A 57,671-nucleotide genomic window follows, 5' to 3' on the forward strand; every position below is an offset into this window, starting at 1 on the left:
AACGTAGGCGAACTGCTCCAGCTCGCCGTTGGAGCGGCGCAGCTCCTCGGCCTGCCGGGCCAGCAGCTCACGGGACTGGCGGGTCTCCTCCAGCTCGGTCACGATGCGCCGGCGCATCGCCTCGATGTCGGCGGCCAGCTCCTCGACGTCGGCCGGGCCTCCGGTGTCGATGTGGTGGTTGAAGTCGCCGGCGGTGACCCGGCGTGAGGCGGTGCGCAGCCGTTCCAGCGGCCGGAACACGACCAGCCGCAGCAGCACGGCCAGCGCGATGATGGTGAGCAGGAAGAACGCGACGAGGCCGAGGAGGCTGACGTTCCTCAGGGTTCTGGCCGACGCCAGGTCGGCGCGGGAGTCGTCGCGCATCGACTGCCAGGCGGCGTCCTGGGCGTCCAGCGCGGCGCGCAGGCCGTCGAAGGCGCGCCGGCTCGCCTCGGTGGCGGAGGCCGGGACGGTGTCGGGGCCCTTGCGCCGGACGACGGCGATCTGCGGCTCGGCGTACTGTGCGCGCCACTGGGCGCTGAGCCGCTCGACCTCGCCCAGCTCGCGGAGCGGCGGGGTGCCGGGGGCGAGCCGGCGGACCTCCTGGGCGGCCGCCCGCTCGGCCGCCTGCCCGGAGACGTACGGCCTGAGGAAGTCCTCCTGACCGGTGAGCAGGTAGCCGCGCACGCCGGTCTCCTGGTCGACCAGGGCGCTGCGCACGCGCTCGGCCTGGATGCGCGCGGGGGAGATCACATCGGACAGCCGGTTGGAGACCTCGGTCGTGTGACGCAGGACCATGACGGCCGCCAGCGTCGACAGCAGCAGGACGACGACCATGACGACCAGGACCAGGGCGAACCACGCCTGGGCGCTCCAGCGTGTTCTCATCGGGCGCCCGGCACGACCTCGGCGAGCAGCGGCATGACAGGAATCGTAGCTTTCCCACGGCGTGCCCGGGACGGCCGCCCCGCCACCCCCACGAGGACGCGCTCACCTGCGCCGGGAATAACGCGATAGAGTGGCGACGCTTAGGTGATTGAAATTTCAACAACATGAAGGTGATGAGGGAGATGCAGTTCGGGATCTTCAGTGTGGGCGACGTCACCACCGACCCGACGACGGGCAGGACGCCGACCGAGCACGAGCGGATCAAGGCGATCGTGGCCATCGCCCTGAAGGCCGAAGAGGTGGGCCTTGACGTGTTCGCGACCGGCGAGCACCACAACCCGCCCTTCGTCCCCTCGTCGCCGACCACGATGCTCGGCTACATCGCCGCCCGCACCGAGAAGCTGATCCTGTCCACCGCCACCACGCTGATCACCACCAACGACCCGGTGAAGATCGCCGAGGACTTCGCGATGCTCCAGCACCTGGCCGGCGGGCGCGTCGACCTGATGCTCGGGCGCGGCAACACCGGACCGGTGTACCCCTGGTTCGGCCAGGACATCCGCAACGGCATCCCGCTCGCGATCGAGAACTACGCGCTGCTGCACCGGCTCTGGCGCGAGGACGTCGTCGACTGGGAGGGCCGCTTCCGCACCCCGCTGCAGGGCTTCACCTCCACCCCGCGCCCGCTGGACGGCGTCCCGCCGTTCGTCTGGCACGGCTCGATCCGCAGCCCCGAGATCGCCGAGCAGGCGGCCTACTACGGCGACGGGTTCTTCGCCAACAACATCTTCTGGCCCAAAGAGCACTTCATGCGGCTGATCGCGCTGTACCGGCAGCGCTACGCCCACTACGGGCACGGCACCCCGGAGCAGGCCATGGTCGGCCTGGGCGGCCAGGTGTTCATGCGCAAGAACTCCCAGGACGCGGTGCGTGAGTTCCGCCCCTACTTCGACAACGCCCCGGTGTACGGCCACGGCCCGTCGCTGGAGGAGTTCACCGAGCAGACTCCGCTCACGGTGGGCAGCCCGCAGGAGGTCATCGACAAGACGCTGACCTTCCGCGAGTCCTTCGGCGACTACCAGCGCCAGCTCTTCCTGATGGACCACGCCGGCCTGCCGCTGAAGACTGTGCTGGAGCAGCTCGACATCCTCGGCGAGGAGGTCGTCCCCGTCCTGCGCAAGGAGTTCGCCGCGCTCAGGCCGAGCCAGGTGCCGGACGGTCCCACCCACGCGGCCCTGGTCGCCCGCAGGGACGCCGCCGCTCTCGCCGGCGAGAACGAGACGCCCGTCCCCACCGGCCCGGCCTCCTGAGCGGCGCCGTACCGCCCGTCGCCGCGGCGACGGGCCCCCACGGCCCCCGACCCCCGGCGCCGGGACCGCCCCGCGGTCCCGGCGCCCCCACCACCCCCCGCAACCCGCGTGATCACCAGGAGGATCACTTGACCCCGTTGAAGCTCGTCGCCATCTCCGCCGGCCTCAGCCTGCCCTCCTCCACCCGGCTGCTCGCCGACCGGCTCACCCAGGCCACGCGCGACCACCTGGAGCCCGGGCGGCCGGTGGAGGTGCGGGTCATCGAGCTGCGCGACCTCGCGGTCGACATCGCCAACAACCTCGTCACCGGGTTCCCCTCCCCCGCGCTGGCCGACGCACTGCGAGCGGTCACCGAGGCCGACGGCCTCATCGCGGTCACGCCGATCTTCACGGCCTCCTACAGCGGCCTGTTCAAGTCGTTCGTCGACGTCGTGGACAACGACGCGCTGACCGGAAAGCCGGTGCTGATCGCGGCGACCGGCGGCACGGCCCGGCACTCCCTCGCCCTGGAGCACGCCATGCGCCCGCTGTTCGCCTACCTGCGCGCGATTGTCGTGCCGACGGCCGTGTACGCCGCCGCCGAGGACTGGGGATCCACCGGGGACGCGCGCACCGGCGGTCTGGCCGAGCGCATCGGCCGCGCCGCGGGCGAGCTGGCCGGCCTGATGGCGGGCCGCCCTGCGGGCGCGCCGCCCGCCGAGGAGGAGGTCATCCCCTTCGAACAGCAACTCGCCGCCCTGCGCCCCTGATCGCCCGCGGACGCGGGGACTCGCGTCCGATCCGCGCGGTCGCCGGTGGAGCCCGGCCCGCCGGACCTGACGCGGTCCGGGTGGCGCCGGTCGATGCCATGATTGGGCGATGCGAACGCCATCCGCACCGCGGGACCGCGCCTCGGCCACCGCCGCCGGCCGCCGCGACCCCGGCCCGCGCCGGGCGGCGGACTACCTGATCGAAGAGGAACTGCGCGCCGCCGGTGCGCAGGCCATCGCCGGAGTGGACGAGGTCGGGCGGGGCGCCTGGGCGGGGCCGGTCGTGGTCTGCGCCGCCGTCACGACGCTGAGCCCTCCTCCCGAGCTGCCGGGCCGCCGCGGGGGCGCGCCGGTGCGGCTCACCGACTCCAAGCTGCTGGCCCCGGCGCACCGCGAGGCGTTCGCCGAGGCCCTGCCCGGGTGGCTGTCGGCCCATGCCATCGGCGCGGCCGGGCCGGAGGAGATCGACGAGTTCGGCATGACCGAGGCGCTGCGCCGTGCGACGTCCCGCGCTCTCTCCGCGCTGCCCCGGCGACCCGATGTCGTCATCCTGGACGGCAAGCACGACTTCCTCGGCCGGCCGTGGCGGGTGCGCTGCGAGGTCAAGGCCGACCAGCGGTCGGTCAGCGTGGCGGCGGCCTCGGTGCTGGCCAAGGTGCACCGCGACCGGCTGATGGCCGAGTTGCACCCCGGCCACCCGGCCTACGACTTCGCGGGCAACGCCGGCTACCCCTCCCCCGCCCACCAGAGCGCGCTCGCCGAGCACGGCCCGACGCCGTACCACCGGCTCTCGTGGTCGTTCATGGACGATCTGCCCCGCTGGCGGCACCTGAAGAAGCACCGCGACCCCCTCGCCGCCTCCGGCCAGCTCACCCTGATGTGAGCACCACCCGTGAGCCGGGCCGGCACGCCACCCCCGCCCACGCGGCCCGGGTACGACACGGGACCCCGGGACGACACGGGACAGGGCGTCGCCCGCCGGTTCGCATCGGGGGCGAGATCGCCCGTCCTGTCCACCGCCGGGAGGGCCTCGGCCGCCGCCGCTCGCATCGTCCATCGGGTCGCGCGAGCGTCCGGTCGTACCGGGATCAGGTCAGGCCGCCACCAAGGTCGCCCCGGGCCACGCCGCCTTGGCAACGGTCGGCCCCAGCCACGCAGCCCCCGCAACCGTCGCCCCCGGCCACGCTGCCTGGGCACTGGTCGGGCCCAGCCACGCAGTCCCGGCCACCGTCGGCCCCAGCCAGGCGGCCTTGCCGACCGTCGGCCCCAGCCACGCCGCCTTGGCAACCGTCGGCCCTGACCACGCGGCCTCGGCAACCGTCGCCCCCGGCCACGCTGCCTCGGCACTGGTCGGGCCCAGCCACGCGGCCTGGGCACTGGTCGGGCCCAGCCACGCGGTCTTGGCACCGCCCGGGCCGGCCCAGGCCAGGGCGCTCGGCGTGGACGCCGCCACCGTTCCCAGCAGGGTCGCGCCCAGGATGACCGCTGTGAAACGCTTCGTAAGCATGAGACCCTCCGGTTGGATCGCGTGCGGGCCGCAGGCCCGCCGGCCCGGTGGTTCCGGGCGGTACGCGATCCATCCTGTCGCCCGGGCGGGCCCCTGTCATTGACGCTGCGTGCCGACCCCTTGACCGAGCGTGCCCAATAGTGGGGAGTCCACGAGGCGGTGGACCGACGACGCGGGCCCGGACGCGGCGGCGTGGGACGTCGCCGCCACGGCGGCGCCGGTGGCGCGCACGCCGGTCAGCGGGCGGTGAGGGCGGCCGAGGGGGGCAGGAGGTCGGCGGTGCGGGTGAGGACGGCGCCGAGGGGTGCGTCGACGGTGAGGTCGGCGTAGTCGTCGCCGCGCGTCGGCCCCTGGTTGACGATCGCCACCGGGATGCCGAGTTTGGCGGCCCGCAGCACGAACCGGCGGCCGGACATCACGGTGAGGGACGAGCCGAGCACCAGCAGCAGCCGGGCGCGTTCGACCAGCGCGAAGCAGGCGGCGACGCGGTCGGCGGGGACGGTCTCGCCGAAGAAGACGACATCGGGCTTGAGCATGCCGCCGCCGCAGGCCCGGCAGGTCACGGTGCGGAACGCCTCGATCTCCTCATCGGGCAGCTCGACGTCGCCGTCGGGGTTGACCGCGGTGACCAGGGCGCCGAACCGCGGGTTGGCCTGCCGTAGGCGGCGGTCGAGGTCTTCCCGGGAGGTTGCGTCGCCGCAGTCGAGGCAGGTGACGCGGTGCAGGCTGCCGTGCAACTCGATGACGTCCCGTGCGCCGCCCGCCTGGTGCAGGCCGTCCACGTTCTGCGTGACCACGCCGGCCAGCAGACCGGCGTGCTGGAGGCGGGCCACGGCGTGGTGACCGGTGTTCGGCCTGGCCCTGGCCATGGCGTGCCATCCGGCATGGCTGCGGGCCCAGTAGCGGCGCCGGGCGGCCGGGTCGCCGGTGAAGGTCTGGTAGGTCATCGGGGTGTGCCGCCTGCGGGCGCCGCTCGGCCCGCGGTAATCGGGGATGCCCGACTCGGTGGACAGGCCGGCCCCGCTGAGGACCACCACCTCGCCCCCCGCCAGGATCTCCGCCAGCATGTCGGCGCCGTCGTTCACCCTTCCATGGTGCCCTACGCCCGCGCCGGCGTGGGAACCGTCGCGCCCCCGGCCGCCTCACCGGCCGGGGGCGGCGGTAGAGGATCCGTCAGGAGAGGCCGCCCGGGGGCACGGGCCGGTGGGGCCGCAGGTGGCGGCGCAGACGGGTCAGCAACGGAATACCGGCGCCGGAGCGGCGTCCGGCGCCGGGCCGTGGCTCCCGGGCGGACCGCTCGCCGGCGGCCGCCGGCGCGAGCTGGGAGCCACTCGGGACCTGGCCCCAGCGGGCGCGTACCATCCACTCGACGTAGGACTGCATGCCGGAGTTCATCGCACACCTCGTTTCTCGGCTTCGGGGGAATCGACCGGCTTCGCGGCGTCGCTGAGCTTCACCGCGTCGGCGGCGTCTTTGCGGGGTCAGCGCGCCCCGGGCCGCTCGTCGCCGGGCGCGGGCCGGAAGAGGCCGAGGAGTGCGCCGAGCTCGGACCGGTCGCCGATGCCGAGCTTGCGGTAGGCGCGCTGCAGGTGGTTCTCGACGGTGCGCACCGACAGCACGAAGTGGGCGCTGATCTCCTTGCTGGACATGCCCTTGGCGGCCAGCTCGGCGATCTGGTGCTCGCGGCGGGTGAGCCGCGGGCGCTCCAGCGCGCACAGGGCGGGCGTCCACGCGCCGCTGGACTCGGCCAGGCGGAGCGCGCGAGCCGCGGCGGCCGAGGCGGCGGCCAGGTCTCCAGCGGCGCGGTGGCAGTTCGCCTGCTCCGCCGCGGCCTCCGCGGCGAGCAGCGGGCTACCGAGCCGTTCGAGATCGGCCGAGGAGGCGGCCAGTCCGTCGCCGTCCCCGGCCGCCGCGGCGGCCACGTGCGCCGCGTACAGCGGCACGGCGCCCTCGCCCGCCTGCCCGGCCAGCTCGCGGAGCCGGCCGAGCACGTGCTGGGGGGCGCCCATCCGGGCCACGTCGTGCAGGGCGAGGGCCTCCATGCCGACGGCGCCGAACTCCCGGGCCAGCGCCGCGCCCTTCTCGGCGATCGCGGGCGCCTCGGGTGAGTCGCCGGCGGCGGCGACCCACGAGCGGGCCAGTTCGATCCACGGCTGCAGCAGCCACAGCGACCGCTGGTCCAGGCCGTCGGCCTCGGCCAGCGCCCGGCGGGCGGCCTTGAGGTCCCCGGCCAGCGCCAGGCCCTGGGCGAGCTGGGCGAGCAGGACGGCCAGCAGGCCGCGGTTGCCGTGCTCGCGGGCGATGGCGATGCCCTCGCGGCAGCGGTGCAGTTCCTCGCGCACCTGGCCACGGGCCCGGGCGACCAGGGCGCGCAGCAGGCAGAACCAGGCGATGGCGAAGGGGAACCGCCGCGCCACGGCCCGGTCGTACCCTTCGGCGGCGTGCGCCTGGGCCTGCAGGAAGCAGCCGGTGAGCAGGCAGGCGTGCACCCGCCCCAGCTCGATGAAGATCTCCAGCCAGGGCAGCTCTCCCTGCCAGGGCAGGCTCAGCTCGCGGGCCTGGGCGAGCGCCTGGAAGCTCTCTTCGGGGCGGCGCAGGAAGGCCAGCGCGACCCCGCGGGCGACCTCGGCGACGCAGCGGCCGCGCGACCCGGCGGGCGACGTCGCGATGACGCGTTCGGCGAGCACCACGCCGGCGTGGCAGCGTCCGGCGAACACGTGGAGCAGAGCCCGCAGGGCGTGCAGCTCGGCGCGCGGTTCCTCCTCGGTGAGGTCGCCCAGGGTCGAGCGCAGCAGCAGGCTCGCCTCCGGCACGCTGTCGAGCCCGAAGGCGAGGGTGAATGCCCGCACACCGGCAAGGCGTGCCTGGCCGTGCTCGCTCACGGGTCGTGGAAGGGCCGCCAGCCGCGCCTCGGCGTCGCCGGGGCGGCCGGCGAACATCAGCCCGTATCCCAGCGGCTCGGCGACCTCGGCGCCCTTGCCCGCGGCGACGGCACAGCTCGCGAGCTGCCGGCTGAGCGGCAGGTCCAGGCAGGACCAGGCGTCCCGCAGCGCGGCGGCGACGGCGCCGGCGGGCGGCTGGACGCCGTTCTCCAGGCGCCAGGCGGCGATCCTGAGCAGGTCGCCGGGCCCGGTGGCGGCGGCCTCGACGGCGTCGGCCAGTTCCTCCCTGCACCGCCGGGCCCGCAGCCGGGGGACGCGGGCGCGCAGCACGTCCCCGTACAGGGGGTAGACCAGGCGGGCCCGGTCGCCTTCGGGGTGCCGCTCGACCGTGACGATGCCCCGGGCCTCGGCGGTCTCGACCGCGGCGCGGGAGACCAGGGCGGCCAGCACCTCGGGGCCAATGGCCTCGCCGAACGCCAGCAGTTCCAGGGCGCGGCGGCACTCGGGGGTGAGATCGGCGAGCCGTTTGTCGACCAGGCCCGCCAGGCGGGAGGTCACCGGCGTCTCCTCACCACCGCGCCAGACGCCTTCGGCGAGGGTGAGCGACCCGGTCTCCAGCATCGCGGTGACCAGTTCGCGCAGCAGGAAGGCGTTGCCGCCGGTGGCCTCCCAGCAGTGCTGGACCAGCACGCCCTCGGCCGGGCCGCCGAGGGTGCTCTCCAGCAGCTCGCCGACCTCCTCGCGGGTGAAGGGGCGCACCTCGATCCACTCGGCCAGGCCGCTGGTGCACAGCTCGGCTATCGGGTCGGGGATGCCGTCGCCGCTGCGGGTGGCGGCCAGCACGAAGGCCTCGCGGCGGCGGGCCATCTGGAACGCCAGGGCGACCGACGCCTCGTCGAGCAGGTGGGCGTCGTCGATGACGAGCAGCAGGTCGCGCCCTCCGGCCTGGCCGATCAGCGCGTCGGCGGCCATGCGCAGCGCGTTGCCGTTGAAGGCGGTGTCCATGAGCGCCGCGGGCAGGTACTGCGCGAAGGCGCCGAAGGGGACGGTGACGGTGGCCTGGCAGGCGCAGGTCCGCACGACCGTGAAGCGGTCCTGTTCGGCCCGCCGGACCACTTCGGTGAGCAGGCGGCTCTTGCCGGTGCCGTCGTCGCCGATGAGGGCCACGCCGGAGGACTCCGGGTGGCGCATCGCGGCGTGGATGCGGTCGAGTTCGGCCCGCCGGCCGACGAATATCTGTCCGAGCTCGGCCATGGCGATCCATGACCGGGGGACGTACAGCGGGGATCGTCCGGTGCTCGCGACCGGGCCGACCTGTTCCGGCGCGACGGGGACTTCTAGCGTCATTTCGCCTCTCCGGTGCCGTCGGTTCGCGTATCGGGATCATTGTCTTTTGCCGCCGCGAGCAGGCACCAGTGCGCCGGTCACCGGGCCGATGTGAATTCGTCATGCGCGTTCCCTCAACCGCTCACGGCGGGTCGACCGGCGGCCTGACGGGGGGAAAGCGGGTGAGTAACCGGGCCGTGCCCGTTGAGTACCCGAGCCCGGCCAACAGAGCAGCGCGAGCCATTAACCCGGGATTATCCGCGACCTACCTTGGTCGCAGGGCGCAGGCCTTCCGATCGGACCGCCTCCTCACAACGATCAGGGAAACCTTCTCGAGAAAGCGGCTCAATGCGTATAACGAAAATCTCAGGCCCGCAGCCGGCGGAGGTAGTGGAGAAAGGCTGGAGCCACGGCCGGCTTCCCATTTCGGAGAACGTCGAATGGGAGGAGTTCGCGAAGTTCTGGGACGACCTCCCACGCGACGAGTACGTGCAGAAGAGCCACGGCACCACCCGGCACCGCCGCATCGGCCACCTGCTGGCCCGGGGCGGTCAGGACGCGGGCGTGACCTTGGAGCGGGCGCCGCACGGGGCGTTCTTCCAGAGCAGCGAGATCAACTCGGTGTACGGGGGACAGAAGCGCACCTTCCCGCCGATCACCGACGCCGCCTACGACAACCTCGTGTTCCGCGCGGCCGTGGAGAGCGACCTGCACGTGGTCAGGCGCCTGGAGGGCGACCGGCCGACCTGGCTGGTCACCGTGCACATGATCCGCATCCTGGCGAGCGGGGACGCGGCCTCCGCGCCGGCTCCCGAGGGGCGGCACACCGACGGGCACGACTACGTGATCATGCACCTGATCAACCGGCGGCACTGCCTCGGCGGCCTCAGCCGCGTCTACCGCAAGGGCGGCGACCGCCCGGCGCTGGAGCACACGCTGCTGGAGCCGATGGAGACGCTCATCGTCGACGACCGCACGATGGAGCACGAGGTCAGCCCGATCAGGCCCGCCGACGGCGGCGTCGCCGTCCGGGACATGATGATCATCGACTTCGACCGCGTGACCCCCGGCGGCTGACCCGCCGCCGTCACGCGGCGAACGGTCAGTGGATCAGCCGGGCCGGCCTCGGCCTCCGTTCGCAGGCCGTGGAGGCCCCTCCCGGGCCCGCGCGGGGCCGAACACCTTTCGTCACCCGATCCGCAACCCACCATCGAGGAGTATTCATGGCAAACATCACGGCCGCCCCCGCCTGCCTGCAGTGCGAGACGGACATCCCAGTGCCGTCCGACGCCGAGCTGGGCGACATCCTGGCCTGCCGCGGCTGCGGCCAGGAGCACGAAGTCCTGGACATCGCGCCCGTCGTCCGTCTGGACCTGGCGCCGGAGGTCGAGGAGGACTGGGGTGAGTGACGCCCCCGCGGACGTGCTCGTCTCGGTCACGATCATGCGGCCGGAGGAGCGCGCGCTTCTCGAGGCGTTCCGCGCGGCCGGTCTGACCGCCCACTCCGTGACCCCACGGCACGCCGCCACGTTCCTCAACGACCGGGCACTGGCCCCCCGGCTGGTCGTTCTGCGCAACATCTCCCACCGTGAGCTGGCGGGGATGTCCGGCCGCTTCGAGCAGGCCGGCATCCCCACCCTCAACAACCCGCACGCCGTCCGGCTGTGCCTGTCCAAGGAACTGCAGGCCCTGGCCTTCGCCAGGGCCGGCGTCTCCCACCCGCGCACCCTCATCGCCTTCTCCACCGAGCAGGTGGGCGAGCAGGTGGCGGCCCTCGGCGGCGACGCCGTGGTCAAACCGGTCAGCGGGTCGTGGGGCCGGGGCATCGTACGCGTCACAGGGGAGAGCGAGTTCGCCGCCTGGCGCGGCGGATGGGAGGCCCTGGACCCGGGCGAGCGCTCCTTCCCCGTCGTGGTCCAGCAGTACGTCGACAAGCCCGGCTACAACGAGCGGGTGATCGTCATCGGCGACCGCGCGGTCGTCGCCTACCGGCAGGTGAGCGACAACCTGCGGACCAACACCCACCTCGGCGGCACGGTCCAGCCGGTCGCGCTGTCGCCGCGGGCGGTGGAGCTGGCCGAGCGGGTCGTCGCCCTGTTCGGGCCGGGTTTCTACGGCATCGACCTGGCCGAGTCCTCGACGACCGGCGAGCTGTTCGTGCTGGAGGTCAACACCAACCCCGAGTTCGCCCGGTCGGCCGGGATCCACGGCGTGGACATCCCCGGCCTGCTGGCCCGCTACGTCCGGTCGGTCCTCGACGGGCAGGACGTGGACGGCGGGCCGGCGGAGCGAGAGGAGAAGGCGGCATGACCGACCGGATCAAGGTCGCGGTGCTCGGGGCCAGCGGCTTCATCGGCGCCGAGGTGATCCGGCTGCTGAGCGCCCACCCGCAGGCCGAGGTGGCCTTCATGTCCTCCCAGCAGCACGCGGGCAAGCCGCTCGGGCAGGTGGTGTCCGGGCTGCGCAACTCGCGGGCGGCCGGGCGGCGGCTGCGCTCCCTCGACGAGCTGTCGAAGGTGGACGTGGCCATCTCCTGCCTGCCCAACGGCGTGCTGCCCAAGGTGCTCGACGACGTCAGCGGCCAGGCCGACCTGGTGCTGAACGTGGCGGGCGACTACCGGCTGCGCGACCCGGAGGAGATCGCCCAGTACTACCCCGGGTCGGTGGGCGGCTGGCGGCAGGACATTCCCTACTACGTGCCGGAGTTCGGCGAGAAGCCGAGCGAGCCGGTGGTCAACCTGCCCGGCTGCATGGCCTCGGCCGGCCTGTACGCCCTCTACCCGCTGTTCCGGGACGGGCTGGCCGAGCCGCGGGCGGTGGTCGACGCCAAGACCGGCTCCAGTGGCGGCGGCAACACCACCACGGAGAACCCCTCGCTGCGCGCGGGCAACGTGCGGGTGCACAAGCTGCACGGGCACCGGCACGGCCCCGAGATCAGGCAGGCACTGGCCACCTGGACCGGGACCGCGCCCGAGCTGCAGTTCTCGGCGTTCAGCCTGCCGGTCGTGCGCGGGGTGTTCGCCACCGCCTACACCTGGCTGCGCGAGGGCGCCGGCACGGCCGAGGTGCGCCGGGCCTACGCCAGGGCGTACGCGGACGCGCCGTTCGTACGGATGAGCAACGGGCGCTCCCCCGTGGCGCTGCCCATGCTCAAGACCGTGGTCGGCTCCAACACCGCCGAGGTCGGGGTGTCGGTGGAGGGCTCGCGCTGCGTGGCGGTGTGCGCCCTGGACAACCTGATCAAGGGTGGGGCCGGCCAGGCGGTCCAGGCCATGAACCGGGTCTTCGGCCTGGAGGAGACCCTCGGACTCCCGGAGGTGGGACCATGGCCGTGACGACGCGGGAGACCGGGTACGACCCGGCCGCCCTCAAGGCGACCAGCCCGCACCGGGCGCTGTACGTGGTCAAACTGGGCAGCGCGACGCTGCGGCACACCGAGGTGTTCGACGAGCTGGCCGAGCTGGCCGGGCGTGGCGTCCGGCTGCTGGTCGTCACCGGCGGCGCCGCCGACATCAAGCTGCACTACGCCCTCATCGGCAGGCCGATCAGGACGCTGGTGCTGCGCGGCGGCGACGAGGTGCGCTACTGCCCGCCGGAGGAGATGACCCACATCATCGACGCCTACGAGCAGATCACCCTGCCCAGGGTGCGTGAGGAGCTCGGCCGGCGCGGCCTGTCGGTGTTCGCCACCACCGGCCGCGTCGAGGAGCTGGTCTCCGCCACGCCGAACGGGCCGATCAGGGCGCTGGACGGCGACCGGCAGCGGTTCGTGCGCGACCACCGCGCGGGCACCGTCGCCCGGGTGGACGCCGCCCGGCTGACCGAGCTGCTGGAGGCCTTCGACGTGGTCTGCGTCTCGCCGCCGGTGGCCGCCACCGACGGCGGGTCGGCGCTCAACGTCGACGCCGACGTGCTGGCCGCCGAGGCGGCCCTGGCGCTCGGCGCGTCCCACCTGCGCCTGGTGACCGGGACGGCGGGTCTGCTCACCGACCCGTCCGACCCGGCCAGCACCCTCCCGCACGCCACCGCCGGGGAGGGCATGGCCTACGCCGGCGGCCGGATGAAGCAGAAGGTGCGCGCGGCCGAGCTGGCGCTGGCGGGCACGCCCGACATCGCCATCACCGGCCCGCACACCCTCGACGCCCGCCGGGGGACCCGCTTCTGGCGGGCCCCGGCCCCGGCCGCCGACCTCGGACTGCTGGCCAACATGGTCGAGCTGTCCTCGGTGTCCGGCGACGAGCGGGAGCTGGCCGAGTACCTGGTGGACTGGTGCCAGGCCAACGGCGTGGACGCCGAGATCGACCCGGCCGGCAACCTGGTGGCCACCCGCGGCGGCGGCCCCCGGCGGCTGCTCATGGTCGGCCACATGGACACCGTTCCGCACCTGTGGCCGGTCCGCTGGGACGGCGAGACGATCACCGGCCGCGGCTGCGTGGACGCCAAGGGCGGCCTGGCCGCGTTCCTGGCCACCCTGGCCGCCCTGGACGTGCCCGAGGACGCCACCGTGCGCGTCATCGGGACCGTCGAGGAGGAACGCACCGCGGCCGGAGCGTTCTACGCCCGCGACCACTACCCGGCGGACGCGGTGATCGTCGGCGAGCCGAGCGGGGCCGCCGCCCTGACCATCGGCTACCACGGGGTGTGCAAGGTGCGGCTGAGCGTCGCCCAGACGACCGCGCACACCGCGGGCAAGGCGGCGCGGACCGCCGCGAGCCGCATCGCCGACGCCGTCATCGCCGCCGAGGCCGAGGTCGCCTACCTGGGCGCCGACACGCTGTTCAACGTGCTCGGGCTGCGTGGCGGCAGCCAGGGCGGCACCCAGACGGCCGAGGCGGTCCTCGACGTGCGGGTCCCGCCCGGAACGAGCCCGCAGGACATCATCGAGGCGGTGCGCCGGAGCGCCCCCGACCCGGTGCGGGCCGAGGTGCTGCTGGCGACCCCGGCCGTGGCCACACCGCGCACCAGCGCGCTGGTCAAGGCGTTCACCCGGGCCCTGCGGGCCGCCACCGGCGCCTCCCCCCGGCTGCTGGCCAAGAAGGGCAGCAGCGACATGAACACCCTCGCCACCACCTGGCAGGGCGTGCCCATGGTCGCCTACGGGCCGGGGGACGCCTCGCTGGACCACACACCGGACGAGCGCCTGGACGCGGCCGAGTACCGGCTGGCCACCACCGTGCTCGCCGACGCGGTGCGGCGCTGGCTGGGCGGCGGCGCCGCGTCCGCGACGGCCGTGCCGGCCGGGGCGGGCGCCGTGAGGACGGGAGAGGGGAGATGAACGAGTTCGACCTGGCCCGCGAGCGCGCCCTGCGCGCCCGCGGGTCCGTGGTGGACATGGCGGCGAGCCCCACCGGCTGCCACCTGGGCGGCAGCCTGTCGGTGCTGGACATCCTGGTCGCCGCCCACTCGGTGGCGCAGGCCAGGCCGGGCGTGGAGGTCGTGCTGAGCAAGGGCCACGCCGCCGCCGGGCTGTACGCGGTCCTGCACCACATGGGCGTGATCGAGGACGACCCCGCGCCGCTGTACGGCCGGGCGGGCGCTCCGTACACCGGGCACCCCTCCCCCAAGGTGCCCGGGGTGCGCTTCCCCACCGGCAGCCTCGGCCACGGGCTGGCGTACGCGGCCGGCTGGGCGCTGTCACGGCGCCTGCTCGGCGAACCCGGCGGCGCCATCGCGGTGGTCGGCGACGGCGAGCTGCAGGAGGGCCTGGTCTGGGAGACCCTCCAGATCGTCCAGGCCAAGCGCATCGGCGGCCTCACCGTCGTGGTGGACGTCAACGGCGGCCAGAACGACGGCTACGTCGCCGACATCTCGCCGCTGACCGACCTTCCCGCCCGGCTGGCCGCCTTCGGGTTCGAGGTGTTCGAGGCCGACGGCCACGACATCGAGAAGCTCTGCGCGCTGCTGCCCCCCGAGGACCGGCCCAAGGCGGTGCTCGCGTCCACGGTCAAGGGCAAGGGCGTGCCCGCCACCGAGGGCAAGACCGGCTCGCACTACGTCAAGATCAGCCCGGCGCGCGCCCGGCAGTGGAAGGCGGTGCTCCGATGAGCCTGTGCGGACGCGAGGCGTACAAGGCCGAGCTGACCGCGCTCGCGGACGGCGACCCGCGCATCATCTGCCTGGAGGCCGACCTCGGCGGCCCGTCCCACCCGTTCGCCGAGCGTCACCCCGGCCGGTTCCTGAACCTCGGGATCGCCGAGGCGGCGGCGGTGGACATGGCGGTCGGGCTGGCCTCGGCCGGGCTGCGCCCGTTCCTGAGCACCTTCGCCGCCTTCGGCACCTGGCGGGCCGCCGAGAGCGTCAAGCTCGGGCTCGGCTACCAGGGCGCCCCCGTCGTGCTGGTCTGCCCGTACGGCGGGGTGTCCGGCGGCTGGTTCGGGCCCACGCACCACAGCCTCGAGGACCTGGCCGTGGCGCAGAGCCTGCCCGGGGTGCGCATCGCCGTGCCGTGCGGGGAGGAGGAGACCCGCGCGGTCATCCGGACGGCCGCGGCCGACGACCGCCCCTGTTACGTACGGCTCGCGCGCAACGAGCCGTTCGACGCGCCGTTCCCGCCGGCCGGCCGGGGCGAGGTCGGCTGGGTCCACGGGCCCGCGGGGCCGACCTGCCTGGTGTCGGTCGGCGAGAAGCCGGCGGCCCTGTGCGCCGCTGCGACCGAGCAGCGGCCCGAGCTCTCGCACGCCCACCTGTGCTGGGTGGACGCCGAGAGCCTGGCGACGGCCGCGGCCGAGCTGGCCGGCTCGGCACGGCGGATCGTCGTCGTGGAGGAGCACCGCGCCGCCGGAGGCGTCGCCTCCACGCTGGCGCTGATGCTTCCCCGCCATGAGGTGCTCGGCGTCAACGCCGGGCCGTCGTGGCCGTCGGAGGGCGGCGGCCACGACGACGTCCTCGCCGCGCTCGGCCTCACCGTCGCGGCCGTGCTCGACGCGGCGAGCGCGCACGCGCCCACCGTGATCGGCCTCGCGGGCCCCCGCGCCGGCCGTGCAACCCCCGTATCCAGCAAGGCGAGCCCCGGAGCCCTGCACCCGTCCACCACCACCTGACGCAGGGAGCGACATGACCATCACCGCACACAAGAGCGCGACCGCCATCGAAGTGACCCGGCAGACCCTGGCCGACCCGGCGCTCACCCGGCGCAGCCCCGGCGAGGAGTTCGCCTGGGCGGTGTCGCGCGACCACGACGGCGCCGACGTCGTCGTCCCGATCAACGGATACCTGCCGGCGGCGTTCCCGCTGTTCGCCACCCGGCCCCGCTACACCGTCCGCCACCTGCTGAAGGTGGCCAGCGTCAACGACCGGCCCACGGCCTTCGTCCGCGAGGCGCCGCACCCGGGCCGGGACGTGCCCGGCAACTCCTACGACAGCACTCCGGAGTCGGCGTTCGGGCCGAGCGTCCAGCACGCCGAGCTGACCGACCTGGCGATCGACGTCCCGGTGCCCAAGGGGCTGCTCGACGAGCCGGCCCTGCTGGCCGCGTTCGTGGACTACCGCGTCCTGGTCCGCCTGGGCGTGGTGGAGAACGAGTCGCTGCTGCACGGCACGGCCGACGGCACCATCCCCGGCCTGCTCAACCTGCCCGAGGTGCGCACCGGGCCGTTCGGTGACGACGTGTGCGAGGCACTGACCTCGGCCGCCGCCCGGGTGGAGGACACCGGCGGCTCTTGCGACGGGATCGTCGCCCACCCGGCCCTGTACTGGCGGCTGGTGCACGACGGCACCCTGAGCAAGCTGACCGAGGTCGGCATCAAGGTGGCCCGCACCCGGATGATGCCGCGCGGCCAGGCGCTGCTCGGCGACTTCCGCGCCGCGGTCACCCTGCTCGACCCCGGCGTCTCCTCGCTCACGCTGCGCAGGGGCGCCGGGCCCGAGGGCGAGGACGTGGTCAGGGCGCACGCCCGGGTCGGCCTGGCCGTGCACCTGCCGCAGCACTTCCTGCTGCTGTCCCGTCCCTGACGCCGACCGGAGGTTCACACGCGATGACCGACCGACCGAGAGTCCTGTACATCACCGGCTGGCTGCGCAGCGGCAGCACCCTGGTCGGCAACGTGCTCAACGAGCTTCCCGGCGTCGTGCACGCCGGCGAGCTGCACTACTTGTGGCAGAACGGGGTGCTGCGGGCGGGTACGAACTCGGTCTGCGGCTGCGGGGAGCAGGTTCGCGCCTGCTCCCTGTGGTCGGCGGTCCTCGCCTCCACGGGCGAGGACGACCTCACCGCGCTGGCGCGCCGCATGACGGCCGCCCAGCGACGCCTGCTGCGCACCCGGCACACGCGGGCCCGCCTGGCCGAACTCCGGCCGGGCGGGGCCGCCCCCGCCCCGGTGACCGCCGTGCTGGACCGGATGGCGGGGCTGTACCGGGAACTGGCCGCCCGGGGCGGCGAGCGGCTGGTGGTCGACGGGTCGAAGTACCCGGCCGAGGCCGCCGCGCTGCTCGGACGGGACGACCTGGACGTGCGGGTGCTGCACGTGGTGCGCGACCCGCGCGCCACCGCCCTGTCCTACCACCGCAGCAAGCAGTACATCGACCCGATGAGCCCGGCCGCCAGCACGGCCTACTGGACGGCCTTCAACCTCGCCTCCGAACGGGTCGGCGCCGCCGCGGGCGGACGCTACCTGCGGGTGCGCCACGAGGACCTGGCCCGCCGCCCGGCCGAGGTGATCGGGCAGGTGATGGAGTTCGCCGGGCTGGACGACCCGTCGCCGGTGGCCGCCGGCGGCACCGTGCTGCTGGGGCCCAACCACACGGTCACCGGCAACCCCGACCGGCTGACCCACGGCGCGGTGACCATCCGGCCGGACGAGCGGTGGCGCACCGAGCTGCCGTCCCGGCACACGCTGACCGCGACCGCGCTCGCGTTCCCCCTGCTGGCCCGGTACGGCTACCCGGTGCGGGCGGCCGGCCGCCCCACCCCGATCGGAAAGGAGAGCCTGCGATGGACCTCGGACTGACCGGGCGGGTCGCCATGGTCGCCGCGGCGAGCAGCGGCCTCGGCCTGGGCGTGGCCCGGGCCCTGGCCGCCGAGGGGGCCCATGTGTCCATCGCCGCCCGCGACCCCGGGCGGCTGGCCGCCGCGCACGCCGAGGTGGACGCCGCCGGGCCGGGGCGGGTGCTGAGCACCCCGGTGGACATGCGCGACGACGACGCCGTGCAGGCGTGGGTCGAGCGCACCGCCGCGGAGTTCGGTGCCCTGCACGTGGTGGTGACCAACGCCGGCGGCGTGCCGCACGGCAAGGCCGACGCCTTCACCCCGGGCCAGTACCGCGAGGCGATGGACTCCTCGATGCTGCCGCACGTGGCGATGTCCCTGGCGGCGCTCCCCCACCTGCGGGCCGCCGGCTGGGGCCGCATCCTGATGATCACCTCGGAGGCCGTGCGGCAGCCGCTGCCGGGCACCGCCCTGTCGGCGACCGCGCGGGTCGGCCTGCTCGGCTTCGCCAAGGGCCTGGTGCACGCGCTCGGCCCGAGCGGCGTCACGGTGAACGTGCTGGCGCCCGGCTGCCACCGCACGCCCGCGTTCGAGACGTTCCTGGAAGCGCGCCTGGCCCACGACAAGGAGACCGCGCTCAAGGAGATCACCGCGGAGATCCCGCTCGGCACGGTCGGCGACCCGGAGGACTTCGGCGCGCTGGCGGCGTTCCTCGCCAGTGAGCAGGCGCGGTTCGTCACCGGGACGGTGCTGGTGGCCGACGGCGGCAACACCAGGGGGCTGGGATGAGCCCGGCCATGGTGGACTACCAGCTCGGGCAGCTCGACGCGCTGGAGTCGGAGGCGATTCACGTCTTCCGCGAGGTGGCCGCCGAGTTCGAGCGCCCCGCCCTGCTGTTCTCCGGCGGCAAGGACTCCATCGTCCTGCTCCGCCTGGCCGAGAAGGCGTTCTGGCCGGCGCCGATCCCCTTCCCCGCGGTGCACGTGGACACCGGCCACAACTTCCCCGAGGTGCTCGACTTCCGCGACCGGCGGGTCGCCGAGCTCGGGATGCGGCTGGTCGTCGGCTCGGTGCAGGCGTCCATCGACGCCGGCCGGGTCGCCGAGCAGGGGGGCCGGTGGCCGACCCGCAACCGGCTGCAGACCACCACCCTGCTGGACACCATCGCCGAGCACCGCTTCGACGCGATGTTCGGCGGCGCCCGCCGGGACGAGGACAAGGCGCGGGCCAAGGAGCGCATGCTCTCCTTCCGCGACGAGTTCGGGCAGTGGGACCCCAAGAACCAGCGCCCCGAGCTGTGGAACCTGTTCAACACGCGCATCCGCAAGGGTGAGCACATCCGGGTCTTCCCGCTGTCCAACTGGACCGAGCTGGACGTGTGGCAGTACATCGCCCGGGAAGGCCTGGAGGTCCCCTCCATCTACTTCGCCCACACCAGGCGGGTGTTCGACCGCGACGGCATGCTGCTCGCCGAGAACCCGCACCTCGCGCCCGGCCCGGACGAGCCGGTGTACGAGACGACGGTGCGCTTCCGGACGGTGGGCGACATGACCTGCACCGGAGCGGTCTCCTCGGCGGCCACCGACGTGGAGTCGATCATCAAGGAGATCGCGGTCGCCCGGACCACCGAGCGCGGGGCGACCCGTGCCGACGACCGGGCCAGCGAGGCGGCGATGGAGGACCGCAAGCGCGAAGGCTACTTCTGACCCCGGTGCGCCGGGCCGGCCGCCGCCGGCCCGGCGCACCGGGACCGGCCCCGACCACCGTTGGTTTCCGACCCCGGCGAATCGAGCTCACATGGACATCCTCCGGTTCGCTACGGCCGGCTCGGTCGACGACGGCAAGAGCACCCTCGTCGGCCGCCTGCTGTACGACTCCAAATCGATCTTCGAGGACCAGCTCGACGCGGTCGAACGGGCCAGCACGGCCCGCGGCAACGACCGCATCGACCTGGCACTGCTCACCGACGGCCTGCGCGCCGAACGCGAGCAGGGCATCACCATCGACGTGGCCTACCGCTACTTCGCCACGCCCAAGCGCAAGTTCATCATCGCCGACACCCCCGGCCACCTGCAGTACACCCGCAACATGGTGACCGGCGCCTCCACCGCCGACCTGGCCATCGTCCTGGTCGACGCCACCAAGGGCGTGCTGGAGCAGAGCCGCAGGCACGCCGTGCTGCTCAGCCTGCTCGGCGTGCCGCACATCGTGGTCTGCGTGAACAAGATGGACCTGGTCGGCTACAGCCGCGAGGTCTTCGAACGCATCCGGGAGGAGTTCACGGCCTTCGCCGCCAAGCTGACCGCCTCCGACGTGACGTTCGTGCCCATCTCGGCGCTGAACGGCGACAACGTGGTGGAGCGCTCGCACGAGATGCCCTGGTACGAGGGCGGCTCGCTGCTGCACCTGCTGGAGACCGTGCACATCGCCTCCGACCGCAACCTGGTCGACCTGCGCTTCCCGGTGCAGTACGTCATCAGGCCGCGCTCGGGCGGGGCCTACCACGACTACCGCGGGTACGCCGGCCAGCTCGCCGGCGGGACGCTGCGGCCCGGCGACGAGGTGCTGCACCTGCCCTCGGGGCTGACCACCCGGGTGACCGGCATCGACACCATCGACGGGCCGGTGGCCGAGGCGTTCCCGCCGATGTCGGTCACGCTGCGGCTGGCCGACGACATCGACATCTCCCGCGGCGACATGCTCTGCCGCCCGCGCAACGCGCCGCAGATCACCCAGGACGTGGACCTGATGGTGTGCTGGATGGGCGACCGGCCCCTGCACCCGCGCACCACCCTGGCGGTCAAGCACACCACCCGCACCGCGCGGGCGCTGGTGCGCGACCTGCACTACCGGCTGGACGTGCACACGCTGCACCGCGACCAGGACGCGAGCCAGCTGCGGCGCAACGAGATCGGCCGGGTGAGCCTGCGCGTCACCCAGCCGCTGTTCTGCGACACCTACTCGCGCAACCGCCTGACCGGCGGCGTCATCCTCATCGACGAGGCGACCAACGCCACCGTCGGCGCCGGCATGATCACCGGCTCCGGCGGCATCGACTGACGGCGGCGCCTCGAAGGGCCCGCCCCCACTCGGCGCCGCGCGGAATTGAGTAGTGCGCGGCGCCAAGTGGGTAACGCAGGCCATTGCTCCGGCACCACCGCCTTTCGTACCTTCTTCTTGGTCAACCAGCGCTGTCAGCCAGTTCCCACGGACCCCCTGGATCCCCCGGACACCAGAGCACTGGAAGGAGCTCCGATGCCGACCCTTCGACCGTCGGACGTCCATACCCTCGCCACCGCCGTCGTGGACTCCATCGCGGTGGCCCTCGACCCCGACGCCCCGCACTCCGGCCTGTACTACTGGGAGTGCGCCCGCCCGTACACCGGCAAGGTGGTGGAGGCGGTGCGCGACGCCGAGAACCCCACCATCAGAGAGCTCGGACGCGCCCTGATCGACGCCCCCGCCGACCCAGAGCGGTACGCCGCCCTGCGCGAGGCGCTGAAGGCCCCGGAGGCGCAGGGGCCTGACACCGACCGCATCTTCGACCTGGCCTGGGAGTCGGAGTGCAACAACCGGCTCGGCCACCACGTGGGCGCGCACTACACCGCCAAGGAGGGCCTGGTCAGCGTCGACGACCTGCGCACCCTGCCCCCGGGCCCGGGCCTGCCGCCCGGCGCCGACCCGGAGGTGCTGATCGTGGTGCCGTTCCGCGACCGCGACACCGGCGGCGCCCGCCTGCGCAACCTGCTCGCCTGCTTACAGTCGCTGCGCGACCAGTCCTTACCCCGTGACCGCTACCAGGTCACCGTCGTGGAATCCGACTCCTTCCCCCGCTGGCGCGACGTCATCGAGCCGTACGCCGACAACTACCTGTTCGCCCCCAAGGCGAGCACGTTCAACAAGTCGTGGGTGGTCAACGTCGGCGTGGTGCACTCCCCCGGCCGCTCGGAGGTCGTCTCCATCCTGGACGCCGACGTGCTCGCCGACCGGGACTTCGTCCGCCGCAACGCCGAGCGGTTCGAGCGCCCCGGCACGATGGGCCACCTGACCTACCGCAACATGCTCTGCCTGGACACCCCCTCCAGCCAGCGGGCGATCAGGGAGCGGCTGTGGGACCGCGCCGCCCAGCCCGACCTGGACCACCTGCGCGGCTACACCCTGCGCCGCGGGCCCGGCTGCTCGCTGTGGGTGCGCACCAGCGCGTTCTTCCGCATCGACGGCATGGACGAGCGCTACGAGGGCTGGGGCGGCGAGGACATCGACTTCAACTACCGCTTCGACTTCGCCAACGCCTACGACAGCTACGACGACCCGCTGCTGCACCTGCGCCACCCTCCGGCGTCGGCGCTGCGCGAGGACGGCGAGCTGGTCAACGCGCACATCCCGCCGCTGAGCTGGAAGCCCGAGGAGCCGATCGGCCGCATCGACCGCTTCGCCCACGAGATCACGCCCGTCACGGGCGAACAGACGAAAGAAACGGTGGAAGCGGCATGACGCTCATCCAGGACCTGCCCTCCGGCGCCGCCGGCCTGGCCCCCGAGGGGGCCGGCCGGGCGCCGCGCACCCTCGGCACCGACCGGATCGACCGCAACCTCGACCTGGCCGGGAAGATCTACCAGCGGTCGATCTACCCGAGCGTCGAGCGGGTCGCCGAAGGAGGGCGGCTGTCGTCGCCGCTGGTGGTCGACCTCGACCCGACCACGCTGTGCGACCTGGCCTGCCCGGAGTGCATCAGCTCGGGCGTGCTGCACAAGGGCGCCCTGTCGCGCGACCGCATCGTGGAACTGGCGCACGAGCTGGCCGCCTCCAACGTCAAGGCGGTGATCCTGATCGGCGGCGGCGAGCCCCTCATGCACCGGTCGATCGGCACGATCATCACCATCCTGCACGAGGCCGGCATCCAGATCGGGCTGGTCACCAACGGCACCCTCCTCGGCCGCTACATGGACCAGATCGCCGAGATGGTGTCCTGGGTGCGGGTGTCGATGGACGCCGGCACCCTGCAGACCTACGACAAGTTCCGGCCGAGCCGCCGCAAGACCAGCGTCTTCCCGACCATCATCGACAACATCCGGCAGCTCGCCGAGCGCAAGCGCGGCGCCCTCGGGTACTCCTTCCTGCTGATGCAGCGCCGCGACGCCGACGGCGCCGTGGTGGACACCAACTACCACGAGGTGTACACGGCGGGGAAGCTCGCCAAGGACCTGGGCTGCGACTACTTCGAGCTGAAGGCGATGCTCGACGACGACCACTTCACGGTCAACCAGACGCCGGACGACGTCGCCATGGTGGAGGAGCAGCTCGCCCGGCTGCGCGAGCTGGAGGACGGCACGTTCCACCTGCTGGGCTCGTCCAACTGGGAGACCGTGCGCCGCGACCTCGACCCGGTGCAGCCCAAGGACTACGCCACCTGCCACGTGGCCGAGCTGCGCACGACGGTCACCCCGAACGGCGTGTTCGTCTGCCCCTACCACCGGGGCAACCCCAAGGCCCGGCTCGGTGACATCAACGACTCGTCGTTCGCCGAACTGTGGCACCAGGCCGACACCACCGTGGTCGATCCCCGCACGGACTGCAAGTTCCACTGCGCCCGGCACCAGACCAACCTGGAGATCGCCGCGGTGCCGGGCCGGGAACGCCCGGTGGAACTCCTCGACGACTTCGACCCCTTCATCTAGCACCTAGCGGCGGGACGGACCATGCGCATCGCGGTGATCGGAGCGGGGCCCGCGGGCCTCACCAGTGCCCGGCAGGCACTGGAGGCGGGACACGACGTCGAGGTCTTCGAACGGCACGACGACGTGGGCGGGATCTGGAACCCGGCGTCCATGGGCGCCTACGAGGGCGTCAGGATGCAGACCTCGCGGTCGGGCTTCCCGTTCTCCGACTACGCGCCGGAGCGGGGAGGAGAGTTCCTCACGGTCGCCGAGATGCATTCCTACCTGCGCGAGTACGCCGCAAGGTCCGGTGTGGCGCCGGTCATCCGGTTCGGGCACGAGGTGACCCGGGTGGCCCGCCACGACGAGGGCTGGCAGGTCACCGCCGCGCACCGCGGCGTGGCGGGCACCGGCCGGTTCGACGCGGTCATGGTCGCCAACGGCGAGCTGTGGCGGCCCCGGGTGCCGGCGGCCGCGGCCGCCGCGCCACCGGGGGTGCGGGTGATGACCGCCAAGGACTACCGGAACCCGGGCGCCCTGCGCGGCCTGCGGGTGCTGGTCGCCGGGGGCGGGGTGAGCGGGGCCGACATCGCCTCCGAACTGGTCGGCGAGGCGGCGTCGGTCGACTGGGCGGTGCGCCGCAGGCAGTTGTTCCTGCCGCGCGACTGCGGCGGCCTGGCCAACGACATGCTGTTCTCCTACATCGGCCGGGTCGCCCTGGAGGAGATGCCCTTCGGCGCTTACCTGGAGTGGCTGGAGCGGCTGCTGCCGGAGTACATGAGCATGTACCGCGCCACGGGGCTGCTGCCGGAGACCGGCTTCCACGGCGCCGTGCACGTGAACGAGAAGATCATCCCGCACGTGTTCCGCGGCGACGTCCGGGCGCGGGCGGCGTTCGACCGCTTCGACGCGAGCGGCGCGGTGCAGTTCGCCGACGGCGGCCGCGAGCAATACGACGTGGTCATCCTGTGCTTCGGCTACGAGATGCCCGACTACGGGTTCATCGAGGGCTTCCGCCGCCAGGAGCTGTACGAGCACTTCTTCTGGTACCGCCATCCGAGCCTGGTCGTGGTCAACACGCCGGTGGACACCGACGCGTTCGGCACGGCCTGCCCGTACTTCGAGGCCATCGCCGGATGGGGACTGGCCGTGCTGTCGGGCCGGGCGGAGCTGCCCGGCCGGGAGGAGATGGCCGCCTGGTGCGAGCGGCACCTGGGCGCGCTGCACGACCGGCGCTACTACGACTGCTGGCTGGAGACCGTCCGCATCGGCCTGGAAAGCGGCGCGCTGCCCGACCCTGCCACCCGGTTCGCCGACTACTGGCGCCTGGTGTCCGGTCTGGTGGTCCCGGCCAACCTGCGGCCCGGCGCGCAGCAGGACCTGCCCGCGCCCTGCGACGACCTGTTCGACCTCACCGAGCTCCGGCGGCGGCTGCTGGCCTGGCTCCCCGAGCCGGCCCGGGACGCGCTGCTGGCCGGCGGGCAGATCGACGCCGCGGACCACGCGGCCGCGGGGCAGGTGACGCCGGCCCTGCGCATCCCCCCGTGGCTGCCCTACCGCCAGCGCCTCGACGACGGCCAGGCGCCGCCCCTGCCCGGCACGCAGCGCGTCCCGGCCGGCGCCGCCTAGCCCCCACCCCCTAGGAGACGATGTGTATTCCACCAAGAGCAGCGGCCTGCGGATCTTCATGGACGGCGCGGTCACCCGCCTCGCCGCAGCCACCGCCGCGATCGGGGTGGGGGGCGCGATGGTGGTCCCCACCGTCAGCCTGTTCCTGTCGGACGCCGTGCACGCCACCCCGTTCATGATCGGCGCCTTCATCGCCGGGCGCGCGATCGCGGAGATCGCCACCGACCTGTCGGTCGGTGTGCTGTCGGACCGTGTCGGCAACCGCCGCATCGTGCTCGGCGTGTGCGCCCTGTTCGCCGCCGGGGGCGCGCTGTGCTACCTGCTGCTGCGCGACTACTGGCTGCTGCTGGTCTCCTCGGCCGTCATGTTCGGCCTCGGCGGCGCCACCTTCCCGCAGATGTACGCCTACACCCGTGAGCTGGCCGAGTTCCGCGGCCACGGCGTCACCTTCTTCAACTCCGCCATGCGCGCGGTCACCTCGCTGGCCTGGATCGTCGGCCCGCCCCTGGCGTTCGGGCTGATCGCGCTGCGCGGCTTCGAGACGCTGTACGCGGTCGCCGCCGTGCTGTACGCGATCGGCGGCGTGATCTGCTTCATCGGGCTGCCCAACACCGACCGGCGCCGCGCGCCCGCCCCCGAGAGCACCTCGTCGATCATCTCGGGCGACGCCGCGGCGGCCGATCAGCCCGCGGACGCACCGCCGCGGCCCAAGGCGGGCAACCCGTTCTCCGGGCTGCCGGCGCGGGTCAAGGCACTGCTCGTCACGATCGTCCTGCTGCTGGCCGTCAACGCGATGTACCAGTTCGACATCGCGCTGTACATCACCAAGGACCTGGGCATGGACGAGAGCTTCACCGGCCTGGTCCTCGGCCTCGGCTCGGCGCTGGAGATCCCCGCCATCATGTACATCGGCGCCAAGGCCGACCGCATCGGCCACTGGCGGGTGGTGATCGGCGCCGCCGTCTGCGCCATCGTGTTCTTCGTCGCGATGCCGTTCGCCCACACCCAGTGGGCGCTGCTGCTGCTCCAGGTGCCGAACGCCATCTGGACGGCCGTCGCGCTCAGCATCCCGGTGACCATCCTGCAGGACTCCATGCCCGACCGGCCGGGCGTGGCCTCCTCGCTGTACTCCAGCGCCTTCAAGGCCGGCATGTTCCTCGGCGGCATCGTCGCCGGGATCGTCGCGCAGTACGTGGGCTTCACCAACGTCTTCTGGGCCTGCGCCACCCTGTCGGCGTTCGCCCTGCTGTCGGTGCTGCTGCGTGGGAACACCCCCCGTCCCGCCCCGCGCGCCGCCTGACACCCGCCGGGCGAGCCGCCCGGTGCGACACCCCACCCACCTCTCGCCGGTGCGAGGGGACGCCACCCATCCCAGCGAGGGTTCCCGTTTCCCCCTGACAGGGCGGGGGCCGCCGAACCTTTCAGGAGCCTCGATGTCCAGCACGCCGAAAGCGACCGTCGTCATCCCGACCTACAACCGGGCCGAACTGCTCGGCCATACCCTGCATTCGCTCACCCGGCAGACCGTGCCTCCCGGCGACTTCGAGGTCGTGGTGGTGGACGACGGGTCCAGCGACGACACCGCCGCCGTGGCCGAGTCGTTCAAGGACCGCCTCGACCTGCGGTACTTCTTCCAGGAGGACGAGGGCTACCGGGTGGCCAAGGCCCGCAACGTGGGCATCGAGCACGCCCGCGGCCCGGTGTGCGTGTTCGTCGACTCCGGCGTGCTGCTCGACTCCGGCTGCCTGGCGGCGCACCTGGCCGCGCACGCCGGCCGGCCGGACCCGGTGGCGGTGGTCGGCTACGTGTACTGCTTCAACGAGGACAACGAGGATGGCGCGCGGATGGCGAGCGTCATCGACGTCGCCGCGCCCGACACCACCATCGCCATGCTGCGCGACAAGGGCCAGTGGGTGGACCTGCGCGAGGACTTCTACGACCTCTACACCGACGAGCTGGCCGATCTGCCGGCGCCGTGGCTGGTCTACTGGACCTGCAACGTGTCGGCGCCGACGGGCCTGCTGCGCGAGATCGGCGGGTTCGACGAGTGGTTCACCTGCTGGGGCGGCGAGGACGTCGAGATCGGCTACCGCCTGCACCGCGGCGGGGCCCGGTTCGTGCTCAGCCGGGAGGCGGCCTCCATCCACCACCCGCACGAGAAGAGCTACGACTCCAACGTCAGCGGCGCGCAGGGCAACTACGAGTACATCGCCCGCAAGTACGACACCCCGATCACCCGCCTGCTCCTCGGCAACCACTTCTTCCTGATCAACGACCTGATCCGCGAGCGCGGCCTGCCCTCCTGCGAGGACTACCTCGCCGGCCGCCTGGACGCCGCGGCGCGGCTGCGGGCCGAGGCCGTGTACCCGCAGCCGCTGCCGCTGCCGGAGCAGAACGACATCGTGCTCGCCCGGGCGCGCGCGGCCCGGGAGCGGGCGCAGGACAAGGTGGTGGAGTATGCGCACTGATCCGGCACGCGAGACCGTCATCGTCTTCTCACCGCACCCCGACGACGAGACCATCGCCTGCGGCGGCACCATCGCCGGCAAGGTCGCCGCGGGCGCCCGCGTGAAGATCGTCTTCTCCACCGACGGGTCACGCTCGCACAGCGCCGTGCTCGGCATCGACCGCGACCCCACGCCGGAGGAGCTGGCGGCGATCCGCCACAAGGAGGCCGAGGCGGCGGCCAAGGCGCTCGGCGTGGACCCGGCCGACGTGGTCTTCCTCGGGCACACCGACACCCTGCTGGCCGCGTCGATGAGCACCTTCCGCCTGCGGGTGCGCCGCCTGCTCGCCGAGCACCGCGACGTGACCGAGGTGTACCTGCCGCACGAGGTGCGTGAGCTGAACGCCGACCACCGGCTGACCGGCGAGGGCGTGGTGGACGCGCTGACCGAGCTCGGCCTCGCGCCGCGGCTGCGCCGGTACGTGGTGTGGGACGAGGACACCGAGGCGGCGTTCGCGTTCACCAACCGCGTCGCGCCCGAACGGGAGACCTCCCCGACCGAGCGGCTGGTCGGCGTGGACATCACGCCCTGGCTCGGCCGCAAGCTGAGCGCCCTTGAGGAGCACCGCACCCAGGTGACGCTGTTCTCCCCGGCGCAGACCCGCACCGTGGTACCCGAGACGTTCCTCGCGCGGCTGCGCGCCAAGCGCACCGAGGAGTTCTGGATCGACGAACCGGAGGAAGGCGCATGAGCGAGCCGTCCGTGGACGCGGCGGCGTCCGTCACCGAGGAGCCGGCGGCCGGCGCCGCGCTGCCCTACTTCCCGCAGTGGCCCCGCGTGCGCTCGGCGTTCCCGCGCGACCCCGGCATGGAGGAGCGCATCGAGGGCATCCTCGCCCAGATGACGCTGGAGGAGAAGCTCGGGCAGATGATCCAGCCCGAGCTGGCCGAGCTGACCGCCGAGGACGCCCGCACGTACAAGATCGGCTCGGCGCTGAACGGCGCGGGCATCTGGCCGGGCGGCGACCGGCACGCCGGGGTCAAGAGCTGGGTCGAGACCGTCGACGCGTACTGGGAGGCCGTCGAGGAGGCCTGGCGGGACCGTCCGTTCCGCATCCCGTTCATGTGGGCCACCGACGCCGTGCACGGGCACAACAACGTGTACGGGGCGACGATCTTCCCGCACAACATCGGCCTCGGCGCCGCGCGGGACCCCGGCCTGGTGCGCAGGATCGGCGCGGCCACCGCGCGGGAGATCGCCGCGACCGGCATGGACTGGACCTTCGCCCCCACCGTCGCCACGCCGCGCGACCGCCGCTGGGGCCGCTACTACGAGGGCTACTCCGAAGACCCCGAGGTCGTCTTCGCCTACGCCCGCGAGATGGTGACCGGCCTGCAGGGCGGCGCCGAGGGCCTTTCCGGCGACACGCACGTCATCTCCACCATCAAGCACTGGGTGGGCGACGGCGCCACCTTCGAGGGCGTGGACCGCGGCACCGCCCGCTGCGAGGAGGACGTGCTCCGCAACGTCCACGCGATGGGGTTCGTCTCGGGCATCGAGGCGGGCGCGCAGGCCGTCATGGCCTCCTTCAGCGGCTGGTCCGGGCCGGAGAACTACGACCACACCCCGGGCCGGCCGGTGGCCTACAACCACAAGATCTGCGGCAGCCGCTACCTGCTCACCGACGTCCTGAAGGACGCCATGGGCTTCGACGGCATCGTGATCAGCGACTGGGACGCCCACGCCGAGGTGGCCGGCTGCGCGATCGGCGACGCCGGGTACGCCATCAACGCCGGGCTCGACGTGCTGATGGTCGCCGGGCGGGAGGCCTGGCAGTCGGTGTGGCGCACCGCCCGCGAGCAGGTGCTGGCCGGCGTCATCCCCATGGAGCGCGTCGACGACGCCGTACGGCGGGTCCTGCGGGTGAAGATGCGGGCCGGCCTGTGGGACAAGCCCCGCCCGCGCGAGCGGTCGCTGGCCGGCGAGGCGTCGGTGGTGGGCCACGAGGACCACCGCGCTCTCGCCCGCGAGGCGGTGCGCAAGTCGCTGGTGCTGCTGAAGAACGCCGGTGGCGTGCTGCCGCTGTCGCCCGCCGCGCGGGTGCTGGTCGCCGGCAGCGGCGCCGACGACATCCGCAAGCAGGCCGGCGGCTGGACGCTGAGCTGGCAGGGCAACGACGTCACCCTGGCCGACCTGCCCGGCGCCTCCACGCTCGGCATGGCGGTCGCCGGCGTCACCGGAGCGGACGGCTGCCGGGTCGACCCGTACCTGGAGGACACCGACCCGGCCGGTTACGACGTGGCGGTGGTCGCGATCGGCGAGGACGCCTACGCCGAGATGCGCGGCACGATCAAGCCATGGGGGACGCTGGAGTACGCGCGGCTCAAGCAGTCCTACGCCCGCGACCTCGCGACGCTGCACAGGCTGCGCGCGGCCGGGGTGCCGGTGGTGACCGTCCTGTTCACCGGGCGCCCGCTGTACGTCACCGACGAGATCAACCTGTCGGACGCGTTCGTGGTGGCCTGGCTGCCCGGGACCGAGGCGACCGGGATCACCGACGTGCTGTTCGCCGGGCCGGACGGCGAACCGGCGCACGACTTCCAGGGGCGGCTGACCTTCAGCTGGCCGCGGCGCAAGCGCTCGATGAGCGTCAACCGCATCCCGCCGCACATCCCCGGCTACCGGGTGCCCGCCGAGGAGCAGGCCCCCGAGGGCGAGCACGAGCCGCTGTTCCCCTACGGCTTCGGGCTGTCGGTCCGCGACACCGGCCCGCTCGCCGACCCCGGCCCGCTGCCGGTGGACGAGGAACCCCCGCCGCCGCCCGCTCCCCCGGTCTCCGGCCCGCTGGAGGTTCACGGCCCGCGCGCGGGCGGCGCGTACCGGCTGCGCATCGGCGGCCACAACACCTGGTCGCGCGAGGACATCTCCTCCGAGCGGCCCACCGAGACGCTGGTCGTGCGGGCCGAGCCGGTCGGCGACCCGGCCCGTCCCGGCGCGGTGTCGCTGCGCTTCAACGGGTTCGTGGCGTTCGTCTACGCCCAGGACCCCGATCAGCGGCCGCGCGACCTGCGCGGCTACCGCGAGGCCGGCGGCCGGCTGAGCATTGAGGTACGCGTGGTGGAGGCGCCGGACGCGCCGCTCTACCTCGCCTGCCACGACGACTATCCGGCCCAGCCCGGGCTGGATGTGACGCGGTCCCTGCGGGAGCTGCCCGCGGGGACCTGGACCACGATGGAGGTGCCGCTGGAGGAACTCGAACGCATCGGCGTGGATCTGCGCCACGTGGACGTTCCCTTCATGCTCTACACCGAGGGCAGGGCCGTCCTGGACATCGGCGAGGTGCGCTGGCTGACCGCCTGACCGATGGCCTGACCGTGGGCGGCGAGGGGACCGGTACCCTCGCCGCCCACGCGCGCGCCCGGGGTGATTTTTCCCGACAAAATGGGGGCAGAGCGCCGCTTACGTTTGCGCTCCGAGCCACATAGGGTTATCGGGAACCGACGAAGGGAAGCGCGGGTGCCTACGGAAAGCGGGAGCTGTTGGTGCGCACCCTGAAGATCCTCTTGGCCGAGGACGTTCACATGGTGCGCGGAGCGCTCGTCGCTCTGCTGGAGCTGGAGCCGGACCTCACCGTCGTCGCCGACGTCGACCGCGGCGACGCGATCGTGTCCGCCGCGATGGAGCACCGGCCCGACGTGGCGGTCATCGACATCGACCTGCCCGTGGTGGACGGCCTGACCGCGGCGGAGCTGCTGCACAAGGAGCTGCCGTCCTGCCGCACGCTCATCCTCACCAGCCTCGGCCGGCCCGGCACGGTCCGCCGCGCGCTGGCCGCCCACGTCACCGGGTTCCTGCTCAAGGACGCCCCCGCCGACCAGCTCGCCGAGGCGGTGCGCAACGTCGCGGCCGGCAAGCGCGTCTTCGACCCGCAGCTCGCGCTGAGCGCGTGGGACATCGGCGACAACCCGCTGTCGGAGCGCGAGCTGCAGGTGCTGCGCATGGCCGCCAAGGGCGCCGAGGCGGCCGAGATCGCCGCCGGCCTGCACCTGTCGGCGGGCACCGTGCGCAACTACCTGACCACCATCGTCATGAAGCTCAACGCCCGCAACCGCGTGGACGCCATCCGCATCGCCACCGAGGCCGGCTGGGTCCCCTGACCCCGCCCATGCCGCCTGCCTCACAGGGGAAGCGGGGTGCGGTCCAGGAACCAGTAGAGGCTCACGGCCACGATGCCGGCCGACATCACCAGGGCCGCCTGGCGGGCGGCGGGCGTGCGGCGCAGCAGGGCCAGCAGCGGGAACACCACGGCGATGATGGCGAGCTGCGCCGCCTCGACGCCGACGTTGAAGCTCAGCAGCGACAGCAGCAGCTCCCATGATCCGCGCTCGGTGATGTCCAGCGCGCCCGCGAAGCCGAGGCCGTGCACCAGGCCGAAGGCGAAGACGACCGGCAGCCGCCAGCGGCCCAGCCTGTCCTCGCCACGGCCGAGGAGGGTGGCGAGCGCCACGACCGTGATGGACGCCGCGATGACCGGCTCGACGATCGCGGAGGGGACCTCGACGATCCCCAGCGCCGCCAGCAGGAACGTGACGCTGTGCGCGACCGTGAACGCCGAGGCGGTGACCACGACGTCACGGACGCGGCGCGCGCCGATGAGCAGGGCCAGCAGGAAGAGGATGTGGTCGAAGCCGAGCAGCAGGTGCTCGATGCCGAGCAGGAAGAACTCCCCGGCCTGGCTCGACGCCCGGCGCTGGTCGACGCGCAGCGTCGGGCTCGCGGCGACCAGGACCGCCGAGCCCTTCCTGCCGTCCAGGTCGTACCGCAGGAGCGTCTCGGTGCTGTGCACGAAGCTCTCGGCGTCGGGGAACAGCGCGCTGGAGATCGCGTGCGCTCCCCCGGCCTCGCCCGCGCAGTCGTAGGCGAGGGTCAGCACCGCGAAGGCCTTCTTGTCGCGGGCGCGCACGTCCGCGTCGCCGGACATGGTGGGCGCGCACGGCCTGCCCTCGTAGGCCACGTCGAAGCGGCGGGTGACGTACTCGGTGACCGCGTCGCGGTTGATCGTGAGCTGGCGGAGCTGCTCGGCCCGTTCCTTGGCGTCGTAGGCCTGCGCGTACAACCAGGCGGACTTCATCAGCAGGTCGTACTCCAGCTCGAGCACGACCCGGACGTCCGGGCCCGCACCGGCGGCGGTCACCTCGGCGTGGGCCTTGGTGGTCGCGTCGTGCGCCGCCGCGGGCTCGGGACGTGCCAGGCCGGTCAGCACGACGGCGACCAGCGCGGCGAGCAGCACGGCGAGCGGCCGCGGCATGGCGGACGGCACGGCGGCGGGGGCCGGGGTGGACGGCCGGCGCCTGCGGGACATGTCTGTGGCCTCCATAGGGGGATGCCGCCCCGGACGCGGTCCGGGGCGGCGGTGACGGATCAGCGGTGGATCAGCGGTGGAACCAGTGGTAGTAGGGCGAACCGGGTCCCCAGGTTCCCGGGCGCCCGTGCTCGTCCTTGGTGACGAAGACGCTGGGCTCGGAGGCGGTGACGCCGCCGCCGGTCGAGCGGGCCGTGACGAACCAGGCGTAGACCGTGTCGTCCTTCAGGCGGTCCCAGGTCACCGAGGCGACCTGTCCCGACGCGACCGTGCTCTTGCCGATGACCCGCGTGGGCTTGTAGAGCGCCAGGGAGTCGGTCCGGAAGCTCGTCGAGCGGGAGGTGAGGTCGACCGGCAGCACCATGTTGTCCTCACGGCCGTCATAGCGGTGCAGCGGGTCGAACTCGGCGGCGCCGAAGTCGTTCAGCAGCGGGGAGTAGGTGTCCACGCTGAGCTCCGCCCGCTTGACGTTGAACTGCAGCAGCCGGAAGAAGCTCGCGCCGAACTGGAGCTGGTCGGCCGGGTCGTACCCGCCGATCTGGGTGAGCCCGAGCCGGTCGGCCGACACGGTGTAGAACTGGTAGTCGGCCAGCAGCTCGACGACGCCCTTGCCGACCTGGCCGACCTTCGGCTTGACGTTGGTTCCGACGCCGTGCTCGTGCCCGGCGAGGATGAGGAAGACGTTCGGGTTCTTCTCGACCACCGTCTTGTACAGCATGGACCCGTCGGGGGCCGAGAAGCCGGCGCCGCGCCCGTCGGGGTTGGTGCTCGGCACGAGGTAGTCGTGCGAGAGCAGGATGCCGTTGCGGTCAGGGAACTTCTTGAAGACCGAGTCGGCCCACTCGGCCTCGTCCCGGGTCACGCCGTACGACAGGCCGACCACGACGAAGTCCAGCCCGCCGGCCGAGAACAGGTCGTAGTGGTTCTGGTTGTCGCCCTCCTTCCACGGGCCGCCGTACTCGGCGTGCCGCCAGCCCTTCGAGGCGTCCTGGTAGCGGCTCGGTCCGTAGTACTTGTTGTAGATCGCGCCGGGGCCGTCCTCGGTGCCCGACTGGTTGTCGTGGTTGCCGGCGATCACGCCGTTCGGGATGCGCGCCTCGTCCAGCCCGCGCTGCAGCTTCGAGGACAGCTCGAACTCGCCGGCGACCTGCCGCTGCATGGCCTCGTCGGCGGGCTTGCGGATGTTGTTCTCGATGATGTCGCCGGTGTGCGCGACGTAGGAGATCTTGCGCGCGTCCTTGTTCGCCTTGATCCAGTCGACGACCTTGCCGTAGGCCGACTCCCACACCGCGCGCTCCTGCTCGGTCTCCTGCTCCACCGCGCCCTCGGAGAGGTACTGCGTGTCGGTGTAGTGGACGATCGAGAAGTCGTAGGAGGCGGGGTCGGCGAAGCCGTTCGGGTCGCCGGGGTCGATGTCGTCGGCGAACGGGTCCTCGCCCGTCACCATGACGTGCACCTTCTGCCGGTCGATGTGGCCGGCGTCCACGACGGCCGAAAGGACGGTGTCGCCCTCCGCGGCGCCGCGGGCGCTGGTCAGCACGTCCCAGGCGCCGGTGTCCGTGTTCCACACGCGCAGCGAGACCAGGCGCTCGGGGTCGATGTCGCCCTCCCAGCGCAGCACGGGGGACTCGGCGTGCCCCTTCACCTGGACGTCGTACCGCTGGTAGGTGACGTCCCGTCCGGCGGGCGCGTCCAGCGTCCGGCCGTCGGCGGGCTCCAGCCCCTCCGCCTTGACCTTCCGCTCGCCGGGGACCTTGAGGGTGGTCGGGACGGACGCCGCCGTACCCTGGAACACCTCCTGCGGGGTGAGGATCTCGGCCTGGGAGAACGTCGCGGTCACCTTGCCGCCGCCGGGTTCGCCGACCTTGGCCGTGAGCTTGACCGGGTCCGACACGTCGGTGGTCCCGCTCGCCGGGGTCAGCCCGTCGGGGACGTCCGGGACGCCGGCCGACTGGAACCTGATCTCGCGGGTCGCGGTGTTGCCGAGCCCGTCGGTACCGGTGACGGCGAGCGTGTGCTCGCCCGCGCCGAGGCCGGGGCCCACCTTCGCGCCCAGTTCGATCGGCGTGCCGTCGAGCTTGATGTCGGGGCCGGAGACGACGCCGGAGGCGTCCTTCAGCTTGACGTCCAGCACCACCGCGGCGGTGATCTTCTCACCGGCCGCCGGGACGCTGGAGGCGATGGCCGGCGCCGAGTTGTCGCTGATCAGCACGCGGGTGGCGACCTCGCCGGTGGCCGAGGTGGCGGCGAGGGTGTGCTTGCCGTCCTTGATGGCGGTGGTGTCCAGGTCGGCGCGCAGGCCGCGGGCCGGCGCGTCCACCAGGAATTCCAGGTCGATCTCGGTCAGCGGGTTGACGTTGTCGCCGCAGTTTCCGTCGCCCATGCCGTAGGAGCTCTTGAGCATCTGGCCGGTCGCCGTGCCGCCCACCGGGGCCAGCGCGATGGCGGAGATGGTGAAGTCGTCGCGGTTGTTCCCGCACGAGGTCGGGAAGGTGCCGGCGACGAAGTCGATCGTGTTCCAGCCCGGCACCAGGTACTCGTTCGGGATGGGCAGGTCGACGCGGCGGCTGACGAAGTCGCCGTCGAGCACGACCTTCTGGCCGTTGATCAGAACATAGTTCTGGTAGCGCGCCTCGATCGAGTTGCTGCCCACGGTGAAGCTGAGAGTCGCCTGGCCCGAGCCGAGCGTCTCGACGGTGCGCACCGCCGGGGCGTCGATGGTGTAGCGCAGCTCGGCCTCGCGCGGGAGTGCCTGGTCGCTGCCGCAGTCGCCGTCGCCGATGCCGTAGGACGGCTGGACGTCCTTGCCGGTCACGGTGGCGCCGTCGAGGGCGAGGGCGAGGTTCGCGATCGTGAAGTCGTCGCGGTCGTTGCCGCAGGTGCTCTTCCAGTCGCCGGCGACGACCTTGATCGTGTTCTCCCCGGGCACCAGGAAACGGGCCGGGATCGCGACGCTCACCCGCCGGCTCGCGTAGGAGCCGCCGAGGTCGACGCGCTTGCCGTTGACGAGCAGATGGTCGTCGTACTTGTCCTCGATCGCGTCCGCGCCGACGTCGAAGGAGAACGTCGCGGCGCCGTTGCCCAGCGTGCCCTTGGCGGGCGGCTTCTCGCCGTCGACGGTGAGGGAGGCGACGCCGCTTCCCCCCGTGGCCGGGACGTTGGCGAAGACCGGCTTGGTGCCCGCCACGAGGGTGCCGTCCGTGGGCGTCAGCCGCGGCGCGCCCGCCGGGGCGTTGTTCACGGTCACGGTGTGCTCGACGGTGACCCCGGCGGCCGTGGTGGCCGTGATGGCGTGCTCGCCGTTGGCCAGCTTGGCGGTGTCCAGGTCGGCCGTGAGCCCGGTGGTCCCCCGCGGGTCGGACTGCACGAAGAACTTCAGCGTGGCACGGGTCAGCAGCGAGGTGTTCGAACCGCAGCTCCCGTCGCCGAAGGACAGGGTGTAGGGGTTCTCCTCGCCGTCGGCGACCTCGCCGAGCAGTTCGAGGCCCACGTCGGAGAGTACGAAGTCGTCGTAGTTGACCCCGCACGAGCCCTGGATCGTACCGACGACGATCTCGATCGTGTTCTCGCCCTTGACCAGGTGCTCGTTGGGGATCTCCATGATCGCCCGCTCGTTCACGTGGTCGCCGATGTCGCTGCGGTAGGCGCCGTTGACCAGCACGTGGCTGTGGTACTGCGCCTCGGTGGAGTTGGAGCCGACGTCGAAGGCGAGCCGGGAGACGCCGAGCGTCCTGGTCGCCTCGAGCGGGGTGGCGTCCACGGCGAGTTTCGTGACGCTGTCACCGGCGGTGGCCGGGACCGCCGCGACCTTGGCCGTCCCCTCCAGGTACGCGCCGTCGGCGGGGATGAGCGTCGGAGGGGCCGGGGCCTGGGTGCTCGTCGGGGCCGGGGTGGGCCGGCCCCGGTCCTGGTCCCCCGGTGCCGGGTCGGCGTACGCGGTCGTCGTGGCGCCGCTGATGAGCAGCGCCACGGCGACCACGACGGCGGTGAGGCGTCCCCGCCCCCGCAGGCCCCTCGGCGAACTTCGTGCTGCCATTGGCCGCATGTGATGCAGTTCCTTCCACGGTGTCGGCAAGCACGATCAGATGGCTTGCTCTCGGCCCGACACGATGGAGCGCACGAGTGAACGGATCGCATGCGGAGGCTGACGAGAATGGGAACCTAGCGCCTCAATTTGATCATTTCCCCCAATAGTGGACGAACAGCGCCATCACCGTCAGCGCTGCGGATCCGGCCGATCACGCCCAGGGGTCGAACGGGATGCCGCCGGGCTTGGCGCGCGAGAGGAGGTCCGAGAACCGCCCATCGTTGATCTTGATGGTGGCGGACCCGAAGTCCGCCGTCATCAGCCGGTCGCGCAGCGAGGTGCTCGGCCAGCCGTTCCAGTCCACCAGCGGCGGGTACCGCCAGGTGTGGTAGTGGTTCTCCGGCGGCTCGTCGTTGCCGTTGGCGAGCCGGAAGAAGTGGGTGGACGCCCCGTCCTTGTGGTAGACGACCTTCGGGTGCGACCCGTCGAACCGCACCTGCGAACGCGCGTACGTCACCACGCTGCTGTGCTGCGTGGTCGACACGTACTCCACCCGGTCGGCGGCCTGGTCGATCCAGGAGATGACATGCTCCCAGTCGTGCCGGTGCCCGCCCAGGCTGATGCCGGGCAGCGCCTGGTCCTTCTCGAAGTAACTGGCGTAGACGACGGCGCACCAGCCGTTGTTGCACTTTGAACGGGCGTAGGTCTGCGAGTTGTCCAGGTCCGACTGGTCACGGCAGTTGCCGTTGACCGCGCCGGTCGGGTTCAGCCCCGGAGCGAGGGTGCCGTCCGGCCCGATGGCCGGGGTGGCGTAGCAGCCGTCGCCGTCGTAGTCGTAGGCGGGCGAGAAGGACTGCTCGTACCCTCCGGCAAACTGGGGGAGGTTGCGCGGCGGTTCGGCGAGCGCCGCCGACGCCGGGATCACGACCCCGAGCGCGGTGGCGGCGAGCACGACACCGACCCGCGAAAGGCCGCGCCCGGAGGATGGGGTGCGCCCGCCGCGCGCGGTCGCCGGCTTCGATGTCCAGGCGGTGGGGGTGAATGACGACAGTGTTCGCATTCTTCCGCTTTCTCGAAGGACGTGCTCCATGACCTGCGTCGCACCGGGGTGACAGGGAAGGCGTCGCTCGTCGCGTTCGGCGATTGTGAGCAAGCCTCGCATTGCCACGGCACCACAGGGCCGGCGCTTGATCAAGGTCCTCGAGCCGGATGACACCGACATGTATCCACGACGGCCGGAACATGGCCCCCGAGCGAACCTCGCGCGCAGCCGACCGCGGTCGATCGCGCCGGCGCCTCTCGGGCACTCCGCCCACTCCGCATCACGAGCCGTCGGAGGTGTGGTCGGGTGACCGGAACAGGGATTACGGAAATGAGCATTCACGAGCGGATGCGCGCTCGACCGCCACGAGATTCCCGCGACCTCCGATATGACGGTCTTCGGGGTTCATGACCGATACATATTGCAAGGCGTTGACCATCCAGTTCGGATGTGCTTTTATGATCAAGCCGATCAGTGACGTGCCACGAACGGCCCGCCGGGAAGTCGCGAATTCCGGGACCACCGACGGCCTGAGAGCCGTCACGCAGATTGGGTTCCCATGGATGAGTTGAACGGGTTATCTCGTCGCGGCGTCATCAAGGCGGGGATCGGCGGTCTCGCCGCCCTGTCGTTACCCTCGGCACCCGCTGCGGCGTCCGCTCCGGACGACGGCGCAGGCGTCTCCTCCGTACCGGACAACGCGCTCCGCTTCACCGCCGGCACCAACGCCTCGGTGACCGTCTCGCCAACCGGCCGTCAGCTGATCGCCGAAGTGCAGGGCGTGTTATGGTCCATCCCCCGAGAGGGCGGGACGGCCAGAGCCCTGACCGACCCTGAGCTGGAGCCGACCCGGCCATCCTGGTCCCCGGACGGCTCACAGATCGCCTTCTGCGCGTTCAAGGGCGGCGGGTTCCACATCTGGACCATGGCACCGGACGGCTCCCGGCTCCGTCAGCTCACCTCCGGCCCCTGGGACGACCGGGGCGTTGCCTGGTCGCCCGACGGCACGCGCATCGCGTTCTCCTCAGAGCGCGGTGGCGACCCGGTGACCGGCGCCTCCTACGACATCTGGACCGTGGACGTGCGCTCCGGGGAACTGAAGCGCCTCACCGACGACACGGGCACGGAGGACTACGACCCCGCCTGGTACCCGGACGGCGGCGCGGTGCTGTTCGTCAGGGCGGGCACGCAGGGCGCGCGCACACTGGCCGCCGTCCCCGCCGCGGGCGGCGCGGTGTCGGTGGTACGCACAGTGGAGGCGGGGGTCCTCTCCGGACCGGCGATCTCCGCCGACGGCCGGGTGGCGTACGTGCAACTGGGCGAGGTCGTCCAGCCCGCCAACGCGCCGAGCTCGGTGCTGATGGTGGACGGCGCCCCGGTGAGCGACGGCGAGGACGTCTCGCCGCTCCCGCCCTGCTGGACGGCCGGCGGCGAGCTCCTGTACTTCGCCGACGGGCGGTTACGCTCCCGGCGCCCGGGAAGGTCGGCCCCGGGCGCCGCGCCGGAGTGGATCGCCTTCACCGCGTCGCTGGCCGTGCGGCGGCCGGCGTACCGCAAGAAGCGCCACGACTTCGACTCGACGGCGGCCCGCGAGGTGCGCGGGATCCACCTCCCGGTGCTCTCCCCCGACGGGAGATCGGTCGCGTTCGCCGCGCTCAACGCCCTGTGGCTGATGCCGATCGGCGGCCGTCCCCGCAAGCTCGTGCAAGGCAACCCCTCGGGCTATGTGCAGATGCCCTCCTTCGCGCCGGACGGGCACAGCGTGCTCTACTCCTACGAGGGCGAGGCGAACGGCAACGGCCTCATCAGCGTGCACCGCCACTGGCCGGCGGACGGCCGCGACGAGGTGCTGGCCGGCGGCGGGCGGCTGAACCCGGTGCTCTCCCCCGACGGCACGCGGCTGGCCTGCCAGGACTCCACCGGCAACCTCCTCGTCCGCGACCTCGCGACCGGGACGGAGAAGACGCTCGTCGCCCCACTCGGCGCCAATGGCCTTCCCGGACGCCCGACCTGGTCACCGGACGGCCGGTACATCGCGTTCTGCGACCGCAATCGGCTCAACCGGCGGTTCCGCGAGGGGTACAACCTCATCCGCGTCGTCGACGCCACCACGGGGGAGTGGGCGCTGCACCAGCCGATGCCGCACGCCTCGCTGTCCGACCGGGGCAACGCCGGCCCGGTGTGGGCGCCGGACGGCTCGGCCATGGCGTTCATCATGGACTCCGCGCTATGGGTGCTGCCGGTCGGCCCGGACGGCGCGCCCACCGGGGAGCCGCGCCGCCTCACCGACGAGGCGGCCGACCACCCGTCCTGGTCGGGCGACTCCCGCACCCTGCTGTACGAGTCGAGCGGCCGGCTCAGGCTCGTCGGCCGGGACGGCTCGGGCGTGCGCACCGTCCGCGTGCCGCTCACCTATGGCCGCCGCCTGCCGTCCCGCTCGGCCATCACCCGGGTGCACGCCGGGCGACTGTGGGACGGGACCGGCGAGACGGTCCGCGAGAACGTCGACATCGTCATCCGCGGCAACCGCGTCGTGGCCGTGGAGCCGCACCGCGCCGGAGGCGGGCGGGCCGGCGAGACGGTCCTGGACGCGTCCGGCTCCACCGTCATCCCGGGACTGTGGGATCCGCACACCCACCCCTGGCAGTACACCTACGGCGGCCGGCAGGCCACCTGCATGCTCGCCTACGGCGTCACCACCAATGTCTCACTGGGCGGCTTCGCGCACGAGGCGGTGCGGATCCGCGAATCGGTCGCCGCGGGTGAGATGGCCGGGCCGCGGCTGTTCGCCACGGGAGAGTTGATCGACGGCACCCGGGTCGCCTACAGCATGGGGCGGGCGCACCGGACCGCGGACGGGGTCCGGCGATCCCTGGAACGGGCGGTGGCCCTGGACTACGACTTCGTGAAGACCTACGTCCGTGCCCCCGCCGCGGTCATGCGGGAGGCGGCGCGCACCGCGCACGAGAAGCTGGGCGTGCCGTCCGGCAGCCACTTCCTCACCCCGGGCGTGAACGTCGGCCAGGACCTGACCAGCCACCTGCAGGCCACGCAGCGCTTCGAGTACGGGCGCGCCTACTCTCCGACCGGGCACTCCTACCAGGACGTCCTGGAGACCTACCGGCGCGGCATGCTGCAGATCATCGTCACGCCGTTCAGCGCGCTCTCGCTGCTCGGGGTGGACCCGGCACTCGCCACGGACCCGCGGGTCACCACCCTGCTGCCCCCGTGGGACAGCGCCATCGTGCGGAACTACGCGGCGACCCCGCCCACCGCGGCCGCGCTCCAGGCCATCGAACAGGAGACGGCGGTCTACCGGGCGATCATCGACGAGGGCGGCACGCTCGCCCTGGGCACCGATGCCCCTCTGACCCCCCTCGGGCTGCACATCCACCTCGGCCTGCGCGCCCTGCACCGCTACGCCGGTCTGTCCACCGCGCAGGCGTTGCGCACCGTGACCGTCGTCCCCGCCCGGATGTTCGGCGTCGCCGACGACCTCGGCACGCTCGAACCGGGCAAGCTGGCCGACCTGGCCGTGATCGACGGTGATCCGTTCGAGAACTTCGACGATCTGGTGCGCACTTCCTGGGTCATGCGGGACGGCATCGTGCACCGGCAGGAGGACCTGATCCGGGCGTTCACCGTGCCCACGGCGCAACAGGCCGCCGACCACACCGACTGGCTGGAGGTCGGCCGGCGGCTGCACCGCGAGGCCTGCTGCTCGGAGTACGCCTTCGGTCACTAGGGCCGCGTTACAACGCCGGCGGTGCGAGAGGGTCAGGGGATGAGGAGGGTCTTGCCGATGGTGGCGCGGGCTTCGATGGCCTGATGGGCCTTGGCCGCATCGGCCAGCGGGTGGGTCTGGCCGACGGTGGGGCGCAGCGTGCCCGCCGCCGCGCGGGCGAGCGCCTCCTCGGTGAACGCGCGCATGTCGGCCGCCGTGGGCGGCGCCGCGGCGATCACTTCCACTCCGTCCCCCGGCTGCGTCCAGGCACCGCCGGCCATGCCGTACACGCGGGCACGCCCACCGGGCCGCACGACGCTCATGGCCTCCGCCCCGGCGCGTCCGCCGACCCCGTCGAAGACCAGATCGACACCGGCGCCGCCGGTCAGCCCGGCCACCTCGCGCTCCCAGCCGGGGCGGGTGTAGTCGACGCAGGCGACCGCGCCGAGCGCGGTGACCTGCTCGCCCTTCCCGGGACCGGCCGCGCCGATCACCTTGGCCCCCGAACCGGACGCGAGCTGGACGAGCAGGGTGCCCACCCCGCCGCCGGCCGCCAGCACCAGCACCCACTCCCCCGGCTCGACCTGTGCCTGCCGGTGCAGCATGACCGCCGTACGGCCGTCGGCGAGCAGCGCCACCGCGTCGCGCAACGCCACCCCGTCCGGGACCACGACCGCGTCCTCCGCCCGCCCCAGGGCGAGTTCGGCGTACCCTCCGGCGCCGCCCGTGGTCGTCACCACGGTCGCACCGGCCAGGCCGGGGTCGACGCCCGCGCCCACCTGCCGCACCCGTCCGCCGACGCCGTTGCCGGGAATCCGGGGCAGCTCGGGCCGTCCCATGACCGGTGGCGCGTTCCCGGCCCGCACCTGCGTCTCGACGAACGTGATGCTCGCGTAGGCGACCTCGACGAGCACCTGCCCGGGGCCGGGAACCGGGTCCTCGACCTCCCGGAGCTCCAATACCTCCGGCCCGCCGAACCGCTCCATCACCACAGCGCGCACGATCGCCGTCTCCTCTCCAAGACCATCACCGCCACTCCGCGTCCCGGCGGCCGGCGCGGGCCCCCGCTTCCCCGCCGGCCGTGGGCCCGCACCGCCCCGGACCCACGACGGGCCGGGCGCTCGCGCCAGGATGCAAGGTGAAGTGGACTTCAGGTCAAGGCGGCCGGGACGCTCACCCCGCGGAGAGGGCCTCGTAGGCGGCGGTGACGATGGTGATGGCCCTGGTGTCGCCGAGGGTGTCGCCGGCCATCCGGTTCATCATGAACGCGACCGTCATGCGGGCGTCGAGGTCGTTCACCACCAGGGAACCGCCCCAGCCGCCCCAGAAGCAGGTGCGCGGGCCGGGGAACCCGCCGGTGTCGAGCCCGTACCCCATGCCGTAGCGCATCGGTGCGCCCAGCACCTCGTCGGTGCCGCGGAACTGCTCCTCGAAGACGCGCTCGCACCCCTCCGGGGACAGCAGCCGCACCCCCCGCGCCGTCCCGCCGCAGGCCAGCACCGACTGCACCTCGCCGACCGAGCGGGCGTTGCCGTGCCCGTTGGCGGCCGGGATCTCGGCGCGCCGCCACGGGAGGGTGTTGGCCTCCGCGGGGTTCAGCGGCGGGTTGGCGCGCTCCTCCCCGTTCGGCGGGGGCGGGACGATCTGGGCCACCCGGTGGTCGTGCTCGGCGGGCAGGCCGATGTGGAAGTCGGCGCCGAGCGGCCCGGCGACCTCCTCGGCGAAGAACGTGCCGAGCGTGCGGCCGGTGACACGGCGGACGACCTCGCCGACGAGGTAGCCCTGGGTAATGGCGTGGTAGCCGGCCCGGGTGCCCGGCTCCCAGCGCGGCGCCTGCGCGGCCAGCCGCGAGGTGGCCTTCTCCCAGTCGTACAGATCTTCGGCCGTCATCGGCTCGTCCCAGCCGGGCAGGCCGGCGGTGTGGGAGAGCAGGTGCCGGACCAGCACATCCTGCTTGCCCGCCGCCGCGAACTCGGGCCAGTACTTCGCGACCGGCGCGGCGAGGTCGAGGTCGCCCCGGTCGGCCAGGATGAGCGCGCACAAGGCGGTCATCGTCTTGGTGGTGGACCAGACGTTGGTGATGGTGTCGCGTTCCCAGGGGACGGTGCGCGCCTCGTCGGCGTACCCGCCCCAGATGTCGGCCACCGGCTCGCCGTCCAGGTGGACCGCCACCGAGGCGCCCAGGTCGTCGGCCAGGATGGCGGCAAGAGCCTCGCGCACGACCTCGAACCTGCCGGTGCACTCCCCGTGAATCTCAACCATGGGACGAACCTATCCCGGGCACCCCGCCCGGGACAGGCCGGGCCGTCGCCGGTGGGCGGCCTCAGGCGGGGTCGGGCGTGATGCCCTCGACGGTGGTGACCTCGTCGAGCCCGGAGATCGTCAGGACCGGGGCGAGCAGGGAGTTGGCGACGAGCCGGATGCGCGAGGCGTGGGAGAACAGGACGGTGAGGCCGGCACTGTCGAGGTAGTCCACCGCGCTCAGGTCGACCAGCAGGGAGGCCTCGCCGGCCGGCCTGCTGAGCGCGTCGTCCAGCACACCGGCGTTGCTCATGTCGATCTCACCGGTGACCACGAGGACCGGGGTGCCGTCGGGCCGCTCCGAGGCGACCAGGGTCAGTGGAGTGCTCACTTGCCGATCCTCGCATGCATGTCGACGATGGTCCCGGCGGCGCCGGGCTGGATGGTCACCTCGTGCATCAGAGCGCGCATGAGGGCGACGCCCCTGCCGCGATGAGCGTTGGCCTCGGGTTGCGGTGGCTTCCAGCGGCCGCTGTCGGCGACGGTCAGGCGCAGGTCGCCGGGAGTGGCGACCGCGCGCAGGCGGATCATGCGGCCGGGAGCGTGGCGGTGCCCGTGTTCGATGGCGTTCGCGCAGGCCTCCCCCGCAGCGACCAGGACGTTCTGGATCAGCGAGGGGGCGAGCTGGCACCGGGTCAGCCAGTCGCGCAGTGCGTTGCGCACGGGGGCGAGCTGGCTCGACTCGGCGGGGAAGGCGACCTCCAGCGGGGTCGGCTGGCGGTACAGCAGCAGGGCGACGTCGTCGTTGAAGCCGCCGTCCGGCGCCAGGAGGGTCATGACGTCGGCCGCGAGGTCCTCGATGGGAGTGGACCGGCCGGCCTGGACGGCGGCGCTGGCCTGCTCGATGCCGGCCGTGAGCGGGCGCCGGCGGCGTTCGACCAGGCCGTCGGTGTACAGCAGCAGGGTGGACAGGGCCGGCATGGTGCAGCTGCCTTCGGGCCGGGCATGGCCCGGCCGTACGGCCAGCGGGAGGGAGCGGCCGTCTTCCAGCAGCCGGGTGCTCCCGTCGGAGTGGGCGAGGATGCCCGGCGGGTGACCGGCGCTGGAGTAGACGAGGTCGCCGGTGGTGGTGTCCAGGACGCCGCAGAAGACGGTGGTGCACCTGGCGCCCGGGACGAGGGCGGCGAACCGGTCGAGCGCGGCCAGCACCTGGGCCGGGCCGGCGTCCTGCAGCAGCAGGGCGCGGCAGGCGCTGCGGAGCTGGCCCATGACGGCCGCCGCTTCCAGGCCGCGGCCCACGCAGTCGCCGACCACGATGCCGATGCGCTCGTCGCTCAGCGGCACGATGTCGTACCAGTCGCCGCCCACCTCCAGGGGGCGGGTGGCCGGTTCGTAACGTACGGCGAAGCCGTCGGGCAGCCGGGACGGGCCGAGGATGGCGCGCTGGAGTGCCACGGCGGCCTCGCGCTGCTGGTCGAGCTGGTGGACCCGGTGCAGGCCCTGGCCGAGGTGACCGGCGAGCAGCGCGAGCAGCGTCTGGTCCTCGCCGGTGAAGGGCCGGTTCTGGCCGAGGTCGATCCAGATGGCCAGCAGTCCCTCGGGATGCTCCAGGGTGACGCCGGCCCCGCCCGGCCCGGGGGCGACCGGGCGCAGTGGCGGCTGCCCGCGCAGGGCGGTCAGCCTCTCACGCGACTGTTCGGGCAGGTCCTGCCAGCCGCCGCCGGTGGGCGCGCACATGAGGTCCGGCGGGGTGTCGTCGCGCCAGACGGCGGCCATGACCCGGCGCGCCGCCCAGACCTCCTGGAACGCCTCCAGTGCCCCGCCGAGGGCGTCCGGCACGTCCTCCGCCTGCGAGACGCGCACGCTGAGCGCGGCCAGCGCGCTCTCGCGCTGCACGAGGTAGCGCTCGGCGGTGACGTCGCGCAGGGTGCCCACGATGTGACGCCGGCCGGTGTCGGGGTCGGTGACGTCGTTGAAGGTGACCGTGACCCAGACCCGGTGCCCGTCACGGTGGGTGACAGGGATGACGTGGCTTCCCCTGCCCTCCTCGACGAGCCCACTGAACGCCTCGGCGACCAGCGCATGCGCCTGCGGGTCGTCACTCTTGTCCGGCCACCAGGGGTGGATCGGGCTGTAGGGCAGGCCTTCGGGCCCGTAGCCGAGGATGTCGGCGAACGCGGAGTTGACCTCGATCACGGTGCCGTGCTCGTCGGTGAGGAAGAACGCCTCCTGCAGAGAGTCGATCATGGCGTTGCGCCACCGGGTGTGGTGGCTGCGCATCCGGGCCAGTTCCACGTTGGCCCGGGCCCGCGCCAGCAGCTCGGCGGCGGAGAACGGCTTGACCAGGTAGTCGTCCGCTCCCGCCTCCAGGCCCTCGATGGAGGCCTCCTGCCCGGCGCGGGCCGACAGCAGCAGCACGGGAACGCCCGCGGTGCGCGGATCGGCCCGCAGCGCCGCGACCAGGGCGAGGCCGTCCAGGCGGGGCATCATGACGTCGCTGACCACCAGGTCGGGAGCCTCCGCGCGGACGGCGTCCAGGGCCTGCAGCCCGTCGCTGACCGCGTCGACGCGATATCCGGCGCCCTTGAGCAGGCGCAGGAGGTACTCGCGCATGTCGGCGTTGTCGTCGGCGACCAGCACCCGGGCCGGCGTGCCGTCACCCGAGGCCGGCAAGCCCGCGCCGGTGGAGGCGTCGGCGGTGGCCGTCTCCCCGGCGGCCGTGCCGTCCTCGGGGAGCCAGCGCAGGGCCTCCTCGACGAAGGGGTCGGCGGTCGCCGAGACCGCCTCCGCCGATCCGGGCGGGACCAGGCTGCCGGCCGGGAGGTGAGCGGAGCCGAAGGGCAGGCGGATGGTGAAGGTCGTCCCCTCGTCCTGGACGCTCTCCGCCGTGATCGTTCCGCCGTGCAGGCCGACCAGCTCCTGTACCAGGGCCAGTCCGATGCCGCTGCCCTCGTTGGATCGCGACCGGGCGCTCTCGATGCGGTGGAACCGCTCGAACAGCCGCGGCACCTCTTCGGCCGGGACGCCGATGCCGGTGTCGGCGACGGTCACCACCGCGTGGCCGTCCCGCGCGCTCACGGTGACGCCGATCGATCCCTCGAAGGTGAACTTCAGCGCGTTGCTCAACAGGTTGAGCACTACCTTCTCCCACATGCCGCGGTCGAGGTAGACCGGCTCGGCCAGCGCGGGGCAGTCGACCTCGAAGACCAGGCCGGCCTTGTCGATCGCGGAGCGGAAGACGCTGGCCAGCTCGGCGGTCACCACGGCCAGATCGACCGGCTCGTAGCGGGCCTGCATGCGGCCGGCCTCGATGCGGGAGAAGTCGAGCAGGGTGTTGACGAGCTTGCCCAGGCGCAGCCCGTTGCGGTGGACGACCTCAAGATCCTGGCGCACCTGCCGGTCGGCGCCGGCCAGCGTGGTGCGCAGCTCCTGCACCGGCCCCATGATCAGCGTGAGGGGCGTGCGGAACTCGTGGCTGATGTTGGAGAAGAACACCGTCTTCGCGCGGTCCAGCTCGGCCAGTTCTTCCGCCCGCCGCTGCTGGGCCTGGTAGCTGCGGGCGCTCGCGACGCCGGCCGCGACGTGCCCGGCGGCCAGTTCGACGAACCCGCGGTAGCCCTGGTCCAGCGGCCGGTACCGGTTGAGCGCGGCCACCAGGAAGCCGTACGGCGCGCTGCCCTGCTGCAGCAGCGGCACCACCAGTGCCTGGGTGGGCGGCTCGGTCCAGTCGCCGTGCGGCAGTCCGGTGAACGCCGGGCCGTCCAGCGCCACCAGCACCGACTCGCCTCGGGCCAGCACCGTCACCGGCCAGACACCCTGCTCATCGCCGAGCGGGAGGCTGTGCGGCGCGGCCGGGTGCCCTGCGGTGATCCCGGTCGTCCCCGCCAGCCGTGCGCTGCCGTCGTCGAACAGGTAGGTCAGCGTGAACGGGAGGTCCTGCGGGTTGCGGCCGAGCTGCCGGCAGGCGAAGGCCAGCATCTCCTGCTCGGTGCGGACCACGCTGGGGTCGGAGCCGAGATCCCGCAGCGTCGCCATCCGGCGTTCGCCGATGACCCGCTCGGTGTCCTCGCTGACCACGCACAGCATGCCGACGACCGCCCCGCCGTCGTCGCGGAGCGGGCTGTAGGAGAAGGTGTGGTAGGTCTCCTCCGGGTAGCCGGCCCGTTCCAGGAACAGCCGCAGCGCCTCGTCCCAGGTCGCCTGGCCCGTGGCCAGGACGGCGTCGATGCGCGGGCCGATGTCGTTCCAGATCTCCGCCCACACCTCGCGGGCCGGCCGGCCCAGCGCCCAGGGGTACTTCCGGCCCAGGGTGTCGCGGCGGTAGGCGGCGTTGCAGAAGAAGGTCAGCTCCGGGCCCCAGGCCATCCACATGGGGAACCGGGAGGACAGCAGGATGCTCACCGCGGTCTGCAGGCTCTGCGGCCATCCGGCCGGCGGCCCCAGCGGGGTGGCCGGCCAGTCGACCTTCACCAGGTCGCGGCCGATCTCCTCGTCGACCCGGAATATCTCCGCCCCGGCCGCTGCCACGGGCCCGTACTCGGCGTCGTCACCGCGCGTCATTCGGCACCCTTTCGCTCGCGCCGGGCCTGCCCGCCCGTGCTGGGATCATCAAAAGTACCGTCGTCGCCCGCCACCCGGGCCCGGAAAGACGGCCGGCGCCGCCCGGTGAACCGCGCACACCCATGCCCGCCGGCGTCGCCGGGGCGCGCCGAAGCTCGTGCAAGGACATGGTCAACGGTACGTACAATAGGGCAACTGTTCCGGGGGCCTTGTGTCCGCCCCGCGCGGCAATCAGCAGCGAGGTGGAAGGAGCCTGACGTCAGCACCCCCGACGAAGCGCACCGGCTGGCCGCCGTCCGCCGCTACACGTTGCCGGACGCCCCTGGTGACGCCGCACTCGACCGGGTGGTCTCACTGGCCGCGCGGATCCTGCGGGTGCCCATCGCCACGGTGACCTTCGTGGACGACCAGTGGGTGCACTGCCGCGCCGCGCACGGGATGCCCGTGCCGCTCCGCCCTGCCAGGCGGGCCGTGAGCCTGTGCGCCGCGGCCATCGACGACGACGGTGCCTGCGTCGTCCCGGACACCATGGCCGACCCGCGCGGCACCGCCGACCCGATGGTCGGCGGCGACCCCGGCGTCCGCTTCTACGCGGCGGCCCCGATCATCACCGCGGACGGCCACCGCCTGGGCAGCGTCAACGTCATGGACACCCGTCCCCGGGAGGTGGACACCGAGGAGGTCAAGGCCCTGCAGGATCTGGCCGCCCTGGTGATGGGCGAGCTGGAGCTGCGGCTGGCCGCCTCGCGCATCGTCGCCGCCGAACGCGAGTTGCGGGCCGGCGCCGAACGCCTGGCCAGGACGCTGCAGCGCACGCTCCTGCCCCCGGCCCTGCCGCAGGTGCCGGGCCTGCGCGCGGCCGCGGCCTACCATCCGGTCTCCGCCGACGAGATCGGCGGCGACTTCTACGACCTGTTCCCGCTCGACGGCAACCGCTGGGGGTTCTTCCTGGGGGACGTCTGCGGCAAGGGCGCCGACGCGGCCGCCCTGACCTCTCTGGTCCGCTACACGCTGCGCGCCGCCGCCGTCTACGACCCGGACCCGTGCACGGTGCTGGCCAACCTGGACGCCGTCCTCCAGCAGGAGCACTCCGGCAGCGGCACGCCACCGCCCTACTGCACGGCCCTGTTCGGGGTTCTCACGCCCGACCCCGGCGGGTTCACCGTCACGCTCGCCGGCGGCGGGCATCCTCCCGCCATGGTCGTGCGGAAGGACGGCGGGGTCGAGGCCGTCCGCCCGGAGGGCGGGCAGCTGATCGGCATCCTGCGCGACCCGCACTTCGCGGAGGTGAGCACCCGCCTGGACGCCGGGGACGCGCTGCTGCTCTACACCGACGGCCTGACCGAGGCCCGCACCGCGACCGGGTCCATGCTGGACGAGGAAGGGCTGGCCGCCCATCTGGCGGCCGTCGCGCCCACCAGCGCCGACAACCTCCTCGCCATGGTGCATAAACTGATCGAGACCCTGGGCGAGGGCGTGTCCGATGACACGGCGGTGCTCGCCTTGTCCGTCCCCGTCCGTTAGACGGCCGTCCCTCTCAGGAGCCCTGGTGCGACATGACCACGGTCTGACCGTCACCCTCCGGCCGCACTCGACGCGTATCCAGGTGCTGGCCGTGGCCGGCGACCTCGATCACCACACCGCCCCCCGCCTGCGCGCGGCCCTGGAGGAGCTGACGCTCGCTCCCGGCGGCGCGCTGGTGATGGACCTGTCGGCGCTCACGTTCTGCGACTCCACCGGGATCTCGCTGCTGGTCGCGGCGCACCAGCGCGCCCAGGACGCCGGCGCCGCGCTGGCCCTGGCCGGGCTGCACAGCGACATCGCCCACGTCTTCACGATCATGGGTCTGGACCGGCTGTTCTCCTTCTACGAGAGCACCGAGAAGGCCATACCCGCTCTGCAGTGAGACCGCCGACCCGGCGGTGATCACGACGGCCGTGGACCGGCCGCCGTGATCGCGCACCATGCCGTGGACGCGAGCGGCCGGTCAGGCGGTCAGCGCCCGGCCGCCCTGGGCGGTGTCCTGATCGGCGCACAGGACGGCCAGTTCGTCCAGGGACATCCCCAGCGCCGCGGCCAGAGCGGCCACGGTGAAGAAGGCCGGGGTCGGCGCCCGGCCCGTCTCGATCTTGCGCAGCGTCTCGGCGGACACTCCCGCCGCCGCGGCGATCGCCACCATGCTGCGCTCGCCGCGCGCCTCGCGCAGCAGCGCGCCGAGCCGCTCGCCGCGCTCTCTCTCCCACCGGGTCAACGGAGTTCGCACCATGCCCGTTATAGTAATACCGGTATAAGAATTGGCCGCCCTCGGGCGGGGAACAGGGAGTACCGGAGTCATGGTGGAGATCAAGGACGACGCGGCGATGGACGCCATGCGCGAGGCCGGCCGGGTCGTGGGCCGGGCACTTGAGGCCGTGCGCGCGGCGGCGACCGTCGGAGTGTCACTGCTGGAACTGGACGAGGCGGCCCGCGCGGTGCTGGCCGAGGCCGGGGCGCGTTCGCCGTTCCTCGGCTACCGGCCGTCCTTCGCCCCCACGCCCTTCCCCGCGGTGATCTGCACCTCGGTGAACGACGCCATCGTGCACGGCATCCCCACCGGCTACCGGCTGCGTGACGGCGACCTGGTGAGCATCGATTGCGGCGCCGAGGTGGACGGCTGGACCGGCGACGCCGCGACCAGCTTCACCGTCGGCACGCCGCGTCCGGGCGACCTGGAGCTCATCGAGGCCACCCGGCGCGCCCTGGACGCCGGCATCGCCGCCGCCGTCGCGGGCAACCGCATCGGCGACATCTCGCACGCCATCGGCGCGGTGGCCCGCGAGGCCGGGTGCGGGATGCCCGCCGACTTCGGCGGGCACGGCATCGGCCGGCGCATGCACGAGGACCCGCCCGTGCCCAACCGGGGACGTCCCGGGCGCGGCTACCCGCTGCGCCATGGCCTCACCCTGGCCATCGAGCCCATGCTGATGAGCGGCGGAGCCGACGACTACCACAGCGCCGCCGACGGCTGGACCCTGCTCACGACCGACGGCAGCCGGGCCGCCCACATGGAGCACACCGTCGCCATCACCGAGGACGGCCCGCGCGTGCTCACCCTTCCCTGACCGGGAGGGCCGGGGCCGTGTCCGGCCCTCCCGGAGATTCGGGCGGGTGCGCGGCGGTCTTTCAGGTGGCGGACGCCAGGACCGCGGCCACGTAGCGCTCGGGCTCGGGGAGGGTGACCGGGTCCTCCTCGATCTCGACCTCCCCGTAGGCCGCGGCGAGGACGGCGCGGACGCCCCGGACGAGCACCCGGGCCAGCAGCGGCTCGACGACCCGGTCGTACATCGGCACCCCGAGGTCGAACCGCGCCTCGAAGAGGACCTCACAGGACGGCCGCGCCGCGGCCACGCCGTTCGGCGACACCCCGTTGCCGGAGACGGGCGCGGCGCCCGCGGGCGCGAACCCGTTGGCGGACACCGGGGCGGCGTCCCGCGACCCGGCACCGGTCGCCGCGAAGCGCCAGGTGCCGGAGTACCGGGCGAAGTCGCCCTCGACCTGCTCGAAGGCGATGCCCGGCGCCGCGGAGGAGGCGTCCGCCGCCGCGGCGGTCACCTGCTCGCGCTGGCGCCAGCGCACCGAACCGCCGCGGAAGGGCAGGGCCCATTCGCTCAGGCGGTCGCCGTCACGCCCCACTCCGGCCTGTCCGGCCGGGCTCACCGGACGGCCGGCCGCCGCCTCGGTGCCGGTGGGCGTCTCAACGTCCGTGGCCGCGGCATCGCCGGCTCCGGCGTCCGTGACCGCCAGGACACCGGCGGAGAGCACGTCACGCCAGGCGCCGTCCGCCAGGCGGGCGAGCGCGGCGCCGGCGTCGAGCGGGACGTGGGCCCGCACCCCTACTTTTCGCATGTCACGCTCCCCTTTCGCTTCCCGCCGGCCCCGCCGGCGCCGTGCCGTCACCGGATCCGCGTGAGACGCGGGGCGGGGTCATGGCGATGCCCTGCAGGTGGGTCGTGCGGATCATCATGTAGCTGGCCTCGCCGAACACACCGCTGGTGAGGCCGGTGCCACCGTGCGAGGGCATGTACGGGTAGAAGCCGCAGTGGGAGTCGTCGTTCACCTTCAGCACCCCGCCGTTGCGCACCTCGGTGACGAACCGCCCGGCCACCCGCTCGTCGGCGGTCCACAGCGAGTTGCGCAGGCCGTAGGCGTTGCCGTCGATGAACCGGAGCACCTCATCCAGCAGCCGCTCGTCCGAGACGCCCGGTTCGGGAACGACCACGGGCAGCAGCGGGAAGAAGGTCTCGCCGCGCACGGCCTCGACCTCGCGCGCGCCGGCCAGCCCGTCCACCCGTACCACGGTCGGCTCGATGAAGAACCCGGTGTCGGACGGGGTGCCGTCCACCTCCAGGCGCCGCCCGCCGCACACCAGCCGCGCCCCCTTGCGCAGCGCGTCCTGCAGGAAGGCGAAGTACCCGTCGGCGGCCAGGACGGGGGTGAGCACCACGCCCTCCTCCTCGGGGTAGCCGGGGCGGATGCGCGCGGCGGCGGCCTTCAGCCGCTCGATCAGTTCATCGGCGATGGCGGGGTGGGCGATGACCTGGTTGGGGATGTTGCAGATCTGGCCGGAGGCGTGGAACGCCTCGACCAGGGCGCCGGCGGCGAGGTCGAGGTCGGCGTCGCGCCAGACCACCGCGCAGTCGTTGCCGGCCAGCTCCAGGATCGGCTTCTTGCCGGCCGCGACGCAGTCGCGCTGGAACGCCATCCCCTTCTCGACGCCGCCGAAGTAGATGATGTCGTCGACGTGCTCGCTGCCGAGCCAGTCCTCCATCATCGGCGGCCCGCAGACCACGTTGAGGGTGCCGGGCGGGGCACCGACCTCCTCCAGCGCCGGGGCGATGATCTCCCGCAGGGCGTACATGACGCCGAAGGGGATGCTGCGCGGCGCGCGTACCACGACCGTGTTGCCCGACAGCAGGGCGGCCGCGCCGTAGATGCAGTTGGAGTGCGGCGCGTTCTGCGGCGGGGCGACGCACACGACGCCGTCGGCCTTGCGCCGCATCGAGATGCTCTTGCCGCCGTAGGAGAAGTCGCGTTGCAGCAGTTCCGCACACCAGCTCAGCGTCTCGGGGCTGAAGATGTGCGTCAGGCCGTCGATCTCCCACTCGGCCAGCGTCCGGGTGCGTCCCTCGGCGACCATGATGTCGACGAACGCGGGCCGGGTCTCGGCCAGCCGCTTGCGGATCAGCTCGCCGAGCCGCAGCCGCACCTCCAGCGGGCTGCTGCTCCACTCGCGCACCGCCCCGGCCGCCGCCGACAGGGCGGCCCGCACGGTGTCGGGGCCGGCGAGCGCGCACCGGCCGATGACCTCCGGCCCGGCCGAGGCCGGGTCGATCAGTCCGCGCTCCAGCATGCGCTTCAGGCGCAGGGCGCCGGGGGCGTCCCGCAGTATGGCGCGGGTCGACACGGCGTAGATGTGCTCGGCCGCGTCGATGTCGCGTCCTCCCACATAGGAGGCGTAGGTCGGCAAGGGGGCGTCAGGTGCACGCATCAGGCGGTCTCCGCTCGTCGAGAGGCGTCGGTGCCGTGCGCGGCGCGCCCGGCCGTGGGGCGCGCGCGGCGGCGGTCGGGACGGTCAGGGGGCGTGCTCGCGGCCGAGGAACTCCCGGGCGACGACGAGCTTGGTCGCGGCGGCGGTGCCGTCGGCGAGCTGCGTGCCGATCAGGTCGCGCAGCCGCCGGGCCACCGGCCCGTCCTCCGACCAGCCGTAGTGCCCCATGGTGATCAGTGCCTGGTGGGCGGCCTCGGCGGCCGTCTTGGGCGCCCACCACTTGGACATGCTCGCCTCGACCCGGTGCGGGAGCCCGGCGTCGTTGCGCCACAGCGCCTCGTAGGCGAGCAGGCGAGCGGCGTGCAGGTAGGTGGCGTGCTCGACCAGCGGGAACGTCAGCGCCTGGTTGGTGGTGAGCGGCCGGCCGAACGCCTCCCGGTCGCGGGCGTGCGCCAGCGCGGCCTCCACGGTCACGTTCGCGGCGCTCACGGCCATCAGGGCGATCAGCGCCCGCGAGTAGTCGAATCCCCGCATGCCCTGGGCGAAGCCGAGCCCGGTGCCGCCGACCACGTTCTCCGGGCCGACGCGCAGCCCGTCGAACACCATGTGGGCGCGGCCGCCGGTGCGGCTGCCCAGGCTCGGCAGCGTGGTCCGGGTGACGTGGGCGTCGTCCAGGCGGGTGTAGAAGGCGGTAACGCCGCGGGATCGCTCGGCCTTCTCGCCGGTGCGGGCGAAGACCAGGCCGTGGGTGGCGTACGCGCCGAGCATGATGGAGGTCTTCTCGCCCGACAGCCGCCAGCCGTCGCCGTCCGGCTCGGCGGCCAGCTCCAGGGCGGCGGCGTCGGTGCCGTGCCCGGGCTCGGTCATGCAGACGGCGACGATGGCGTCGCCGTGGGCGATGGACGGCAGCCAGCGCGCCTTGAGCTCCTCGCCGCCGCTCTGGTTGAGCACCCCGCCGACCAGGGCGGCGTTCAGTACCGGGTAGCAGGCGGTGATGTCGCCGCGCGCCAGCTCCTCCAGCGCGATGCCGGTGCTGACGGCGTCCAGGCCCATGCCGCCGTACTCGGCGGGGATGCGCAGTCCGAACAGGCCCTCGGCCGCCAGCTCGGCGAACAGCCCGGGCGCGAAACGTCCCTCGCGGTCGCTCTCGGCCGCGGCCGGGGCGAGCCGGTCGGCGACGTAGGCGCGGACCTTCTCGGCCAGCGCGTCCTGCTCAGGGGTGAAGAGAAAGTCCATGAGATCCTCACTCAGCCGTCGCGCCGGCCAGCCGGTCGCGGAGCACGAACTTCTGCACCTTGCCCGAGGGGGTCCTCGGCAGCGCGTCGAGGACCTCGACGCGCTCGGGCCAGTACTGCTTGGCCATGTCCAGCTCTGCCAGGTGGACGCGCAGGTCCTCAAGGGTCGGCGGGGTGCCGTCGGCGACGATGACGGCGCAGGCGCGCTCGCCGAACCGCTCGTCGGGGACGCCGACCACCGCGATGACGGCGCAGGCGCGCTCGCCGAACCGCTCGTCGGGGACGCCGACCACCGCGATGTCGCGGATCGCCGGGTGGCGCAGCAGCGCGGCCTCCACCTCGACCACCGGCACCTTCACCCCGCCGCGCGAGATGACGTCCTTGACCCGGCCGGCGATGCGGATGCCGCCGTACCCGTCGTCCCTGGCCAGGTCGCCGGTGTCGAACCACCCGTCCGGCGTGACCGACTCGGCGTACAGCTCCTCGCGCCGGTAGTAGCCCAGGCACTGGCTCGCGCCGCGCACCTGGAGCAGGCCGGTGCCGCCGGGGGGCACCGGTTCCCCGGTCTCCTCGTCCACGATGCGGACCTCCATGCCGGGCACCGGCACCCCGTCGCTCTCGGCGGCCCGCATCGGCGGGTCCTGCGGGCGGGTGATGGTGACCGCGCCGTTCTCGGTCATCCCCCACAGCGCGTACAGCCGGCAGCCCAGCACGTCGCGGGCCTGCTCGACCAGCACCGGCGGGATGGGGGCGCTGCCGGTGGCGAAGGATCGCAACGCCGACAGGTCCCGGGGGTTCTCCTGCTGGGCGCGGATGAGGTCCATCAGGAACGGCGGCGGCCCGTAGAAGAAGGTGACCCGCTCCTGTTCCATGACCCGCAGCATCAGATCGGGCTTCCAGGCGTCGATCTGCACGGCCGTGGCGCCCAGGATCAGCGGCATCAGGAAGTTCCAGGTGTAGCCCGCCTGCAGGGTGGTGGGCGAGCCCATGGCGGTGACCTCGTCCGACGTCAGGCCCAGCACCTCGATCTGCGCCCGGTTGAGCGCGCCGAGCGTGTTGTGGCTGTGCATGACGCCCTTGGGTTCACCAGTGGTGCCGGAGGTGAACATGACCTGCGCCAGGTCGTCGGGCCGGGCCTCGCGGGCGTCCAGCACGCCGGGGGCGACCTCCTGCTCCCACGCCCGGCCGAGCAGGTCGCGTTCGAAGTCGAGCACGTCGTCGCGGCCCTGCTCCACCGCCGGCACGCCGGGCGCGCCGAGCAGCACGCGGCGCTTCAGCGTCGGCACCTCGGCGGCGACCTCGGCCGCCATGCCGGCGAAGGAGAAGTCACGCACCTGGGCGGCGGCCACGTAGAGCGGGCTGCGGGTCAGCCGGGTCATGAACGCGACCTCGCGGCGGCGCATGATGGTCGCGACCGGCCCGGCGATCGCACCGACCCGGGCGCACGCGAGGGACAGCGCGACGAGCTGCCAGGAGTTCGGCAACTGGAGGGTCACCACGTCCCCGCGGCGCACGCCGAGGCCGTGCAGCGCCGCGGCCAGCCGCTCGACGCGGGCGGCCAGCTCGGTGTAGGTGAGACGGTCGGGTTCACGGCCGTCCACGTGCCGGCACACCACGGCCGTACGGTCGGGGAACCGCCGGACCGCGTCGCGCAGGTCGTCCATCGCGGTGCGGTCGTGCCACACCCCCTCGGCTCTGAAACGGTCGCCGGTCATTTCCAGCACCGGAGCCATTCTCCGCTCCCTTCCCTGGAGGCAGCCTGTCCACTGATCAGCCGGTCGGGCTTTCGCCCTCGATTCGTGTCACCGATTTCGGCGGGATTTCGCCGGCATAGCGCTGCGGCGCGTTCCCCCGCGGCTCGCCGGGTTCGGTTCATTCGCTCAGTACGGCATTTCACGGCCGGCGGGGGTGCGCAGATCCGATTGCTCGGCGCAGCGTTTCCTCGCGAGTTTCCCGGCGGCGCTTCTCGTGCAGCGGATCCGACGCATGCCGGTGCTCCCTCCGGTCGTTTCGACGTGGCACAAGTGTGCGCGGACGGCCCGCGGCGGGGCCACTGAGCGGGTCACCAGTGCGATGTGAAGGATTCACGCCGGGAAGATGAACGGTGAACTGGCCGCGCTCGCGCAGGTCGGGAACAATACGGTGCGCGGGATCGCCACCACCGGCCGGCGGAGTGCCGTCCCCGTCCGCGGGTAGGCGCCGGCCGAGGCGGCGAGAGCCGCCCGTGTTCCTGTGCCCCTCGACGGCCCGGAGGCTCTCATGGTGCAAGCGGAAACCGGCGCGGGCGCCCCCGTCGCCCACCGTCGCCTCGGCGCGCCCCCGGCCGCGGGCCGCGGCGGCCGGCCGGCCGAGAAGGCCGCGGCGGCGGCGCAGACGCGTGGCGGCGATCCCGCGCCAATCCTCGACCCGGCCCCCGAAACGGAGGCGGACGCACGGCCGGTTCCCCCCGCGGCCCCGGAACCCGGCACGGCGCCGGACGCGGGTGCGGACACCGGGCCGCGCGTGGGCTTCAAGAGCCACCTGCGCCCCGAGATCGTCCCCGGCGACGGCGTCTACCTGCTCTCGGCGCGCGGGACGACCGCGCTCTCGGGCAGGCCGGCCCAGGTGCTGGCCCCGCTGCTCGACGGCAGCCGCAGCCTGGCCGAGATCCGCCGGG

Annotated in this window: 45 protein-coding genes (1 of these 45 only partly in view); 28 read left to right on the top strand and 17 right to left on the bottom strand. The window is 73.1% G+C overall.

The genetic code is table 11. The features are described from left to right. The coding region (locus IEY93_RS38675) for a CHASE3 domain-containing protein (RefSeq protein ID WP_229691517.1) at positions 1-867 on the bottom strand (867 nt) is incomplete at its 3' end. A 182-nt stretch (positions 868-1,049) separates the two neighbouring features. Between IEY93_RS38675 and IEY93_RS27090 the strand changes: the two genes are divergently transcribed. The 3 genes from IEY93_RS27090 to rnhB all read left to right on the top strand — a co-directional run bounded on the left by IEY93_RS27090 (position 1,050) and on the right by rnhB (position 3,809). Continuing rightward, a complete protein-coding gene (locus IEY93_RS27090; protein ID WP_189165998.1) occupies positions 1,050-2,177 on the top strand; it encodes an LLM class flavin-dependent oxidoreductase in 1,128 nt (375 codons plus the stop codon). A gap of 128 nt (positions 2,178-2,305) precedes the next feature. Continuing rightward, complete coding sequence (locus tag IEY93_RS27095; protein ID WP_189165953.1) at positions 2,306-2,926, top strand: FMN reductase; 621 nt, start codon at positions 2,306-2,308, stop codon at positions 2,924-2,926. A 109-nt stretch (positions 2,927-3,035) separates the two neighbouring features. Then, entirely contained in the window at positions 3,036-3,809 is a 774-nt protein-coding gene (rnhB, locus tag IEY93_RS27100) for a ribonuclease HII (RefSeq protein ID WP_189165954.1), read from the top strand. 210 nt (positions 3,810-4,019) lie between these two features. Here rnhB and IEY93_RS27105 read toward each other — a convergent pair whose 3' ends face one another. From IEY93_RS27105 to IEY93_RS27120, 4 genes are all read right to left on the bottom strand, one after another. Continuing rightward, complete coding sequence (locus IEY93_RS27105) at positions 4,020-4,433, bottom strand: hypothetical protein (RefSeq protein ID WP_189165955.1); 414 nt, start codon at positions 4,431-4,433, stop codon at positions 4,020-4,022. 236 nt (positions 4,434-4,669) lie between these two features. Beyond that, the gene (locus IEY93_RS27110) at positions 4,670-5,500 is read right to left on the bottom strand and encodes an NAD-dependent protein deacetylase (RefSeq protein WP_189165999.1); all 831 of its coding nucleotides are present in this window, start codon (positions 5,498-5,500) and stop codon (positions 4,670-4,672) included. A gap of 106 nt (positions 5,501-5,606) precedes the next feature. Next, positions 5,607-5,828 carry a hypothetical protein gene (locus IEY93_RS27115; RefSeq protein WP_189165956.1) on the bottom strand — a complete coding sequence of 74 codons (222 nt, stop codon included), beginning with the start codon at positions 5,826-5,828 and terminating at the stop codon, positions 5,607-5,609. 86 nt (positions 5,829-5,914) lie between these two features. Beyond that, entirely contained in the window at positions 5,915-8,662 is a 2,748-nt protein-coding gene (locus IEY93_RS27120) for an AAA family ATPase (protein ID WP_189165957.1), read from the bottom strand. Positions 8,663-9,031: 369 nt separating this feature from the next. On the opposite strand from IEY93_RS27120, the gene IEY93_RS27125 reads away from it, so the two are divergent. The 20 genes from IEY93_RS27125 (at position 9,032) to IEY93_RS27220 (ending at position 31,454) form a co-directional block, all read left to right on the top strand. Further along, positions 9,032-9,718, top strand: coding sequence for a 2OG-Fe dioxygenase family protein (locus tag IEY93_RS27125; RefSeq protein ID WP_189165958.1), 687 nt, complete (start codon positions 9,032-9,034; stop codon positions 9,716-9,718). A gap of 146 nt (positions 9,719-9,864) precedes the next feature. Continuing rightward, a complete protein-coding gene (locus IEY93_RS27130) occupies positions 9,865-10,050 on the top strand; it encodes a lysine biosynthesis protein LysW (RefSeq protein WP_189165959.1) in 186 nt (61 codons plus the stop codon). Then, positions 10,043-10,951, top strand: coding sequence for an ATP-grasp domain-containing protein (locus IEY93_RS27135; protein WP_229691518.1), 909 nt, complete (start codon positions 10,043-10,045; stop codon positions 10,949-10,951). Before IEY93_RS27130 ends, IEY93_RS27135 begins: the two co-directional genes overlap by 8 nt. Beyond that, a complete protein-coding gene (gene argC / locus IEY93_RS27140; RefSeq protein WP_189165960.1) occupies positions 10,948-11,976 on the top strand; it encodes an N-acetyl-gamma-glutamyl-phosphate reductase in 1,029 nt (342 codons plus the stop codon). Before IEY93_RS27135 ends, argC begins: the two co-directional genes overlap by 4 nt. Further along, positions 11,967-13,916, top strand: a complete 1,950-nt coding sequence (locus IEY93_RS27145) for a M20/M25/M40 family metallo-hydrolase (protein WP_189165961.1) — start codon at positions 11,967-11,969, stop codon at positions 13,914-13,916. The genes argC and IEY93_RS27145 overlap by 10 nt, the downstream gene beginning before the upstream one ends. Next, positions 13,913-14,686 carry a thiamine pyrophosphate-binding protein gene (locus tag IEY93_RS27150; RefSeq protein WP_189165962.1) on the top strand — a complete coding sequence of 258 codons (774 nt, stop codon included), beginning with the start codon at positions 13,913-13,915 and terminating at the stop codon, positions 14,684-14,686. Before IEY93_RS27145 ends, IEY93_RS27150 begins: the two co-directional genes overlap by 4 nt. Then, positions 14,683-15,681, top strand: coding sequence for a transketolase family protein (locus IEY93_RS27155; protein WP_189165963.1), 999 nt, complete (start codon positions 14,683-14,685; stop codon positions 15,679-15,681). The genes IEY93_RS27150 and IEY93_RS27155 overlap by 4 nt, the downstream gene beginning before the upstream one ends. A gap of 13 nt (positions 15,682-15,694) precedes the next feature. Beyond that, complete coding sequence (locus tag IEY93_RS27160; protein WP_189165964.1) at positions 15,695-16,591, top strand: family 3 encapsulin nanocompartment shell protein; 897 nt, start codon at positions 15,695-15,697, stop codon at positions 16,589-16,591. A 23-nt stretch (positions 16,592-16,614) separates the two neighbouring features. After that, positions 16,615-17,586: a sulfotransferase gene (locus tag IEY93_RS27165; protein WP_189165965.1), complete on the top strand. Its 972-nt coding sequence runs from the start codon at positions 16,615-16,617 to the stop codon at positions 17,584-17,586. Continuing rightward, the gene (locus IEY93_RS27170; RefSeq protein WP_189165966.1) at positions 17,571-18,353 is read left to right on the top strand and encodes an SDR family NAD(P)-dependent oxidoreductase; all 783 of its coding nucleotides are present in this window, start codon (positions 17,571-17,573) and stop codon (positions 18,351-18,353) included. The genes IEY93_RS27165 and IEY93_RS27170 overlap by 16 nt, the downstream gene beginning before the upstream one ends. Beyond that, complete coding sequence (gene cysD / locus IEY93_RS27175; RefSeq protein WP_189165967.1) at positions 18,350-19,270, top strand: sulfate adenylyltransferase subunit CysD; 921 nt, start codon at positions 18,350-18,352, stop codon at positions 19,268-19,270. Before IEY93_RS27170 ends, cysD begins: the two co-directional genes overlap by 4 nt. 91 nt (positions 19,271-19,361) lie before the next feature. Then, the gene (locus IEY93_RS27180) at positions 19,362-20,624 is read left to right on the top strand and encodes a sulfate adenylyltransferase subunit 1 (protein ID WP_189165968.1); all 1,263 of its coding nucleotides are present in this window, start codon (positions 19,362-19,364) and stop codon (positions 20,622-20,624) included. A 195-nt stretch (positions 20,625-20,819) separates the two neighbouring features. Beyond that, positions 20,820-22,058 (top strand): glycosyltransferase family 2 protein, encoded by a 1,239-nt coding sequence (locus IEY93_RS27185; protein WP_189165969.1) that lies wholly within the window; start codon positions 20,820-20,822, stop codon positions 22,056-22,058. After that, positions 22,055-23,242: a radical SAM protein gene (locus tag IEY93_RS27190; RefSeq protein WP_189165970.1), complete on the top strand. Its 1,188-nt coding sequence runs from the start codon at positions 22,055-22,057 to the stop codon at positions 23,240-23,242. Before IEY93_RS27185 ends, IEY93_RS27190 begins: the two co-directional genes overlap by 4 nt. Before the next feature lie 21 nt (positions 23,243-23,263). Next, a complete protein-coding gene (locus tag IEY93_RS27195) occupies positions 23,264-24,850 on the top strand; it encodes a flavin-containing monooxygenase (RefSeq protein WP_189165971.1) in 1,587 nt (528 codons plus the stop codon). Between the two features lie 22 nt (positions 24,851-24,872). Beyond that, positions 24,873-26,150 carry a sugar efflux transporter gene (locus IEY93_RS27200; protein ID WP_189165972.1) on the top strand — a complete coding sequence of 426 codons (1,278 nt, stop codon included), beginning with the start codon at positions 24,873-24,875 and terminating at the stop codon, positions 26,148-26,150. A gap of 133 nt (positions 26,151-26,283) precedes the next feature. Continuing rightward, a complete protein-coding gene (locus IEY93_RS27205; RefSeq protein ID WP_189165973.1) occupies positions 26,284-27,318 on the top strand; it encodes a glycosyltransferase in 1,035 nt (344 codons plus the stop codon). After that, positions 27,308-28,048: a PIG-L deacetylase family protein gene (locus tag IEY93_RS27210; protein ID WP_189165974.1), complete on the top strand. Its 741-nt coding sequence runs from the start codon at positions 27,308-27,310 to the stop codon at positions 28,046-28,048. The genes IEY93_RS27205 and IEY93_RS27210 overlap by 11 nt, the downstream gene beginning before the upstream one ends. Beyond that, positions 28,045-30,657, top strand: coding sequence for a glycoside hydrolase family 3 protein (locus IEY93_RS27215; protein WP_189165975.1), 2,613 nt, complete (start codon positions 28,045-28,047; stop codon positions 30,655-30,657). Before IEY93_RS27210 ends, IEY93_RS27215 begins: the two co-directional genes overlap by 4 nt. Before the next feature lie 182 nt (positions 30,658-30,839). Continuing rightward, positions 30,840-31,454: a response regulator transcription factor gene (locus IEY93_RS27220; RefSeq protein ID WP_189165976.1), complete on the top strand. Its 615-nt coding sequence runs from the start codon at positions 30,840-30,842 to the stop codon at positions 31,452-31,454. A 20-nt stretch (positions 31,455-31,474) separates the two neighbouring features. On the opposite strand, the gene IEY93_RS27225 is transcribed toward IEY93_RS27220, so the two are convergent. The 3 genes from IEY93_RS27225 to IEY93_RS27235 form a co-directional block, all read right to left on the bottom strand. Then, a complete protein-coding gene (locus IEY93_RS27225) occupies positions 31,475-32,659 on the bottom strand; it encodes a HupE/UreJ family protein (RefSeq protein WP_203968718.1) in 1,185 nt (394 codons plus the stop codon). 70 nt (positions 32,660-32,729) lie between these two features. Beyond that, positions 32,730-36,695 (bottom strand): metallophosphoesterase, encoded by a 3,966-nt coding sequence (locus tag IEY93_RS27230; protein ID WP_189165977.1) that lies wholly within the window; start codon positions 36,693-36,695, stop codon positions 32,730-32,732. Between the two features lie 202 nt (positions 36,696-36,897). Next, complete coding sequence (locus IEY93_RS27235) at positions 36,898-37,746, bottom strand: NPP1 family protein (RefSeq protein ID WP_189165978.1); 849 nt, start codon at positions 37,744-37,746, stop codon at positions 36,898-36,900. A 541-nt stretch (positions 37,747-38,287) separates the two neighbouring features. On the opposite strand from IEY93_RS27235, the gene IEY93_RS27240 reads away from it, so the two are divergent. Next, positions 38,288-41,473 carry an amidohydrolase family protein gene (locus IEY93_RS27240; RefSeq protein WP_189165979.1) on the top strand — a complete coding sequence of 1,062 codons (3,186 nt, stop codon included), beginning with the start codon at positions 38,288-38,290 and terminating at the stop codon, positions 41,471-41,473. 32 nt (positions 41,474-41,505) lie between these two features. Here IEY93_RS27240 and IEY93_RS27245 read toward each other — a convergent pair whose 3' ends face one another. From IEY93_RS27245 to IEY93_RS27260, 4 genes are all read right to left on the bottom strand, one after another. Next, on the bottom strand, positions 41,506-42,453 hold the full coding sequence (locus IEY93_RS27245; protein ID WP_189165980.1) for a zinc-binding dehydrogenase: 948 nt from the start codon (positions 42,451-42,453) through the stop codon (positions 41,506-41,508). Between the two features lie 172 nt (positions 42,454-42,625). Further along, on the bottom strand, positions 42,626-43,714 hold the full coding sequence (locus IEY93_RS27250) for a serine hydrolase domain-containing protein (protein WP_189165981.1): 1,089 nt from the start codon (positions 43,712-43,714) through the stop codon (positions 42,626-42,628). A 61-nt stretch (positions 43,715-43,775) separates the two neighbouring features. Beyond that, positions 43,776-44,084 (bottom strand): STAS domain-containing protein, encoded by a 309-nt coding sequence (locus IEY93_RS27255; protein ID WP_189165982.1) that lies wholly within the window; start codon positions 44,082-44,084, stop codon positions 43,776-43,778. Beyond that, a complete protein-coding gene (locus tag IEY93_RS27260) occupies positions 44,081-48,253 on the bottom strand; it encodes a SpoIIE family protein phosphatase (protein ID WP_189165983.1) in 4,173 nt (1,390 codons plus the stop codon). Before IEY93_RS27260 ends, IEY93_RS27255 begins: the two co-directional genes overlap by 4 nt. Positions 48,254-48,562: 309 nt before the next feature. On the opposite strand from IEY93_RS27260, the gene IEY93_RS27265 reads away from it, so the two are divergent. Continuing rightward, the gene (locus tag IEY93_RS27265) at positions 48,563-49,777 is read left to right on the top strand and encodes a PP2C family protein-serine/threonine phosphatase (protein ID WP_203968717.1); all 1,215 of its coding nucleotides are present in this window, start codon (positions 48,563-48,565) and stop codon (positions 49,775-49,777) included. A gap of 25 nt (positions 49,778-49,802) precedes the next feature. Beyond that, complete coding sequence (locus IEY93_RS27270) at positions 49,803-50,159, top strand: STAS domain-containing protein (RefSeq protein ID WP_229691519.1); 357 nt, start codon at positions 49,803-49,805, stop codon at positions 50,157-50,159. 81 nt (positions 50,160-50,240) lie between these two features. Here IEY93_RS27270 and IEY93_RS27275 read toward each other — a convergent pair whose 3' ends face one another. Next, complete coding sequence (locus tag IEY93_RS27275; protein ID WP_189165985.1) at positions 50,241-50,519, bottom strand: helix-turn-helix domain-containing protein; 279 nt, start codon at positions 50,517-50,519, stop codon at positions 50,241-50,243. 67 nt (positions 50,520-50,586) lie between these two features. On the opposite strand from IEY93_RS27275, the gene map reads away from it, so the two are divergent. Continuing rightward, positions 50,587-51,354: a type I methionyl aminopeptidase gene (gene map / locus IEY93_RS27280; protein ID WP_189165986.1), complete on the top strand. Its 768-nt coding sequence runs from the start codon at positions 50,587-50,589 to the stop codon at positions 51,352-51,354. Positions 51,355-51,415: 61 nt separating this feature from the next. Here map and IEY93_RS27285 read toward each other — a convergent pair whose 3' ends face one another. The 4 genes from IEY93_RS27285 to IEY93_RS27300 form a co-directional block, all read right to left on the bottom strand. Continuing rightward, complete coding sequence (locus IEY93_RS27285; protein ID WP_189165987.1) at positions 51,416-52,138, bottom strand: SRPBCC family protein; 723 nt, start codon at positions 52,136-52,138, stop codon at positions 51,416-51,418. A 1-nt stretch (position 52,139) separates the two neighbouring features. Further along, positions 52,140-53,780 (bottom strand): aldehyde dehydrogenase family protein, encoded by a 1,641-nt coding sequence (locus tag IEY93_RS27290; RefSeq protein ID WP_189165988.1) that lies wholly within the window; start codon positions 53,778-53,780, stop codon positions 52,140-52,142. Positions 53,781-53,864: 84 nt separating this feature from the next. Then, on the bottom strand, positions 53,865-55,016 hold the full coding sequence (locus IEY93_RS27295) for an acyl-CoA dehydrogenase family protein (protein ID WP_189165989.1): 1,152 nt from the start codon (positions 55,014-55,016) through the stop codon (positions 53,865-53,867). Between the two features lie 7 nt (positions 55,017-55,023). Then, positions 55,024-56,748 carry an AMP-binding protein gene (locus IEY93_RS27300; protein ID WP_189165990.1) on the bottom strand — a complete coding sequence of 575 codons (1,725 nt, stop codon included), beginning with the start codon at positions 56,746-56,748 and terminating at the stop codon, positions 55,024-55,026. Positions 56,749-57,274: 526 nt separating this feature from the next. On the opposite strand from IEY93_RS27300, the gene IEY93_RS27305 reads away from it, so the two are divergent. Beyond that, a protein-coding gene (locus IEY93_RS27305) for a TOMM precursor leader peptide-binding protein (RefSeq protein WP_189165991.1) crosses the window boundary here: on the top strand, positions 57,275-57,671 show its start. Its footprint extends 2,099 nt past the window's final position; 397 of the gene's 2,496 nt are visible here — the first part of the coding sequence; its start codon is at positions 57,275-57,277; its stop codon lies beyond the right edge, outside the window.

This window comes from Sphaerisporangium melleum (genome assembly GCF_014646695.1).
GTDB lineage: Bacteria > Actinomycetota > Actinomycetes > Streptosporangiales > Streptosporangiaceae > Sphaerisporangium > Sphaerisporangium melleum.

Bases quoted from the DNA above. Each gene is read 5' to 3' on its own strand.
- IEY93_RS27090 (WP_189165998.1), top strand. From the start codon at position 1,050: ATGCAGTTCGGGATCTTCAGTGTGGGCGACGTCACCACCGACCCGACG.
- rnhB (WP_189165954.1), top strand. From the start codon at position 3,036: ATGCGAACGCCATCCGCACCGCGGGACCGCGCCTCGGCCACCGCCGCC.
- IEY93_RS27105 (WP_189165955.1), bottom strand. From the start codon at position 4,433: ATGCTTACGAAGCGTTTCACAGCGGTCATCCTGGGCGCGACCCTGCTG.
- IEY93_RS27110 (WP_189165999.1), bottom strand. From the start codon at position 5,500: ATGCTGGCGGAGATCCTGGCGGGGGGCGAGGTGGTGGTCCTCAGCGGG.
- IEY93_RS27115 (WP_189165956.1), bottom strand. From the start codon at position 5,828: ATGAACTCCGGCATGCAGTCCTACGTCGAGTGGATGGTACGCGCCCGC.
- IEY93_RS27120 (WP_189165957.1), bottom strand. From the start codon at position 8,662: ATGACGCTAGAAGTCCCCGTCGCGCCGGAACAGGTCGGCCCGGTCGCG.
- IEY93_RS27130 (WP_189165959.1), top strand. From the start codon at position 9,865: ATGGCAAACATCACGGCCGCCCCCGCCTGCCTGCAGTGCGAGACGGAC.
- argC (WP_189165960.1), top strand. From the start codon at position 10,948: ATGACCGACCGGATCAAGGTCGCGGTGCTCGGGGCCAGCGGCTTCATC.
- IEY93_RS27145 (WP_189165961.1), top strand. From the start codon at position 11,967: ATGGCCGTGACGACGCGGGAGACCGGGTACGACCCGGCCGCCCTCAAG.
- IEY93_RS27150 (WP_189165962.1), top strand. From the start codon at position 13,913: ATGAACGAGTTCGACCTGGCCCGCGAGCGCGCCCTGCGCGCCCGCGGG.
- IEY93_RS27155 (WP_189165963.1), top strand. From the start codon at position 14,683: ATGAGCCTGTGCGGACGCGAGGCGTACAAGGCCGAGCTGACCGCGCTC.
- IEY93_RS27160 (WP_189165964.1), top strand. From the start codon at position 15,695: ATGACCATCACCGCACACAAGAGCGCGACCGCCATCGAAGTGACCCGG.
- IEY93_RS27165 (WP_189165965.1), top strand. From the start codon at position 16,615: ATGACCGACCGACCGAGAGTCCTGTACATCACCGGCTGGCTGCGCAGC.
- IEY93_RS27170 (WP_189165966.1), top strand. From the start codon at position 17,571: ATGGACCTCGGACTGACCGGGCGGGTCGCCATGGTCGCCGCGGCGAGC.
- cysD (WP_189165967.1), top strand. From the start codon at position 18,350: ATGAGCCCGGCCATGGTGGACTACCAGCTCGGGCAGCTCGACGCGCTG.
- IEY93_RS27180 (WP_189165968.1), top strand. From the start codon at position 19,362: ATGGACATCCTCCGGTTCGCTACGGCCGGCTCGGTCGACGACGGCAAG.
- IEY93_RS27185 (WP_189165969.1), top strand. From the start codon at position 20,820: ATGCCGACCCTTCGACCGTCGGACGTCCATACCCTCGCCACCGCCGTC.
- IEY93_RS27190 (WP_189165970.1), top strand. From the start codon at position 22,055: ATGACGCTCATCCAGGACCTGCCCTCCGGCGCCGCCGGCCTGGCCCCC.
- IEY93_RS27195 (WP_189165971.1), top strand. From the start codon at position 23,264: ATGCGCATCGCGGTGATCGGAGCGGGGCCCGCGGGCCTCACCAGTGCC.
- IEY93_RS27205 (WP_189165973.1), top strand. From the start codon at position 26,284: ATGTCCAGCACGCCGAAAGCGACCGTCGTCATCCCGACCTACAACCGG.
- IEY93_RS27210 (WP_189165974.1), top strand. From the start codon at position 27,308: ATGCGCACTGATCCGGCACGCGAGACCGTCATCGTCTTCTCACCGCAC.
- IEY93_RS27215 (WP_189165975.1), top strand. From the start codon at position 28,045: ATGAGCGAGCCGTCCGTGGACGCGGCGGCGTCCGTCACCGAGGAGCCG.
- IEY93_RS27225 (WP_203968718.1), bottom strand. From the start codon at position 32,659: ATGTCCCGCAGGCGCCGGCCGTCCACCCCGGCCCCCGCCGCCGTGCCG.
- IEY93_RS27230 (WP_189165977.1), bottom strand. From the start codon at position 36,695: ATGGCAGCACGAAGTTCGCCGAGGGGCCTGCGGGGGCGGGGACGCCTC.
- IEY93_RS27235 (WP_189165978.1), bottom strand. From the start codon at position 37,746: ATGCGAACACTGTCGTCATTCACCCCCACCGCCTGGACATCGAAGCCG.
- IEY93_RS27240 (WP_189165979.1), top strand. From the start codon at position 38,288: ATGGATGAGTTGAACGGGTTATCTCGTCGCGGCGTCATCAAGGCGGGG.
- IEY93_RS27250 (WP_189165981.1), bottom strand. From the start codon at position 43,714: ATGGTTGAGATTCACGGGGAGTGCACCGGCAGGTTCGAGGTCGTGCGC.
- IEY93_RS27260 (WP_189165983.1), bottom strand. From the start codon at position 48,253: ATGACGCGCGGTGACGACGCCGAGTACGGGCCCGTGGCAGCGGCCGGG.
- IEY93_RS27275 (WP_189165985.1), bottom strand. From the start codon at position 50,519: ATGGTGCGAACTCCGTTGACCCGGTGGGAGAGAGAGCGCGGCGAGCGG.
- map (WP_189165986.1), top strand. From the start codon at position 50,587: ATGGTGGAGATCAAGGACGACGCGGCGATGGACGCCATGCGCGAGGCC.
- IEY93_RS27285 (WP_189165987.1), bottom strand. From the start codon at position 52,138: ATGCGAAAAGTAGGGGTGCGGGCCCACGTCCCGCTCGACGCCGGCGCC.
- IEY93_RS27290 (WP_189165988.1), bottom strand. From the start codon at position 53,780: ATGCGTGCACCTGACGCCCCCTTGCCGACCTACGCCTCCTATGTGGGA.
- IEY93_RS27295 (WP_189165989.1), bottom strand. From the start codon at position 55,016: ATGGACTTTCTCTTCACCCCTGAGCAGGACGCGCTGGCCGAGAAGGTC.
- IEY93_RS27300 (WP_189165990.1), bottom strand. From the start codon at position 56,748: ATGGCTCCGGTGCTGGAAATGACCGGCGACCGTTTCAGAGCCGAGGGG.